Below are 57671 nucleotides of genomic sequence, written 5' to 3'. Positions count from 1 at the left end.
AGGAGCAGCTGGACCACGGATCGCAGGAGACGGTGTCGCTCCTCGGTTACCTGCTCAGCGGCGACTTCGTCGAGGCGACCTTCGAGAACTGGGAGTCCGAGTTCCTGCAGATGGGCATGTACGTCGTGCTGACGGCATTCCTCTACCAGCGCGGCTCGGCCGAATCCAAGCCGATCGACGGGGAAGCGCCGCAGGACAAGCCCGGATTTTTCGTGAAGTGTTGTGATTTTCGGGGTGTAGATACGCGAAAGTGCCTGTCCTGCAAGGAATAATTGGACTTCTCTACGGTTCAATCGTTCCTACGGGAAGGCACCTCGCAGGTGAAGAATATCGTGGCCGCAGCGCGGGTGAAAGTGTCCGCCGATGGGCAGGGCGTGGTGTCGCATGCCGGGATGGGCTTGCTTCGTGAGCTTGCCGATCTGACGGGGTTATCGTCGCAGGTCACCGCCGTGCTGGCTGACACCTACCGGGGCCCGTGGGTGTACGCACCCGGTGAGGTGTTCGCCGATCTGGCCGCAGCGGTCGCCGACGGGGCCGATTGCATCGATGCGGTCGGCCAGTTGTGTGGGGACCGTGAACATGTGTTCGGCGCGAAGGCCTCGACAACCACGATGTGGCGGTTGATCGATGAGCGCATCGACGCCGCCCACCTGCCCGGGGTGCGGGCTGCACGAGCCGGCGCACGGGCCGCAGCATGGGCGGCTGGAGCCGCCCCCACTGGTGAGGGCTGGCTGCACATCGACCTCGATGCCACCCTGGTCATCGATCACTCCGACAACAAGACCGGCGCCACCCCGACCTGGAAGAAAACCTATGGTCACCATCCGTTGCTGGCGTTTCTGGATCGTCCCGAGATCGCCGGTGGGGAAGCGCTGGCCGGGCTGCTGCGCACCGGTAACGCCGGCTCCAACACCGCCAGCGACCACATCATCGTCTTGCACCACGCGCTGGCCTCGCTGCCGCCGCGATGGCGGCCCCGCCCAGGTAGTCCACCAGATTCGGATGCCTGCCGGGTGCTGGTGCGCTGCGATACCGCTGGAGCCACCCACAAGTTCGCCGACGCCTGCCGCACCGCCGGGGTGGGATTTTCCTTCGGATACCCCGTCGATGCGCGGGTCCAGGACGCGGTCGACACCCTCAACCTCGGCCAAGCCTGGTATCCGGCGATCGACACCGACGGCGGCATCCGTGACGGCGCCTGGGTCGCCGAAGCCACCGGCCTGGTCAACCTGAGCAACTGGCCCGCTGGCACCCGGCTGATCCTGCGCAAAGAGAGGCCCCACCCGGGTGCGCAGCTGCGGTTCACCGATGCCGACGGGATGCGGGTCACCGCATTCATCACCGACACCGAACCCGGCGTCATTGCCGGTCAGGTCGCCGGATTGGAGCTGCGGCACCGCCAGCACGCCCGCGTCGAAGACCGCATCCGCGAACTGAAAGCCACCGGGCTACGCAACCTGCCCTGCCAGTCGTTTTGGGCCAACGCCGCCTGGCTGGAAATCGTGCTGGCCGCCGCCGATCTGGTCACCTGGGCCCGGCTGATCGGCTTCGGTGACCACCCCGCACTGGCCCGCGCCGAGATCGCCACCTTCCGCTACCGGATCCTGCACGTCGCTGCCCGTATCACTCGCAGCGCCCGCCAGGTTCGCCTCCGTATCGACGCCACCTGGCGATGGGCATCAGCGATCGCGACCGCCTGGCAACACCTACGCACCGCTTTCGGATAACCAGCAAATCACTCGACCCACCGACCACGAAAGACCAGGCCCTGGGAAAGCCCGCCCCACCCGGCGACACGGGACACCCCACCACGCCCGCCACCCGACAACGACCACCCAGCAACACAATTCAGTGACCGAGCGGACCCGTCATCAACTCGATGCAAAATCGAGGCAAGGACCCCCGCCTCGAGAAGCTCGATGCCTCGATGCCGTGGCCGGTGCGCCGGGGCGGCGTCGCCCTCCGCTTCTACGAGCATTCGCTGGCCATCGCGTTGTTCGTGTTGTTCTTCGCATCGTGGGGACTGCACGCGCTCGGTGGCGCGGCGGCATTCAACGAGGAGCGTCTGCAGCACGGGCAACCCGCAGTGTCCGTGCTCCAGTACCTCACGACCTCACAGTTCTGGTTCGAGTCGATGCAGAACTGGCAGAGCGAGTTCGTCGCGGTGGCGGCGATCGTGGGTCTGTCGATCTTCCTGCGGCAGCGGGGCTCCGCGGAGTCGAAACCCGTGGCCGAACCGCACCGCGAGACCAGCAGCTAAGTCCGTTGTGCGGGGCCGGGTTCCGGCGTGGTGGACGGCCCGGGCGGCGCCTCGGGTAGATCGTCGGGGACGAGGCGTTCGGGAACCTCGGTGGGGGTGAGGCGTTCGGGCTCTTCGGCCGGGGTGAGGCGCTCGGGAGGTTCGGTGGGCGCGTTATCTCGGGGCAGGGTGCTGTTCATGACGGGGGCGTACCCCGAGTCGGAACGGGGTAACCCGACCGGGGTCACGATGTCGCCATCGCTTCGTGCTCGACGACCTCGGCGGCCGCGCGCTCCCCGGAGCGCACCGCGCCGTCGATGAATCCGTACATCAGTGCCGACGATTCGGTTCCGGCCCAATGAATCCGGCCGCACGGCCGGCGCAACGCCGGTCCGTACTCGGTGAGCACGCCGGGCGGGGTGTGGGCGATCATGCCGCCGCCGGAATAGCGCTCCACCGTCCAGTTGTGCTCGATGTAGTCCAAGGGTGACAGCGCCTTGTCACCGAACCGCTCCGCGACAGCGGCGAGCACCGCCTTGCGACGGTCGGCGTCGGACAACTTGCACAGCTCCCGCGCTTCCAGGCCTTCGGTGATGGCGGTCAGAATCCCGGGGCTGCCGGTGTCGGTGCAGGAGTCGATCGTCAGGTTGGCCGCCGAACCCGGCGCGAACGACTGACCCGACAGGCCGTCGGCCCGCCAGAACGGCTCGTCGAAGACCATCGCGATCTTGAACACCGCCCCGCTGGGCATCCGCTGGTGCAGGAACGACCGGTCCACCGGCAGCATGGGTTCGTAGAGGATGTGGGACGCGATCGCGATCGGCACCGTGACGATCGCGCGACGGGCCCGCACCACCCTGTCCTCGGAGCGCACGGTGACGCCCTCCGCGTCCTGGGCGATGCTGCGCACCGGTTGCGAAAGCTGGACGACGTCTCCGAGTTCGGCCGCCACGGCCCGGTGGATCGCCCCCATCCCGCCGACCGGCCGGGCGTCCTCGGCGGCATCCTTGACGCCCAGGACGAAGCTCGGCCCGCCGGCCGCGGCCATCTGATACAGGCAGAACAACAGCGACAGTTCCGAAGCCGCCGACGTGTAGAGACCCGACACCGCCGACTCCAGCAGCTGACGGGCCGGTGTGGACAATGTGTTGCCGTCCAACCACTTTGCCCACGTCACCTGATCCCACTTGTGTGCCTTCGGTGCGGTCCACGGCGCCTCGGGAGGAATGGACTTGCACATCCGGGTGAGTTCCAGGAACACCACGCCGAGGTTGGCGACGGCGAACGGACTCATCGACATTGGAATCGTGCCGTGATAGCGGTAGGTCTTGCCGTCGATGAACATCATCGCGTCACCGTCGACGTACTGCTTGTAGCTGGGAATCCCGAACTCCTCCATCAGCGCGTAGATCCGGTCCTGGCCGGGTCCGATCCAGGCGCCGCCGCGATCGATCCACGTGCCGTCGTCCCGGTTGACGGTGAAGGTTCGGCCGCCGATGCGGTCCCGCGCCTCCAGCAAGGTCACCGAGTGCCCAGCCTGCTTGAGCCTCAGTGCGGCAGTCAATCCCGCGAAACCCGCACCTACCACGCAGTAGTCCAAGTCGACCATGGTTGCCCCTGCGAGGTTCGGGCGCGAGGCCGGCTCGGCCGGGCGCAATCGTGTTGCGGGCCCTCGGATCCGGGGACACGGCTGATGTCAGCTAACAGCGTCCGCCTTATTGCAGACGGAGTCAATATGCGGGCCGGCCATGCTTGATTCGGCAACCACGTGCCGGGCAGATCGCCAAAGTGCCGGGCGGATCGCGAAAGTGCCGGACGGATCGCGAATGTGCCGGGCGGGTCGCGAATGTGCATTCGCTGTCGCCGAGGTGCCGGGCGGGTCGCGAATGTGCATTCGCTGTCGCCGAGGTGGGCGCGCAGCTACAGAGTATGCACGTTCGCGGTGGCGCTACTCAATTTCCGGCGCTGCGCAGCGCGGCGAGCGCGTCGTCGACCTCGGTCTCCGTCGTCGACCACGAGCACACGAACCGCACCACCGGCTGGCCCGGATCGGGCTGGTGCACGAGATAGCGCTCGGCCAGCCGCCGGTGCGCCTCGCCGTCGAGCTTGACGAACACCTCGTTGGATTCGGTCGGGGACGCCAGCTGCAGGCCCAGCGCCTCCAGTCCCGTACTGAGCCTGCGCGCCATCGCGTTGGCGTGCGCGGCGTTGCGCAGCCACAGCCCGCCCTCGAAGAGCCCCGCGAACTGCGCCGCGACGAACCGGTGCTTGCTCGCCAGATGCCCGATCTGCTTCTGCACGAAGTGAATTCCGTCGAAGTGCGCAGGGCGGCGGACCAGGATCGCGTCACCGAACATCAAGCCGTTCTTGGTTCCGCCGACGCTGACGATGTCGGCGTCGCCGATCGCCTCCAGCGGTGAGATGCTCAGGGCGGCAACGGCGTTGGCGATCCGGGCGCCGTCGACGTGCACCAGCAGGCCGAGCGCGTGGGCACGGTCGACGAACTGCGCGACGGCCGTGGCGCTCCACACCCGGCCGTTCTCGGTGGACTGGGTGATCGAGACGATGCGCGGCTGGGAGTGGTGCACCGCGCTGCGGCCGCGCACCCTTCGTTCCAGCTCGTCCGGTGAGATCAGACCGTCGTCGCTGGCCAGCCGGGTCAACTGCGCACCGGACAACCGCACCGGCCCGCCCGCCTCGTCGACCAGCACGTGGGCGACGTCGCTGCAGAAGATCTCGTGCCACGGCCGCACCGCCGACGCGAGCGCGATGATATTGGCGGCGGTGCCGGTGAAGGCGAACAACACGTCGGCGCCGGGGGACTCGAACGCGGTCCGCAGCGCTTCCGCGGCCTCAGCGGTGACGGGGTCGTCGCCGTAGGACGGTGCCGGCCCCTGGTTCACGTGGTGGAGCGCTTCGAGGACCCTGGGGTGCGCGGGGGCGGCGTTGTCGGAGGCGAAGGCGGCGGACGGCACGCGTTCCATTGTGCGCCGAGTGAGAAGCCAGGGCTGTGGTCGGGAGGTTGAGCGCAGCCAGGAACGCTATTCCGCGGCACTCAGCCGGCGGGACCCAGCCAGGCGAAGAACTCGTCGGCGGTGAACACCGGCTTGCCGTACTCCATGGCCTTGCGCGCCTTGCCCGACTGGGTGCCCGCCTCGGCAGTCACCAGCACGTCGCAGCGGGTCTTGCTCACCGTCTTCACCGGCGTCAGGCCCGCCGCGGTCGCCAGCCGTTCGATCTCGTCGCGCTCGACGATGCGGCCCGACGGATCCTGTGCGGTTCCGGTGAAGCAGATGCGGACGCCGGGAGCCAGCGTGGCGCCGATGTCGTGGCGCACCAACACCTCTGCACCCGAGAGGATCTCGACGCCCAGCAGCTCCTCGGCGCGCGCCAGCCGGGACATCACCTCGTCGGTGAGCGGCACCCGCGCCACCGCCGACCGCAGCTGGTCGGCCACCGACTGCCGCGCGGCCGCCTCCCACCCGGTGCCGTCACCGGCGGCCGGTGCGTCACCACCCAGCAGCACCGCGCCGACGTCGCGGCTGATCCGCAGCATCGCCGACAGCCCGGGCAGGTGATCGGCCACCGGCGTCGCCGCCGACGGGTCACGGCTGACCAGGAACCCTGCCGTCTCCGCGGATTCGGGTTCGTCGAACGCCGAGGATCCTGCCGGGGCGTCGGTGGCGCGAAACGCGTCCAGCGCCGAGCGGGCCCGCTCCAGCGCGGTGCGCCCCGACACCCTCGTGCCGCGCAGCTCCACCCCCAACGGCATGGCCGTCACAAAGCCCAACCGTTTGAGCTCGAAGTCGAGCAGCCCGAGCTGCTCGTCGACCCCGGCGCCCACCGGGGTGCACCCGGCCAACATCGGCGCGATCACCGCCCACGCCTCCCGCAGTGTGGGCGCCAGCAGCACGTCGGACACCGTGATGCCGAACCGCGTGCGCGCGTCGGCGAGGTCACGCTGCGGGTTGACCAGCGTCGTGACCGCGGTGCCGTCCTCGAACGCCACGGCCAGCTCCACCGGCCGTGGCCGCGACATCCGGCCCTCGTCGCCGACGGTGAGCAGCCCGATCGCGCAGTATCGCCGCGCCCCGCCCTCGCCCGGCGAGGTGCGCAGGAACCGGGCGACGCGGCGGTCGGTCTTCAGATCCTTTGGCAGCACAGGCCGTTTCAGCACCAGGCCGGCCAGTGACGTGCACCGGCTCAGCGCCACATACAGCTGGCCCGTCGAGAACATGCCGCCGGTCAGGTCGACGACCACCCGCTCCAGCGTCTGCCCCTGGCTCTTGTGGATGGTGATCGCCCACGCCAACTTGAACGGCAGCTGGGTGTACGCGCCGACCACTTCGCGGCCCAGCGACGAGCCCGACATCACCGGCCGCGTCACCTCCCACGTGAACGGCGTGACCTCGGCGGTGGTGCCGTCGGGGAACTCGACCTCGACCACCGCGCCGTAGCGGTCGTAGCCCACACCGACCACGCGGCCGACGGTGCCGTTGACCCAGCGGTTGCCCTGGTCGTTGTTGAGCATCATCACCTGCGCGCCGACCTTGAACCGCAGCGTCTCCTCGACGGGCGGGTCGAACAGGTCCAGGTCACCGGATGTCGTGGCGTGGTGGGTCATCTCGTCGCCGGGCAGTCGCTCCAACTGCTGACGGTTGCGGGCGGTCACGAGGCGGTTGGTCGGCGCCAGCGTCAGCCAGAACTCGTCGTCGGGCGGCACGAAGTCCTTGTCGGCGCGCGCGTTGAGCTGCTCCTGGGCATGCCCGAGCAGCACGCCTTCGCGAATCTCGTTGAGAATGGCCGTCATCCGGTCGTCGCCGAGCTGGCGGAACACCGTCGTCAACGTCACCGTCGGGAAGTCGGCGCGGTGGAACGAGCGGGCCGAGAAGAAGTACGGCGTCTCGTACGTGGTCTGGAAGTAGGGGGCTTCGTCCTCCCGGACCACCGGCGGCAGCTGGTACAGGTCGCCGACGAGCACGATCTGCACCCCGCCGAACGGTGTGCCCGGCGCGGGCCCGAACCGCTCCAGCGCGGCGGCGACCATGTCGAACACGTCGGCGCGCACCATCGACGCCTCGTCGACGATCAGCGTCTGCAGCGACGCCAGCGTCTTGGTGAACCGGCCAGGCTGGTAGGACCCGGCAGCCCCAGTACCTCTGATCTCCTCCAGCGTCGTCGTCGACCGGAACCCGAACAGCCGGTGGATCGTGTAGCCGTCCACGTTGAGCGCCGCGATGCCCGTCGGCGCCACCACGACCACGTTGCGGTCGGTCTCGGCCAGGAACCGCCGGATCAGCGTCGACTTACCGGTGCCCGCCTTGCCGGTGAGGAACAGGTGCTCGCCGCCGGCCAGCAGCGCCAGCGCGTCGCGGAACTCCCCGGTGAGGACGAGGCCCGTCATTCCCGGGACCGCCACGCCCGCCAGCCGCGGTGCGCCGCGAACGCGCCCACCACCGCCGTCACGCACCACACCACAACCGCCGCGGCCAGCAGCGGCGCCGAGAACTCGCCCAGCGTCGACCCGACCGCGGTGTACACGAACGCCTTGGGCGCCGACCCGATGAGCGCACCCGCGGCCATCTGCCACAGCGGCACCCCGAACGCGCCGAACGTGTAGGACGCCAGCGCGTCGTTGATCCCGGGAATCCAGCGCTGACCGACCACGGCCCACAGCCCGCCCCGCTGGATCAGCCCGTCGATGCGCTCCGCGCGGTCGGCGCCGAGCAGCCCGCGGGCGCTGTCGCGACCCGCGCGCCGGCCCGCGAACGCGCTGATCACCGCCGAGCCCATGGTGGCGCCCAGCGTCACGAACGTGCCTACCAGCGGACCGAACAGGAACCCGCTGCCCGCGGCCAGCAAAGGCCCCGGCACCAGCAGCGCGCCGAGCACCGCCGATACCGCCACGTACGTCAGCGGCGCCGCAGGCCCCGTCGACTCGATCAGACCGCGCACCTGCGCGACGTCGATGACACGCTCGACCGCGGTCAGGTAGTACAACACCGCCAGCACCGCGCCGAACAGCGCAAGCCGGGTGATGTGCCTGCGCCGCGACGTCTCGGGGGTGCCTTCGGTGTCTTCCATGCGCACGCAATCCTGCCGTACTCGTTAAGTTGGCAGCGTGACTGTGACGGCGACGGACCTGACCGGAACCGAACGAGCGGTGCTGCTGGTGCTGATGGCCGAATCGCGGCCGGTGCCCAACCCGGAACTGGCGGCGCTGGGACCTGCGCTGGACAAACCCGGCCGCGACAAACTCAACCGGCTCGGCCTGATCGAATCCGAGCGGGTCGGGAACAGGTTCGTCCACGAACTGACCGACCGCGGCTGGCGGCTGTGCCGCGACCTGCTCGCCGCCGGCGCGCCGCCGCGCTCGACCGGGCCTGCCAAGACCCTCTACACGGTGCTCGGCGCGCTGGGCCGGTACCTGCAGCACACCGACCTGAGCCTGGCCGACGTGTTCGGTGCTGCTGAGCCGCCTGCCAGCGTCGAGGAGCGCATCCGGGCCGCCTACGACGTGCTGGCAACCCGGCCCGGCGGCTGGGTGTCGCTGACCCGGCTGCGCGCCGAACTCGACGCACCCCGCGCCGACGTCGACGCCGCGCTGGTCGCGCTGCACCGCACGCCGGGGGTCAGCGTGATCCCCGAAGAGAACCAGAAGACGCTGACCGCCGAGGATCGCGCCGCGGCCGTGGTCATCGGGGACCGGCCCAAGCATCTGATCGCGATCGAGGCGTGATGGACACGGTGCAGCGCGAGGCGTTGGCCTCGCTGAGGCTGACGTGGGCGCCCACCTCCGACGACCTGTGGCGGCCCCAGGGGGCCACCCACGTCACCGGGCTCAACGAACACGCCGTCGACGACGTGATGGACGCGTTCGGCGACGCGCTGGCCGACCCGGCGTCCACCCCGCTGGGTGTGGTGATCCGCGGCCCCGCCGGATCGGGCAAGACGCATCTGCTCGGCCAGATCCGCGAACGCGTGCAGGACGGCGGCGGGTTCTTCTTCGTCGTCGAACTGCTCGACGCCGCCAGCTTCTGGGAATCGGTGCGCAGCGGCATGCTGGAGAGCCTCGGCCGTCCCGGGGCGAACCGCGAGACGCAGCTGAAGGACCTGCTGTGGGAACTGGCGTCGCTCGCGCACGTGTCACGCGCCGACCGTCGCGCGATCATCGGTGACGACGACCTCGACCCCGAAACGCTGTACCGTTTCATCAAAGCGCTCTCATCGGCGGCGAAAGAGACTGTGCGGCAATGCCATCAGGTGCTGCGTGCGCTGGTGTTGCTCGGCTCCAACGACTTCGTCGCCCACGACATCGGTGAGGGCTTCCTGGAGGGCACCGAGGAGTTCACCGTCGAGGAGCGCGGGCCGTGGGGGCTGCGGTCGGCACCGGCGTCGGCGCAGGAGTGCGTGCGCGACCTGTCGCGCCTGGTGGCGCTGGCCGGGCCGTCGGTGCTCGCCGTCGACCAGATCGACACGCTGATCGCCCAGTCGGTGGCCGCCACCGGGCAGTCGACCGGTGACGGCGGCATCGTGCTCGAGCAGGTGGCGCACGGGCTGATGGCGCTGCGGCAGACGATGCGGCGCACCGTGACGGCGGTCGCGTGCCTGCCCGCGGTGTGGGAGCACATCCGCGACCAGGCCGGCGCGGCCGTCGCCGACCGGTTCCGGGTGACCGGCGTGCTGACCCCGCTGCCCAGCGCCGACATCGGCCGCGCGATCCTGGAGCGTCGCTTCGCGGCCAGTTACGCCGCGACGGGCTTCACCCCGCTATACCCGAGTTGGCCGCTGGCGCCCGAGGCGTTCGAGGAGGCGCCGTCCTACACGCCGCGCCAACTACTGATCCGCGCCGACACACACGTGCGGGAATGCCTCAAGCACGGCACGGTCGTCGAGCTCACACATCTGCGCGCCGACGCCCAGCCGACATGGGAAACGCAGTCGCCGAACGGGAATGCGCCGGTGTCCGGTGCGCTGGACCGGCGGTTCGCCGAATACCGGCGGCGTGCGGTGCCGGAGGCGGCGCTGGCCCACGACGGCGAAGACACCACGATGCCCGAACTGCTCTCCGCGGCGCTGACGGCGTGGATCGCCGAGCGCGACGGCGAGCAGACGTTCGTCTGCGACCCGCCGCCCGGCGCGCACGTGGTGCTGCACGCCCGGCTGCGCGAAAGCCTGGACTCCGCCACCGACGACGAGCGGCACTGGGCGTTCCGGGCCGTCGCGGCCACCAACGCCACCGCCGCGCTCAGCCGGATCCGAAAGGCCGTCACGGCAGCGGGTTTCGGCGCGGGAAGCGATCGGCGCAGTCTGTTCCTGCTGCGCAACTCGCCGTGGCCGAGCGGACCCAAGACCGCCGCGGTGATCGACGAGTTCCTGGCCGCCGGCGGACGGGTGCTGCCGTTGTCCGAAGACGACGTGCGCACCATGACCGCGTTGCGCGACCTGATCCGCGACGACGACCCCGACCTTCCCGGCTGGTTGCGGGCGCGCCGCCCTGCCCACGGGTTGACGCTGCTGGCCGAGGCGCTGGGTGACGGCCCGGCCGAGCCGGTGGCGGTCGTGCCCGAGGATGGGCCGGAGGCCGCCCTGCCCGTGGACGAGCCGGAATCCGTCGTGGACCACGACTATGAGGTGCCCGACACCGAGCTCCCGCTGGGCCTGGATGTGCACACCGAAGAACCGGTGACCGTGGGGCTTTCGGCGCTGCGCAAACACGTCGCGATCTTCGCCGGCTCCGGGTCGGGCAAAACGGTGCTGATCCGTCGGCTCGTCGAGGAGTGCGCGCTGCGCGGTGTCTCGTCGATCGTGCTGGACCCCAACAACGACCTGTCCCGGCTGGGCACCGGGTGGCCGCAGCCGCCGGACGGGTGGCGCCGCTCCGACGGTGCGCGCGCCGACGACTACCTGCGCCACACCGAGGTGACGATCTGGACGCCGCGCCGCACCAACGGGCGGCCGCTGGCGTTCCAGCCGCTGCCCGACTTCGCCAGCGTCGTCGCCGACTACGACGAGTTCACCGACGCAGTCGAGTCGGCCTGCGCGGCGCTGGAGCCGCAGGCGCTGATCACCGGGAAGACACAGAAGGCCACCCGGTCCCGCGCCGTACTCCGGGAAGCGTTGCAGCACTACGGCAGAACGCCGTCGCCGACGCTGGACGGCTTCGTCCGGCTGCTGGCCGACCTGCCCGAGGACGTCAGCAACATGGCCGGTGCCCATGCCATCGCCGGTGACCTCTCGCAGAACCTGCGGGCGGCGATGGTCAACGACCCGCTCTTCGGCGGCGCCGGAACACCCGTCGACCCGGGCGTGCTGCTCACCCCGTCCGACGAATACCGCGCCCGGGTGTCGGTGATCAGCATGATCGGCCTGCCGTCCGACGAGCAGCGGCAGAGCTTCGTCAACCAGCTGCAGATGGCGCTGTTCGCCTGGATCAAACGCAACCCGGCCGGCGAGCGTCCCCTCGGCGGGCTGTTGGTGATGGACGAAGCTCAGAACTTCGCTCCCGCACGGGGTTTCACCGCGTGCACGCGCAGCACGCTGGCGCTGTCGTCGCAGGCCCGTAAGTACGGGCTCGGCCTGGTCTTCGCCACCCAGGCGCCCAAGTCGCTGAACAACAACATCCCGGGCAACGCGGCCACCCAGTTCTACGGCCTGCTCAACGCGCCCGCCCAGATCGAGGCGGCCCGCGAGATGGCGCGCGCCAAGGGCGGTCTCGTCGACGACATCAGCAGGCTGCGCGCAGGCAACTTCTACGTGGCCGCCGAGGGGGAGGCGTTCCACCGGATCGTCGCGCCGTGGTGCCTGTCCTACCACCCGTCGAGCCCACCCTCGGCCGAAGACGTGCTCGAGTTGGCGATTTCGGTGTAGTCGGTCACGCTGACGTTGACCGACTACGCCGAAATCAAGCCGGGGAGGCGAGGGTGCCGCGCAGATAGGTGCCGACGACCGAGGTGGACGGCAGCTCCAGCGGCGGTGTGACGCGGGGATCTCGGTCCAGCCACACCATGTCCGCGCTGAAGCCGGGTTCGAGGATGCCCCAGGTGTTCTCGGCGAACGCCTGGTGCGCGACGGCGGCGGTGTAGGCCGTCAGTGCGCGTTCGACGGGCAGGATCTCATGGGGTGTCCATCCGCCCGGCGGGTCGCCGTCGGAGGTGGTCCGCGACGCGGCCACGGCGACGCCGTCCAGCGGTGCGCCCGAGGACACCGGCCAGTCGGAGCCGAACGCCAGCGGGGCGCCCGAGGCGTCCAGCGTCCGGATCGGATACTGGCCGTCCGCGCGGTCGGCGCCGAGCCGCGGGATCGTCAACACCGTCATCAACGCGTCCAGCTGAGCCCACAACGGCTGCATGTTCGGGATGACACCGAGCGCGGCGAACCGGTCCAGATCGCCGCGGTCGACGAGCTGGCAGTGCGCGATCACCGCCCTGCGGTCACGCGGACCGTTCTGCGCGGCAACGTATTCGATCGCGTCCAGAGCCTGGCGGACTGCGGCATCGCCGATGGCGTGGATGTGGATCTGCAGACCGAGCTCGTCGACGCGGCGCGCCGCCTCCGCCAGCGACTCACCCTCCCAGTTGCGTTGACCCGCGTGGTCGTGCAGACCCGTGCAGTACGGCGCCAGCAGCGCCCCGGTCCCGTTCTCCACCACCCCGTCGGCGAAGAACTTCACCGTCTGCGCGGTGAGCAGTGGTGATCGCGCAGCCTCGACGAGGGCCCGCTGCTCGGCGAACTGAGTGACCTGCGCGTCGAAATGGCGCGGGTCGGCGTACAGCGCGAGGTTGAACCGCATCCGCAGCGCCCCCTGCCCTGCTGCCGCCACGTACGTCGCGACGTCTGCGGGCTCCACCCACGCGTCCTGCACCCACGTCACCCCGCGGGACAGGTAGTAGTCGGCGGCGGTTCCCAGCGCACCCACGCGCACCGCCTCGTCCCGCGGCGGCATCGCGTTCATCACCAGATCGGTTGCGCCCCACTCCCGCAACGTACCCAGCGGAGATCCGTCGGCGCGGCGCGGGATCTCGCCCAGCACCGGTTCGGGTGTCTCGGCGGTGATGCCGGCGCGCTGCAGCGCCGCCGAATTGCACCACACCGTGTGGTAGTCCCACGCGCGCAACACCACCGGGCGGTCGGGTACCGCGGCATCGAGCCAACGGGCGTCGAACAACCCCTCGGGGGCCAGGCTGCTGTCGTAGGACGCGCCGACGATCCAGTCCTCGTCGGGATGGTCGGCGGCGTACTGCTGCACGGCCCGCACGATCTCGTCGACCGAGCCGCATCGGCGCACCGGCGGACCGACCGCCTCCAGCCCGCCGTAGAGCGGATGGGCGTGCCCGTCGGCGAACGACGGCATCAGGAAGCCGCCGTCCAGGTCGACGTGATGCGCCCCGCCCCATTGCCGTGCCTTGTCCCCGAGCGCGGCGACGACACCACCGTCGATCAGCACGGCATCGGTGTCGCCGCGGCCCGTCCAGATGGTGCCGCCGGTGAACAGGGTGGGCGGGGCGGTCAAGACAGCGATTTCGGTGTCGTTGGTCACGCTGACGTTGACCGACTACGCCGAAATCACAGTTGGACGCCGCGGGTGAGGGCGCCGTCGACGAGCAGGTTGGTGCCCGTGATGAAGCTGGCCGCCGCGCTGGACAGGAACACCACCGCGTTGGCCACCTCCTGTGGCGTCGCCATCCGGCCGGTCGGGTTCAGCGCCAGCGCGGTGGCGAACAACTCCGGATCGCTCTGCTCGATCGACGGCCACACCCCGCCCGGGAAATAGGTGTTGCCGGGGCTGACGGTGTTGGCGCGCACACCCTGGGCGGCCAGCTTGAACGCCAGACCCTGGGTGTAATGGATGATCGCGGCCTTCATCGTGCCGTACGGGCCTGCGGCGAAATCGATCTCGCGGCCCGACACGCTGGAGATGGTGACGATCGACCCGGCGTCCGCCTCGAGCAGATACGGCAATGCCGCGTCGACCAGATTGACCGTGCCCATCAGGTCCACGTCGAACGAGGTGTGCCAGTTCTCGTGCGTCTCGGGGATCGCGAGCGCACTGACATTGGCGACCACACCGTCGAGGCCGCTGAACGCGTCGGCGGTGGCGTCCACCCACGTCGCGAGCGCGGCACCGTCGCCGACGTCCACCGCGGTGCCCACCGCGCCGGGCACCGGCTCGTAGGTGCGCGCGCAGTAGGCGACCGACGCACCCTCGGCGAGCAGGCCCTCGACCACCGCGCGGCCGATCCCGCGGGTGCCGCCCGTGACAGCGAAGCGCTTGCCCTCAAGGCCGAGTTCCATAGCAGTCCTCCTAGTAGTTGACGGTTCCCAATGCTGCTGCAGCCGAACGCAATTCCGCGTGAATACCTTGGTATGCGGGTGCCGCCGGCAGCAGCCGCTTGTCGATCTTGGTGACCGAGCTGTAGTTGGTGTCCACCACGTTGGCGATCGGCGCCAGCGAGATCTGGGTCAACAGCTGGTAGGCGTCGAGTCGGTCGAGCCCGTAGAGCTCACCGAGCCAGGTGATCATCTCCACCTGCCCGGCCCGCCACGCCTCTTCCAGCGGCCGGCCCGACCCCACGCACATCAGGTGGGTGTCGGTCTCCAGCCGCGGCCACGCCGGGCCGCCACCCTTGATGAGGTCGACGATCGCGGTGACGTGCATGGCGCCCTCCACCGCGGTGCCGCACGACTCGCCCTCCCCCTGCCGGTAGTGCCCGTCGCCGAGCGAGAACAGCGCCCCCGGCACATTCACCCGCAGATAGCACGTCGCGCCCGCGGCCATCTCCGGCGTGTCCATGTTGCCGCCGAACACGTCGGGCACCAGCGACGTCCGCACCTCGCGGCGGGCCGGCGCGACGCCGACGGTGCCCAGCATCGGGTTGGCGGGCAGGGCCACACTGAAGTCACTGCCCCGCGCATCGAAGGCCAGAGTCTTTGCCGCCGAATCATATTCGTAGATCCAGGTGCGTTCGGGGAGTGCGTCCTGCAGCGTCGGGCTGGCCGGCACGCTGGTCAGCCCGCCGAAGAACGGGATCAGCGTCGACGCGCCCCAGCTGCGCGCCGGGGTCAGGTCGACCAGGTGCACCGCCACCGTGTCGCCGGGCTCGGCGCCCTCGATCCAGAACGGCCCGGTCTGCGGGTTGAGGTCCTCGGTGTCCAGTGCCGTGGTGGCGACGCTGTCGGTGCTGGTGATGCGCCCGCCGTAGGCGTCCTCGGTCCACAACGTCAACACCGTGCCGGGGCGGATCCGCATCACCGGTTCCGCGCCGCCGAAGGTGAAGCTGAACTGATCCGGCGACGGGACGAAGGTGACATGGTCCATGGCGCCATCCTTGTCCGTCCGGGCCTGGAGTGCGCGTCGAATCCGCCATACCATGGCCGGCATGGCGGACCAGATGGCCGACGAGCGCGACTTCAACCAGCGCAACATCGACGAGTTCCGGGCCAACGGCGGCAAGGTCGGCGGCCAGTTCGAGGGCTTCCCGCTGCTGCTGCTCACCTCCACCGGGGCCAAGAGCGGGCAGCCGCGCGTCAACCCGGTGGCGTACTTCGACATCGACGACAGGATCTACATCGTCGGCTCCTCAGCTGGCCGCGACCGAGATCCGGCCTGGGCGTTCAACATTCGCGCCCACCCGGAGGCGAGCGTGGAGATCGGGACCGCGCCCGCCAAGCCGGTGACCGCCCGCGAGCTGCCCCGCGAGGAACGCGACAGGGTCTACGCCGTCGTCGCCGAACGGGCGCCCGGGTTTGCCGACTACGAATCCCGCACCGACCGCGTCATCCCCGTCTTCGAGCTGGTGACCGCGACCTGACGGGAATGTGACCGCGCTCGCACCGGTTGGCACAAGACATGGCGACGATGACGAATGACGAGCGTGAGAAGTACCTGGCCGGCCTGCATGTCGGGGTGATCGCCGTCGAGCGGCCCGGCCGGGCGCCGCTGTCGGTGCCGATCTGGTACGGCTACGAGCCCGGCGGTGAGGTGCTGCTGTGGACCGAGGCCGACTCGGTGAAGCACCGGCTGATCCGTGACGCCGGCCGTTTCGCCATCACCGCCCAGGACGAACAGCCGCCCTACAGGTACGTCACCGCCGAGGGTGACGTCACCGCGATCGGGCCCGCCCGGGACGCGGAGGTGCGTGCGATCGCTGTGCGCTACCTCGGTGAGCAGGAGGGCGGACAGTTCACCGACGAGAACCTGACACCCACGTCGGTCGTCATCCGGATGCGCCCGCAGCGCTGGCTGAGCACCGATTACTCGAAGTAGCCCTGTACCGGCCTAAAATCTGCGACGGTGTCAAAAGATTCGTCGCAGCAAAGGGGTCGGGACATGCGCATACAGGTGTTGCCGCTGTTGGCGGCCGGTCTGCTCGTCGTCGGATGTGGAGGCGCCGAGCAGCAGCAACCCGAGACGACCGAGTCCGTCACGGGCAAGGCCGAAGCGTCCCAGAACCCGGAAGGCCCGGCCCCCGAAAGCGGCGGCTCGATGATCGTCAGCTACGAGGACGCCCAGACCCCGGAGGCCGTCCGGGGCAAGGAGCTGTTGCAGGGCGACCAGGTGCTCGAAGACATGGCCGACGACATCAACGACACCCTGGTCCTGCCCTACGACATCCCGCTTCTCGGCGTGCAGTGCGACGAGGCCAACGCGTTCTGGGATCCGGACGCCAAGACCGTCACCATCTGCTACGAGGACACCGCCAACAGCGAGCAGATCTTCGCCGACGCAGGGGATCCGGACCCGGCGGCTGCGGCGATCAACACCGAATGGGCCACCTTCTATCACGAGGTCGGCCACATGGCGGTCACCGTCTACGACCTGCCGATCACCGGCCGGGAAGAAGACGTCGCCGATCAGCTCGCCGCCTACGTGCTGTTGCAGCCCGACGAGGACGGCCAGCCCGACCCCGAATCGGTGCAGTCGGTCAAGGACTTCGCCCGGGTGTTCGGCGTGAGCGGTGAGCAGCGCGGCGAAGTGGGCGAGGCCGACCTCGCCGACGTGCACACCCTCGACGAGGCGCGGATGTACAACCTGGAGTGCTGGATCTACGGGTCGGACCCGGCGGCCAACGGCGACCTGGTCAGCGACGGCCGGCTTCCCGAGGACCGCGCCGACGGCTGCGAGGCCGAATGGGATCAGCTCGACAACGCCTGGTCGACGCTGCTGGACCCGTACTTCAAGTAATCAGCCCGCAGGAGCCGGTACCGGCATGGCCGGAGGCGGTGGCACCGGGGCGCCCGGCGGCGGCAGTCCCGGAGGCGGCGGGGGCGGCGGCGGTGGCGCGAGCAGCCGGACGATGTCGGCCTTCATCGCCTGCAGCTGCGCGCCCCAGTAACCCCAGCTGTGGGTGCCGTTCGGCGGGAAGTTGAACACCGCGTTGCGGCCGCCCGCTGCCAGGTACTTCTGCTGGAACTCCTTGTTGGTGGAGACGGTGATGGTCTCCAGGTAGCCGGCGCTGAAGTTCCTGCCGAAGTCCGAACCGGTGTCGAGATCCGAGGTGACCCCGTTGCCGCAGTAGATCCACAACGCCGTGCGATTGGCGACCAGCCGGTTGACGTTGACGGTCGGGTCGGCGCGCAGCCACGCCGGGGAACCCGGCTTGCCCCACATGTCGTAGGAGTCGAAGCCGCCCGCGTCCTGCATCGCGATGTCGATGAGCGCAGGCCACAGCCCGCGCGACGGCGCGAGATACCCCGACAGCGAGGCCGCGAACTTGTACTGGCGCGGATACCAGGCGGCCAGCGTCAACGCCGCACTGCCCGACATCGACAGCCCCACAACGGCATTGCCGAACGGATCCTGTCCCCGGTTGGCGGCCAGCCAGGCCGGCAGTTCGCGGGTCAGGAACGTCTCCCACTTGTAGGTCAGCGTGCCGTTGCGATTCTTGGCGGGCCGGTACCAGTCGGCGTAGAAGCTGGCCACCCCGCCGACGGGCATGATCACCGACACCCCGGACTCGTGGAACCACTCGAAGGCGGCGGTGTTGATGTCCCAGCCGTTGTAGTCGTCCTGCGCGCGCAGCCCGTCGAGCAGCAGCACCGAATGCGGTCCGCCGCCCTGGAATTCGACGCGGATGTGGCGTCCCATCGACGGCGACGGCACGTCGAGCTGCTCGATCGGCAGGCCGTCCCGCGAGAACGCCTGGGCCTGCGGTGCGGCGCCGGCCGTCAGCAATCCGGCGGCGAGCAGCACCGCGGCGGCGATGCGCGCGAAGAACGTCACCCGCGCGAAGTTAACAGCGCCCGGTGCGTGGTCCCGGGGGCGCGCGGGGCGGTGACCGGGTCGTTATCGAACTGCGATTTCGGTGTGGTCAGTCGTGCGCAACGCGACTGAGCACGCCGAAATCGCGGAGGAGGACGGGTCCCTGGGCCATGGCGCGCGGTGTGGCGCCGCGGTGTTCGTCGGCGGCGTGGACGGTGAAGGGGTGCAGGATGTACATGTCGCCCGGCGAGCCGGTCGCATGGCGGACGGGCCGGTCGGCGCTGGCCGCGTCGACGAGCGCCCCGGCGGTCACCGCATCCAGCGGCTCGTCGCCCAGCACGGCGGCGACGTCACGATGGGAACCCGCACGGATGCGGGTCGGGGCGTCGGCGAGCGTCACCTCCGAGAGCAGCGTCAGCACCAGCACCGTCTGCGGGCGGTTGGTCACCACCCATGTCCCGTCGGCGGCCTGGGTGTTCAGGTCGATGTGCCAACCCCGGTCCTCGGCGGGCGGGGACACCGGGAAGCGGACCGGGACGTTGCCGAGCGCGCCGCGGGGCACCCACCCGCCGGGGCCGCAGATCCCGTCGAGCGCCGCGGCCAGCACCGGGCTGCGCGCCAGCTCGCCGCACGGGCCGTCGCCGGTGAGATCAGCCGCCCACAGCACCGGCTGCGTCCACGACGACGGATCGTCCGGTGACACCGGGAGCTGACGCCACACCTGCGCGCGGGCAGCGTCGGCGAGCGCCCGCGGGGCGCCCACGACCTTGACGAACCCGTCGGCGGCGAAGGCGTCGACATCGACCATGCGGCCAGCGTGGCACGACACCCCGCCTGCGCGCCAAGGGTTTTCAAGCCGTGCCGAGATTGCCTCCAGTCAGGAGTTTGTCGAGTGAGCTCCTGCTGGAATGCAATTTCGGCGGTCAGAGGTCGACGGACATCGGGCTGACGCCCCAGATCTCGTCGCAGTACTCCCTGATCGCGCGGTCGGAGGAGAACTTGCCGCTGCGCGCGGTGTTGCGGATCGACATCCGCGACCAGGTGTCATCCTCCAGCCACACCCTGCTGACCTCGTCCTGGCAGTCCACATAGGACCGGTAGTCGGCCAGCGCCAGGAACGGGTCGTGGTGAAGCAGATTCTCGACGATCGGGCGCAGCACCTCGGTGTCGCCGTGGGTGAACTCGCCGCGGGCGAGCAGCTCGAGCACCGCCGCCAGCTCCGGGTCCTTCTCGACATGGCCGAGCGGGCGGTAGCCCTCGGCCTTGACCTTCTCGACCTGGCTCTCCGTCAGCCCGAACAGGAAGAAGTTCTCCGCGCCCGCCTCCTGCCGGATCTCGACGTTGGCGCCGTCGAGCGTCCCGATCGTCAGCGCGCCGTTGATCATGAACTTCATGTTCCCGGTGCCCGAGGCCTCCTTGCCCGCCGTCGAGATCTGCTCGGAGAGATTGGCCGCCGGGTAGACCAGGTGGGCGTTCTTGACGTTGAAGTTCGGCAGGAACACCACCTTCAAGTAGCGGTTGACCACCGGGTCGGCGTTGACGGTGTCGCCGACCGCGGTGATCATCTTGATGATCCGCTTGGCCATGAAGTAGCCGGGTGCGGCCTTGCCGCCGAAGATGAACACCCGCGGCGGGATCGACAGGCCGGGGTTGGTCTTGAGCCGGTGATACAGCGCGACGATGTGCAGCACCATCAGATGCTGGCGCTTGTACTCGTGGATCCGCTTGACCTGCACGTCGAACATCCAGGTCGGGTCCAGCTCGATGCCGGTCGTCGAGTGCACGTACTCGGCGAGGCGAGACTTGTTGGCGCGCTTGACCTCCCGCCAGCGGGCCCGGAACGCCGGATCGTCGACGAACGCCTCGAGCCCGTGTAGGCGCTCCAGGTCGGTCAACCAGCCGGGGCCGATCGACTCGTCGAGCAGTTCCCGCAGGCCCGGATTCGACAGCGCCAGGAACCGCCGCGGCGTCACCCCGTTGGTGACGTTGCCGAACCGCTCCGGCCACATCTCGTAGAAGTCCTTGAGCACACTGGCTTTCAACAGCTCGGAGTGCAGCGCCGCGACGCCGTTGACGGCGTGGCTTCCGACGGTCGCGAGGTGCGCCATCCGCACGCTCTTGCCGCCGTCCTCACCGATCAACGACATCCGGCGCACCCGCTCCTCGTCGTCGGGGAACTTCGCGCGCACCTCGTCGAGGAACCGGTCGTTGATCTCGTAGATCAACTCCAGGTGCCGCGGCAGGGCGTCGCCGAAGATCCGCAGCGGCCACGTCTCCAGCGCCTCGGGCAGCAGCGTGTGGTTGGTGTAGCCGAACGTGCGCACCGTCAGGTCCCACGCCTCGTCCCACGTCAGGTGGTGCTCGTCGATCATCAGCCGCATCAGCTCGGCCACCGCGATCGACGGGTGCGTGTCGTTGAGCTGGATCGCCCACTTGTCGGGCAGCTTGTGCAGCGGCAGGTGCGCCCGCTTCAGATGGATGTTGAGAATGTCCTGCAGCGAGCACGTCACGAAGAAGTACTGCTGCAGCAGCCGAAGCCGTTTACCGGCCTCGGGCTCGTCGTTCGGGTAGAGCACCTTCGACACCGTCTCGGAGACGACCTCCTCGTCGACGGCCTTGTAGAAGTCGCCGGTGTTGAACGCCTCCAACGCGAACGACTCCACCGCACGCGCGCTCCACAGTGTCAGCGTGTTGCACGTGTTGACGCCGTAGCCCTGCACCGGGGTGTCGTACGAGACGCCCTGCAACACCCGCTGCGGCACCCACCGCACCCGCAGCCGGCCGGTGACGTCCTCGTACTGCTCGGTGTGACCGCCCCAGTTCACGGTGTAGCTGGCGTCCGGCTTGTCGATCTCCCACGGGTTGCCGCGCACCAGCCAGTTGTCGGTCTTCTCGACCTGCCAGCCGTCGACGATCTCCTGCCGGAAGATGCCGAACTCGTAGCGGATGCCGTAGCCGATGGACGGCCGCTCCAGCGTGGCCAGCGAGTCCAGGTAACAGGCGGCCAGCCGGCCCAGCCCGCCGTTGCCCAGGCCCGGCTCGCCCTCGCAGGCCAGGATCACGTCGAGGTCCTGGCCGAGCTCGGAGAGCGCCTCGCGCGCCTCGTCCTCGATGCCCAGGTTGAGCAGGTTGTTACCCAGCTGCGGACCCATCAGGAACTCGGCCGACAGGTAGCAGGTGACCTTCGCCGACAGGTCCAGCCAGTCCTGCGTCGTCGCCATCCAGCGCTTCTGCATGCGGTCGCGCACCGCCAGCGACAGCGCGCGGTAATAGTGCTCGGGGGTCAGCACGGCGGCCGGGCGCGCGATCGAGTAGACGAGATGGTCGCTGACCGCGGCGCGCAGCGCGTCGGCGGTCATACCGGACCGGGTCTGTCCCGTCGGTCCCACCTTCACCCCGTTGACCTCGACGGATTCGGTTGAGGTGGGGTTGATGACATCGGTCACGGGCTCTCCTGCGGTCGCAAGCTCGGTGGCGGAGGAGTCATTGTGTCGTGCCCGCGTTTCTGGTGCGGGTCCGGTACGGGTCGAGGATGTGAACGGCACATTCGCAGCCCGGTCAGGGCGTGGGGGATTGCCGGGTGAATATTGACGGGGTTGACTGTTCTGATGTCGACGGGCGGTGCCGAGCCTCTGACCGGCGGGTCCTCCCGCCGGCAGCGCTGGCGTGCGCGGCTGACCGGTGCCGACCTGCTGCCCCCGCTGTGGCACCTGGTGGGCTGGACCGTGGGCGTGGCGGCCGCCTCGTACCTGGTTCGCTGGCTCGCCTCGGTCGACGGCCGCACGTTCACGGTGGTGTGGCTGGCGGCCGCCCCGCAGCTGGTCGCGCTGCTGCTGGCGCGGCGCAGGCACTGGCCCGCCTACCTGGTGACGTTCGCGTTCTTCCAATACGTGCCGGCCTGGGTGCTGCTGGACCGCCCGCCGGAACTCGCCGCGCTGTCCACCGTCGCCGCGGTGGTGTTCGCCGCGGCGATGCTGCATTCCGACCAGGACTGGATCCACGGCCGCAGCGACTCGCTGCGCAGCTGGCGCCGGTTCGTGCTGTACGGGGTCATCGTCGCGCCGGCGTTCGCGGGCACCGTCGGGGCGCTCAGCGTGCTGGTGCACCAGCAGGGCCGCACCGACCCGAAGTCGCTGTGCATCGTCGCGCTGATCTGGTATCTCGCCGAGGCGGTCGGCATCGCGTTCCTGGCTCCGGTGCTGCTGCGGTGGAACCGGTACTGGCGGCGGCACTCGGCGCGCCAGGTCGTCACCACCGGAGGCTTCACGGTGCTGATGGTGGCGCTGGGCCTGATCGCGGCTCACGAGTCGAACTTCGTGCTGATGTTCCTCACCGCGGTGCCCGCGCTGCTGGTGCTGATCGAGTTCGGTATCGCGGCGGCGTTCTGGCAGATGGCCGTCGGGGCCGCGGTGGTGCTGGGCACCACTTTCGCCGGGCTCGGCCCGTTCGTCGCGACGGCCGTCGACCCGACCCAGGCGATGATCCACGCGCAGGTGTTCCTGCTCACCGGGTACGCGATGGTGGTGCTGGTCGCGGCGGCGCTGGAGGAACGCAACCGACTCAGCGCGCTCGACCGCGCCAGCCACGAGGTGTACGACCTCGTCGCCGACCTGACCGGTGACTTGGTGATCGTCATCGATTCCCGCGGCGACGTGCTGCACCACGCGTTCAACGGGCACAGCAACCTGAACCTGCCCAGTGGACGCATCGGGCACGCCGACTGGGAGAGCGAGGTGCACCCCGACGATCTGCACATCGTCGTCGAGCACTGGACGTCCGGCCGCACCGCCGCGTCGCTGCCGTTCCGGATCAGGGCCCGCGACGGGTCGTGGCGCTGGTTCGTGACACATACCCGCCGCGCCGCCGGGGGACTGTCGGTGGCCGTGCTGCGCGACATCACGCTGGAGCGCGAAGTGCAGGAATCGTTGACCGACATGGCGAACACCGACGAGCTCACCGGGCTGGCGAACCGTCGTGGGCTGACCCGGAGTGCCAGCGAGATCTGGTCGCGGGCACTGGAACTCGAACAGCCGTTGACGGCGCTGTTCATCGATATCGACCACTTCAAGGCGTACAACGACCACCACGGGCACCAGGCCGGTGACGTCTGCCTGCGTGACGTGGCCGACGTGCTGGCGCATCTGGCCGATCCACGGACCTGCGTGGCCGCCCGGTACGGGGGAGAGGAGTTCGCGGTCGTGCTGGCCGGCTGCGAGGACCCGTACGCCTTCGCGACCGGACTGTCCTCGGCGATCCGCGCCCTCGGGATCGGGCACCCGGTGTCACCGTGCGGCGTCGTCACCGTCAGCATCGGCGTCGCGACGGTGTCGCCCCGCGACGAGGCCCGCTTCGGTGGCGCCGACCCGGAGGTCGCGGTCAGCGAACTGCTTCACCGCGCGGACAATGCGCTCTACGCCGCGAAATCGCAAGGCCGCAACGCGATCTCGGTGGCCCACGGCGATGCGCTGCTAGTCGGCGAGCAGGTTCACCATTCTGGTGAATACACCCGGGAACGTGCTCGAGGCGGGCACGATGAGTGAGCGCAGCGGCGACGTGCCTGCCCGCAGCATCCCCGCCGTCATCAGCCGGTACCGCCGGGTGGCGCCGCGCCACCGCGCCTCGTAGTCCTGCGGCCGGTCGGCCAGCACAGTGTCGACCAGCAGTCGGGCCGCGGCGAACGACAGTCCCAGCCCCTCCCCGGTGAGGGCGTCGACGTAGCCGGCCGCGTCACCGACGAGCAGCACCCGGCCCGCGACGCGGCGGTGCACCCGTTGACGCAGCGGGCCCGCGGCCCGGTCGGGTTCGTGCGGCAGGCCCTCCAGGCGCGCGCGCAGCGCGGGGAACGCGTCGAGGTGGGTCTCGAAGTTGCCCTGCCGGGACGTCAGGATCGCGATGCCCACGCAGTCGTCGGCCACCGGCGTCACATACGCCTCCCCGGCGTCGGGCCGCGGCGACCAGTACACCTCGACGAAGTCGCTCCACGGTGCCACCGCGACATGGCGCTTGAGGCCCCAGCGCCGGGCCCGGCCGGGCGGGAGCTCCAGCCCCAGGCGGGCCCGGATCGGGGAGTGCAGACCGTCGGCGGCCGCGAGGTAGCGGGCGCGGAAACCGTTGACCGACACCGACTCCGCGTCCTGGGTGAGCGTCCCGATCTTTTCGTGTACCAGCGTCACCCCGGCGGCCCGGGCCGCCTGTAGCAGCGCCGCGTGCAGTGTGGTGCGCCGCACCCCGAGCCCGGCGCCCGAATCGAACCGCGCGGTGACGCCGCGGCTGCCGTCGAAGTAGGAGACCCCCTGGAAGCACCGGCCTTCCGGCTGCGCGCCGAGAAGGTTGAGTTGGCGCACCGCGTGCGGCATCAGCCCTTCACCGCAGGCCTTGTCGATCGGGCCGGTGCGTTGTTCGACGACGACCGTGTCGAGGCCGGCGCGCGCCGCATGGATGGCGGTGGCCAGGCCGGCAGGCCCGCCACCGGCGACCACCAGATCGATCATGTGTGTAGCGTCCGCAACGCCTTGTCCTCCACCGAGATTCGCATCCACAACAGCGCGGCGTTGAGTAGCGTGAACACCAGTGCGGTGACCCAGGCGGTGTGGACCAACGGCAACGCGATGCCCTCGACCACCACCGCGACGTAGTTGGGATGCGACAGGAACCGGTAGGGCCCACCGGTGACGCGGCCAGCGCCCGGCACCACCACCACCCGGGTGTTCCACTGATGCCCGAGCGTCGTGATGCACCACCAGCGCAGACCCTGCGCGGCGACCACGAGCGCGAACATGGACCAGCCGAGGACCGGGATGAACTCCCGGTGCGCGGCCTCGACCAGGCAGGCGGCCAGCAGCACGGTGTGTAACAACACCATCAGCGGATAGTGCGCGGCACCGAACTCGACGCCGCCGCGTGCCCTGCTCCACCTCAGATTGCGTTGCGAGACCACGAGTTCGGCGACGCGCTCCAGCGCGACGGCGGCGATCAGCAGCGTGTAGGCGAGCACGGCCTCACCGCCAGCGCAGCAGCACGAGCTCGGAGCAGAAGCCCGGCCCCATCGCCATCAGCAGTCCGGGCGTACCGGCAGGCGGCTTCTTGGCCCTGGTGTCGCGCAGCACGTGCAGCACCGACGACGAGGACAGGTTGCCGACCTCGGCCAGCGACCGCCAGGCCAGGTCGAGGGCGTCGTCGGGCAGACCGAGCGTCTCGCTGATGGCCTCCATGACCTTCGGGCCGCCGGGATGCGACACCCACGCCGCGATGTCGCCGATCTGCAGGTCGTGCGCACCGAGGAAGCCGGCCATGTCGTCGGCCAGATAGCGCTCGATCAGCTCGGGCAGGTTCGGTGACAGGATCAGCTGGAATCCCGAAGCGCCGACCCGCCATCCCATGGTGTCCAGCGAGTCGGGATACATCCGGCTGCGCGCGTCGAGCACCTCGGGGCCCGTCGCGCCGATCGTCTCGGCCCGTTCGGCGCCCACCGCGATCACCGCGGCCGCACCGTCACCGAACAGTGCGCTGCCGACCAGGCTGGCCATCGTCGGCTCCACCGCCGGGTAGGTCAGCGAGCACAGCTCCACCGACACCAGCGCGGCGATGTGGTCGGGTGCGCCCCGCAGATAGTCGTGCATGCGCGCGATGCCGGCCGCGCCGGCCACGCAACCGAGCCCGAACAGCGGGACGCGGCGCACGTCGGGACGCAACCCGAGCCGGTCGGCGATGCGGGCGTCCAACGACGGCACCGCGATGCCGGTGACCGTCGTCGTCATGATCATGTCGAGGTCCCCCGGGCCCAGACCGGCTTCGTCGAGGGCTGCCGTCAGCGCCTCACAGGCCAGGTCGAGAGAGTGCTCGAGATAGAGGTCGTTGGTCTCACCGAAGTCGACCAGCGTCGGGTAGCGGTCCATCGGGAGGACGAAGTGGCGCGCGTCGACCTTCGCATGCTTGTGCAGCCCCCGGACCACGTCCTCGAGTTCGGCGAAAGCGGGTACAGCGACGAACCTCTCGGTGATCTCGGCCTGGGAGTAGCGGTACGGCGGCAGCGCGCCCTGCACGCCGGCGATGACACTGATGCGGTCATTCATGGTGACGAGATCCGTTCTGGGGGAGTTACTTCAGGGTTGACGCTCGGCGCTTCGGTGAAGCCGAGGCGTTCGTGCACACGTCTGAGCCAGCCCGGTGCCCACCAGTTCAGCCCACCCATCAGGTGCATGAACGCCGGGACGAGCACCATCCGCACCAGGGTCGCGTCGACCAGGACGGCCAAGGTCAGGCCCAGCCCGAACATCCGCATGAACGACACACTGGCCGCGATCAGCGCGGCGAACGAGATCGACATGATCAACGCGGCCGCGGTGATGACGCGGCCGGTATGGGCGATGCCCAGCGCCACGGACTCGTCGGAATCGCCTGTCTCCAGCCAGAATTCGCGGATCCGGGAGACGAGGAACACCTCGTAGTCCATGGACAGGCCGAATGCGATGCAGAACAGCAGCACCGGCATGTTCGCCACCAGCGTGCCGGTCGGCGTGGTCCCGAGGCCGGACAGGTGCCCGTCCTGGAAGATCCAGACCAACGCGCCGAACGCCGCGGTCAGCGAAAGCATGTTCAGCACAAGCGCTTTGAGCGGGACGACGATGCTGCCGGTGAGCAGGAACAGCAGCGCGAACATGATGACCGCGATCAGCCCGAGCACGATCGGGAGCTTGGAGGTGATGGCGTCGACGCTGTCGCGGTTGACCTGCGCGGTGCCCGTCATCAGCACCTCGCGCCCGCCGGGCCCCGCGACGGCGTGCAGCCGGTCGAGCTGGGTTTCGGAGGCGTCGGAGAACAGCGGCGCGGTGCTCGCCACGGTGAGGAAGACGCTGTCGTCCTTCTCACCCGCCGGCGCCGACGGGGGACCGGCGCGGGCGCCGTCGACGAACGTGCCGGTCGGCGCGGACACCGCGGGCACGTCGGGCACCCGGGACAGCTCGGCGGCGTAGGCGGACAGATCGGCCGGGCTCAGCCCCGCGCTGTCGGGCACCACGACCGTGACCGCGGTGTCGGTGTTGTCGGCGAAGTCGCGGCGTAACTGGTCGCCCACCTGATGCGACGACGCGGACGGCGGCAGCACGCGTTCGTCGGGGAACCCCCACTTCACCCCGAGGAACGGGGCGCCGAGGACCAGCAGCAGCACGACCACCGCCAGGCCCAGCGGCAGCGCCCGGCGCATCACCGTCGTGGCGCAGCGGTACCAGAACCGCTGCTGCACCGGTGTCGGCGTCGGTTCGGGCCTGCGCAGGATGCGGCGCGCCAGCCTGTGCACGTCGAGCGCGTCGAGGCGGTCGCCGAGCAGCATCAGCGCCGCGGGCGTGACGACGACGGCCGCGGCCGCAGCGAACGCGACGGTGGCCACCCCGGCGTAGGCGAACGACTTCAGGAAGTGCATCGGAAACAGCACCATCGCGGCCATCGACAGCGCGACCGTCGTCGCCGAGAACAGCACGGTGCGCCCGGCGGTGGACACCGTGCGCCGGATCGCGTCGGGGCGGTCGGCGCCGGCGGCGAGCTCGTCGCGGTACCGCGACAGCATCAGCAGGGTGTAGTCGATGGCCAGCGCCAGGCCCATCGCGGTGGCCAGGTTCAACGCGAAGATCGACACATCGGTGACGAGGGTGACCAGCCGCAGCACCGCCAGCGCACCGAGGATCGCCATGCCGCCGATGGCCACCGGCAGCGCGGCGGCCACCAGACCGCCGAAGACCCAGACCAGGACCAGGAAGCTGAGCGGGATCGCCAGGGACTCCATCACCAGCAGGTCGCGCTGGGAGTGCTCGGTGATCTGGACGTTGACCATCGCGGTGCCACCGGTGCGCACGCTGACGCCGTCCCGGTCGCCGCTGACGTCCTCGGAGATCTGCCTGGCGTAGGTCTGTTGTTCGGCCTCGGTGCCGGTGATGCCTGCGACGATGAGCCCGGCGGTGCGGTCACGGCTGACCAGGTCGGCCGCGGCGGCCGGCGGGGCGGTCCACGGTGAGGAGACGTCGGTGACGTGCGGATCCTGGTCCAGGCGTTTGACGATGGCGGTGCCGACATCGCGCGCGCGGGGGCTGTCGATGCCGTCGTCCGAGGACACCACGACGAGCATCTGGACGTCGCCCTGACCGAACTTCCCGGTGAGAAGCGCCGACGCATGGGCGGACTCGGAGCCGGGATCAGAAAAGCCACTCGGGGACAGGCTCTTGGCCACCGGCACCCCGAACACCGCCAGGACGACGGTCAACAGCGCGGCGGCGAGCAGGATGCGGCGCGGGGCGGCAAGCGCCAGGAGAGCGATTCTGGGAAGCAGCTGAGTCTCCAGTCCACGAAGGGCGCCTAAATGTATGACACGTAATACGCCCTGCGGGGGTTCACGTATTGCCCATGGTCGCCTCCGGAGCCCGGGGTGTCAGTCGAATTCGAAGTGCTGGTAGTCCAGCGGGGTGCGCCAGTGGCCGCCCCAACGCCAGCCGCGTTCGGTGAACGCACGCACCGCGGCGTCGCCGTCGTGCAGCATCCCGGGCTCGGTGCGCGCGCGATCCACCCACGGGCCCGCATTGGCCGGCTCGAACTCGCCCCGCCGGTCGATGTACGGGTTCAGCTTCGGGTTGATGTCCACGGCGCGTCCGTAGGCGTGCAGCGACCAGTTGCCGGTGCCGGGGATGTCGCGGCAGTTGAAGGCCGAGGTGTTGTTGTCGCGCATCGACAGCTCGTCGTCGGCGCCGGGATAGAGGTCGGCGGTGTGCATCTTCTCGATCGGGAACCGCAGCCGGTGCAGGTCGGCGAACACGTCGACGACCTCGTCGGTCAGCTCCCGGTGCACCACCAGCCTGCCGCGATGCGTCCGTCCGTCGAACCCCCAGTAGTCGAGGTCGACACGACGCAGCGCGTCCGGCGGCACCGGACATTCCGGTCGCCAGGTGGTCCCGAGGTCGGCGGCGGTGACGGAATGCACTTCGGCGGGCCGGGGCTGCGGAAGTGGGGACGGGGTGACGGTGCGGACCGTTTCCGGCGCCGCGGTCGGGGTGCCGGGCGGTTTCTGCTGCGCCGCGACGGAGTCTTCGGGGCCTTCGGAGGGGGCGCACGCCACCAGCGCCGCCGTCATGACCGCCAGCGCGGCCGGGCCCGCGAATCTCACCGCGGCCAACCTACCGCAGCCGACTCTGCGATTAGTAGCGCTAATCAGTTCTGTTAGTTGAGCTTTCGAAATTGACAGGTTGGTCACAACCTCGCCGTCATTTGTGTGATGTACGCCATTGGTGGTTTATATTGTGGGCATCATCACAGAGAGGACGGCCATGGCCGGATTTGGTGAGGGAGCGATGCTCCCGCAGGCTGCCGAGCCTCACCGCGCGCACGCGTCAAGTTCGGTCAACTGGGCGCTGGTGATCCTGATGGTGATGCTCCTGATCGCCGCGATCGCGGGAGTCGTGGTCGCGCTCTACAGCGGAATGCCGACCGTCGCCCTGGTGATCGCGTTGGTCACCGGCGCGGTGTTCGCCGGCGTCGCCTGCTGACGACCCGTCATCGCGCGGCGCCGACGAACGGAATCGAGGACGCCGCAGCACCTTTCACGTCTGCGGTGAACAGTCCGCGGTCCCTTAGGATCGGTACGACACCCTCGCCGAACCAGAACAGCTCCTCCAGGTGCGGATAGCCGGAGAACACGAACTCGTCGATGCCCGCCTCGGCGTACTCGGCGATACGGTCGGCCACCTCGGTGTGGCTGCCCACCAACGCGGTCCCCGCACCGCCGCGCACCAGCCCCACCCCCGCCCACAGGTTCGGTGCGATCTCCAGCGACCGCGCATCGTGCCAGCTGCCGTCGGCGCGGTGCGCTTCGTGCAGGGCCAGCATGCGCCGCTGCCCCTCGGACTGGCTGCGCCCCAGACCCGCCTGGGCGCTGCGCACGGTCTCGTCGTCGAGCGCGGACACCAGCTTGTCGGCCTGTGACCACGCCTCGTCAGCGGTGTCGCGGGTGATCACGTGCAACCGGATACCGAACCGCACCTGCCTGCCCTGCTTGGCGGCCAGCCGGCGGATCCAGTCGACCTTGTCCGCGACGGCGGCGGGCGGCTCACCCCAGGTCAGGTACACGTCGGCGTGCCGGGCTGCCACCGGGCCTGCCGCGGTGGAGCTGCCGCCGAAGTACAGCGGCGGCGCCGGGTCCGGCAGGGTCGCCAGCGACGCGCCCTCGACCCTGATGTGCTCGCCGTCGAGCGTCACCGTCTGCCCGTCCCACAGCCGGCGGACCACGTCGAGGAACTCGTCGGCCCGCGCGTAGCGGCCGTCCTTGTCGAGGTAGTCGCCGAACGACCGCTGTTCGTGCGCCTCGCCGCCGACCACGACGTTGAGCAGGATGCGGCCGTGCGCGTGCCGCGCGAACGTCGCCGCCATCTGCGCCGACAGCGTCGGGCTGACCAGGCCGGGGCGGAATGCCACCAGGAACGCCAGAGACGTCGTCTCCCGGGCCAGCAGCGCGGCCGTGATGAACGCGTCCTCGCACCATGCGCCCGTCGGGATCAGCGCGCCCGTGAAACCGAACGTCTCGGCAGCGCGCACGATCGAGGCGAGGTAGTCGATGGACGCGTCCCGATCGCCGCGCGCCGCGCCTGCCGGGGTGCCGTGTCCACCGCCGACGATCAGTCTGCTGTCGCCGTAGGTGGGGAGAAACCAGTGCAGTTTGATCGCAGAAGTCACCACGAGATGGTGTCCGCTGGGTGTCGGAAGGTCAGCGGTTTGAGTCAGCGGGATTTGAAGGACCGCGACCGTGCACACCCGGTAGCTGCGGCGCCCGCGCCACTACCGGGACTGCACGTTCGCGACGGTCAGCGCTTGAGGAAGCGGGCCAGGCTGTCGTCGAGCTCGTCCCACCACGTCGTGTGCGGGGCCGGGCCGACGGTCCCGGTGCACGGCGAGGCGAACGACTTGTCGCGGTAGCCGGTGATGCTGTCGTCCTTGTCGTGCTCCCACGTGACGAAGTGCTGCCGCACCATGTCCAGGTCGAACGCGGGATAGTCGGTCAGCGTCATCAGGTCGCGGACGTAGTCGGTCTGGAAGTCGATCTGCTCCATGACGCTCGCCACCTCGGCATACCTGCCGAGCCAGGCGGCCACGTCGGCGGCCATCGTGTCGTTCCCGGGCAGCGGCAGCCGGCCCAGCACCACGTCGCGGGCCACGAACGCCTGCGCGTCGAACATGCTGAACGTGTAGTACTGGTCCTGCATCCCGAGGTACATCAGCTTCGGGTTGGCCGTCCACACCACACCCTTGTACAGCCCGCCGGGGTAGAGGTTGTTCGTCGTGGTCAGCCGCAGCGCGGGATCGATGAACGGGAAGTGGTGCTGATATCCGGTGCACAGGATGATGGCATCGACGTCGCGGACGGATCCGTCGGCGAAATGCGCGGTGCGGCCGTCGAGGTGCTGCAGGGCAGGCACCTCGGCGATGCCGTCGGGCCAGCCGAATCCCATCGGGGCGTTGCGGTAGGCGATGGTGACCGAGGCGGCGCCGTACTTCAACGACTGCAGCGCGATGTCCTCTGCGGAGTAGCTGCTGCCCAGGATCAGCAGATCCCTGCCGGCGAACTCGACCGCGTCGCGGAAGTCATGGGAATGCAGGATGCGTCCGGGGAACGACTCGAAACCGGGATACTCCGGGACGTTCGGCACGGAGAAGTGCCCGGTGGCGACGATGACGTAGTCGAAAGTCTCTGTGCGAACGCTGCTTTCACCCGAAGTCCAGGACTCGATCGCCAGGGTGAAGGTCTGGGTGGCATCGTCGAACGACACCTGCCGCACCGCGGTGTCGAACTCGATGAACTGGCGCACGTTGCTCTTCTTGGCGCGACCGACGATGTAGTCGTAGAGCACCTCGCGCGGCGGGAACGACGGGATCGGCCCGCCGAAGTGTTCGTCGAACGGGTAGTCGGAGAACTCCAGGCATTCCTTGGGTCCGTTGGACCACAGGTAGCGGTACATGCTGCCGTGCACCGGATCTCCGTGGCTGTCCAGCCCGGTGCGCCACGTGTAGTTCCACAGCCCGCCCCAGTCGCTCTGCTTCTCGAAGCACACCACCTCACCGACGTCGACGCCGTCGAGGCGGGCCTGTTCGAAGGCGTGCAGCTGCGCCAGGCCGCACGGTCCTGCGCCGATCACTGCGGTTCGCGACATGGGTTCCTCCTTGATGACGTCACGAGCGGGGGCGGATCTTGTCGGGGTCGTAGAACGGGACGGTGGTGACGGTGGCGGCGAGCCGCTTGCGGTGGCCGTCGAGCTTGCCGACCTCGACCCGGGTTCCGGGCGCGGTGTACTGAACGGCGATGCGGCACAAGGCGATGCCGGCGCCCAGCACGGGGGAGCGGATCCCGCTGGTGACCACCCCCACCTGGGAGCGGCCGATGTGCACGCAGTCGCCGTGGGCGGCGACCTCGTTGCCGTCCAGGCGCAGGCCGACCAGCGCCCGCTGCGGGTGTGCCTTGCGCTCGATCAGCGCGTCGCGGCCCACGAAGTCGTCGGACTTGCTCTTCAACGGCACGGTGAAGCCGATGCCCGCCTCGAACGGGTCGGTCTGCTCGTCGAATTCGTGGCCCGCGGCGACCAGGCCGGACTCCACCCGCAGCAGTTCCAGCGCTTCGAGGCCCAGCGGCGCCAGCCCGTAGGCCTGGCCGGCCTCCCACACCCGGTCCCACAGCGTTTCGGCGTCGTTCGGGTGGATCCACAGCTCGTATCCGAGTTCGCCGGTGTATCCGGTCCTCGACACCAGCAGCGGCGGCCCCTCCGGTCCGTCGAGCCGGCCGATCAGGAAACGGAACCAGCCGAGGTCGCGCAGGGCGGGCTGACCCGGCGGACTCCAGATCAATTCGCAGAGCAGTTCTTTGCTCGACGGCCCCTGCACGGCGAGGTTGTGCATGTGGTCGGTGGAGTCCTTGATCCACACCTGACCCAACCCGAGCCGCTCCGCCTGGGTCCGCAACCAGATCCCGTCATACGGATCACCGCCGATGAAGCGGAAGTTGTTGTCGCCCAGCCTGAGCACCGTGCAGTCGTCGACCACCCCGCCGGCCTCCGTGCACATCGCCGAGTAGACGACCTGGCCACGGGAGAGCCTGCGCACGTCGCGGGTCAGGGTGGCCTGCAGCAACTCCTCGGCGTCGGGGCCGAGCACCTCGAACTTGCGCAGCGCCGACAGGTCCATCACCGCGACCCGTTCGCGGCACGCCCAGTACTCCTGATGCGGACCGTGGTTGTCGAAACTGTTGGGCAGCCAATAGCCCTTGTACTCGGTGAAATTCGACGTCAGCGCGCCGGTGCGGTTCGCGAACGCGGTCGGCTTGGTCAGCACGGGCTCGGAGTCCGGTGTCAGCCGGTGTCCCACCGCCACAGAGAACCTCCTGGTGGAGTCGTAGACGCGGACATGGATGTCGGTGGGCAGCCAGCCGTTGGCGGCGTCGATGTCGTCGGGGCATGCCGACGAGGCGCACACCAGGTCGCTGCACGCCCGCAGCAGCACGTAGTCGCCGGGGCGTGACCACGGTTCGTCGGAGACCAGTTGATGCTGTGCGTCGAAGGCGGTGTTGTAGAACAGGTTCAGGGCCGGCCAGCCCCGCCGGGGCTGGACTCCGAAACGCGAGAGCGTGGCGTTGAAGTTGTCGGTGCAGTTCACGTGGCCGGGGTAGCCCAGGTCGGCGTAGTACTTGGCGGTGCAGGCCAGGGCGAACGTGTCGTGACGGCCGACGGTGTCGCGCACCACCTCGACGAGCGGGCGCGCGCGGGAATCGAAGAACTTTCCGAACAGGCCGGGCCGCGGATAGGCGCCGCCGCCGATCGTGCGGGTGGTCGTCGCGTCGAGGCCGAACTCGGCGCCGTCGCCGAGCGCACGGGCGTCGAACGCGAGGAAGTCCGAACACTGCTGTCCGGCAACGTCGATGATCTGGATGAACTGGCCGGCGCCGACCTCGTAGGACGACGCCGTCGCGGCGTCCACCCGGGTCTCCCAGAGCGGCTCGGCCAGCGGCGCCGGAAGCTCACGGACCTGCGGCCTGCGCGGGTCGGCGCGGTGCACCTCGACGCGGACCTCCGACGGCGGATTGGGCTCGGTGCCGGTGAGGTCCATCGCGGCCGCCGGGGCGGCGACGAGCACCACGGCATCGGCGTCGACGGCGAAGCTGACCCTGGCCCCGGCAGGGGACCGGCCGTCGAACAGCCGGGTTGCCGTCGAATCCTGTTGGTGGACATGGTGGTCCGACAGCAACGACAGGATGCGTGCGGCGGCGTAGCCGTTCTCGTCCGGCCCTGGGATCAGGTGGCGCAGCACCGTGGCGGGCGCGTCGGGGCGGGTACCGACGACCGCCCGCGGGTCGGTTGCCAGCACCGTGAGTTCCGCGGGCTGGCGGCCGTAGTGGTCGACGACGTCGAGCCGGTCACCGCCGAAGACCCGTACCGCCGTCACCGAGCCCGGTGACACCCGGAGGCGTTCCACCACAACGGGATCAGGGCGCGAACGACCGGTAGCCGACGTAGAACGCCAGGGCGCGGGTCGGGGTGGAGAACAGGATGCGGGAGCCCTTGGGGAAGAAGATCGCGTCCTTCTCCCTGGCGATCTGGATCTGCCCGGTGTCGGGGTTCTCCAACCGGAACTCACCCTCGAGCACGACCTTCATCTCGTCGTAGTCGTAGTAGTAGTCCAGCGGGGCGTCGGTGTTGCGCAACTCGAAGTACCCCGAACACATCGGCACGCCTTGGGGATTGACGTAGACGTCGTCGATGAAGCCCTCGGTGCCCGGATACCGCTCGAGCGACATCTGCGGAAGCTTCTGCCAGAAGCCGGATGTCACCAGGAACGTCGGGGTAGCGGTACTCGTCATCAAGCCTCCAGCGTGATCTCCACTATGAAACAACGTCTGATGGCAGGAAACCATGACTGGGTTTCGGGGAGATTACCGGCGGTAGCCGATGAGTTTCGTTCGCCACGGGTGGCTGTGCCGCGCATAGAGTTCCTGGCAGTGGATTGGGCGCCCCGCGGGCAGCCAGGAACGCTATTCCGCGGGAAAGCACGGGAAAGTGTGGGGAGGTGCGGGGCTTCTAGATCATGTCCTTGCGGGTCAGCCAGCGCATGATCGGCCAGCCGAGGAACACCGGCAGCCAGCAGGTCAGGATCCGGTAGAGCAGCACCGCCGGCACCGCGACCGCCGCGGGCACGCCGAAAGCGGCAAGGCCGCCGATCAGTGCGGCCTCCACCGCGCCGACACCGCCGGGTGTGGGGGCCGCCGACGCCAACGTTCCGCCGATCATCGTCACGATCGTGACGGTGACGAAGCTGGCGTCGCCGCCGAACGCCTCGATGCTCGCCCACAGCGCCAGTGCGCCACCGAGAGTTGTTGTTGCGCAACCTAACACGATCACGGCCAGGCGTCTGGGTTCGCGGGCCAGTGCAATCAGGTCGTTGGCCACCTCCTTCACCCGCGGACGCACCGCGGTGGCCAGCCAGCGCCGCAGCTTCGGCACGAACAGGAAGATCCCGACAGCGCCGAGCGCCGCGCCGGCGATCAGATACAACACCGTGGCGCTCGGCACGAACCGGGACAGATCCGCCGAAACCCCCACCGCCGCGCTGAAGAAGATCAGCAGCGTGATGTGGGTGATCACCTGGACCGACTGCTGCAGCGCCACCGCCGTGGTGGCCCGTAGCGCGCCCAACCCGCCCTTCTGCAGGAACCGGGTGCTCAGCGCGAGACCGCCCACCCCGGCCGGCGTCGTCGTCGCGGCGAACGTGTTGGCCACCTGCATGATGGTGAGGTCGCGGAAGCTGACAAGCCGGTCGGCGCACGCCCACAACGCCGCCGCCGCGCCCAGATACTTCAGTGCCGACACCGCCAGACCGGCCAGCGCCCACCACCAGTTGGCCGACCGCAGCTCGGAGAAGAACACCGGCACCGAGCTGATGAACGGGTAGGCGACGTAGACCAGCGCCACCAGCAGCACCATCTGGATCAGCTGGTTGCGGGTGAAGCGGGTGATCGTCGTCGTCTTGATCTGGTCGGCGCCGGTCTGGCGTTTCACCTCGTCGCGAACCGTCGACATCACCGTGCCCGCGTCGCGCACCGACATCCGGACGCGTTTCGGCACGGCCGTCTTGGTGAGGCGCCTCGACGCGGCGAGCACCGGCTCGAAACCGAAGACGGTGATCGCGGCGGCCACCGCCTTCGGTGCGCCGTAGAGGTCCGTCGTCGTCATCAACAACTGGGCGATGTCGGTGTGCAGATGCGCATCGGAGGCGCCGTACTCGGCGTGGGCGAAGCCACCGAACAGCGGGGTGCCGTCGACGACGGTGATCGCCTTGCCGCGCAGATCGCCGTGCGAGATCTGCTGGCTGTGCAGCACCGCCAGCGAATCCCACACGCGGGCGACCGGGATGGCGTCGGCGCAGTCGTCGAGCGGAGTCCCGCAGGCCGGTTTGTGCGCGTACACCGTCCAGCCGCGGTCCAGCGTGGCCACCGCGATCGGGGAGGTGTTCGCCATCCCGAGGTCACCGACCGCCAGCGCCATCAGGGCGCGGTGCTCGACGGCGCGGCGCATCGAGGTCTGTATCGGGGCGGTCTCGCTGTCGCGCAGGCGCAGCTTGCTCCAGAACTGGCGCAGGAACCCGCCGCCGCGTTGGTGCGGGCCGTACAGCTCGACGATCGCGGTGCCCGGCTCCGCGTCGTCGGACGTCCGCTCGGTCGCGTCGAGCATCAGCGGCCCCTGCCCCGCCGGACGGACCACCTTGAGCGCGCGCACCTGGAACCCGCGCCGCGCCATCGCCCGCACCGCGCCGTCCAGCGGCACCTCAAGGGCGGGCGTACCCACCACCAGCACCACGAGCGCCCCGACGAACCATCCGACCGCGAGCCCGAGCAGAGAGCGCGCCGGGACGACGGCGCTGACCACCAGATGGATCGGCACGAACGCCAGCAGCAGCGCCCACCACCAGTGCCGCCAGCGGGCAGGCAGCCACGGGCCCGACACCGTCAACACCGCGGCCAGCATCGCGATCCACCGGGGGTCGTCGAGGAACTGCGACAGCACGGTGTCGAGCCGCTCGGTGAGGTCGAAATGCCAGCGCGGCGCCGCGATCCCGTTGCCGGTGATCGACAGCGACAGGATGGCGATCAGGCCGGCCGCGGCGTAGGCGCCGAGCAGTTTCCACTGTCGCGAGACGATCAGCCCGATCAGGATGACGAACGGCAGCGCCAGGATCGCGACACCGTAGATCAGGTAGACGGTGTTCGACTGCGTCGGGCTCAGCACGCCGACGATCTCGGAGATGGACCGCTCCAACGCCTCCCACTCGTAGCGGGTGATCAGCGAGCTGGTGACGATCACGACGAGGAACACGCCGGCCAGCGCCAGTCGGAGGATGTCGTTGGTGCGCCGGGTCAACGGCTGCAGCAGGCTGCCCGAAACAGCGACGTCCTGCCCGTCAACTCGCATGTCGCAACGATCTCTCCGATTGGCCCGTGAACCGACATCGGCTCACCGACAAAATAGCGACTGTTCGGTGACGATCGGTACACGCGGAAGGGGCGCCCCGGTTGGGACGCCCCTTCGGTAGTGGTCAGATCGGCCGCCGAAATTGCATTCCAGCAGGAGAAAGTCGAGAAGCGACCTGCTGGAATGCAATTTCGGCGAGGGTCCGGCTCAGCGGACGGTGCTGAACTTGTCCGCTCAGCGGACGGTCACGTAGTAGACCTTCCCGACGACCCTCAGCTCCAGGCCGTCGTCGCCGCCCTCGTTGACCCATTCCGTGACGTTGCCGCCGGTATGCACCCCGACGACTTCGGCCTCCGACAGCGGCGCGCTGCCCAGCTTGTTGACGATCACCCGGTTGCCCCCGGCCTGAAGCTCGCTGATGGTGGACTGGGCGTCCCCGGTCGCCGACGGGGCGGCAACGGCGGGCCCGGCCAGGCCCAGCGCGGCGGCGGTCAGCCCGGCGGCGACGGCTGTGGCGATGGTGAAGTTCTTCATGCTCTGGTGAACCCGTCGATAGGTGCGGCAATTTCCGCTGGCAGTATCTGGTCGCCGAAATGGCATTCCACGTGGGCAAACCGAGAAAGCACCGCGTGGAATGCGCTTTCGGCGGGGTCGGCTCAGCGGATGTCGAGGTAGTAGACGTGGCCGACGACGGTCCGCTGGTAGGTGCGCTCGTAGAGGTCGTCACGGACGGTGTCGCGCAGCGCAGGACCGCGATAGATGCTCACCACCTCGGCCTGATCCAGCGGGGTGTCGGAGAGCCGGTTGACGATCACCCGGTTGCCCTCGGCTTCGAGCATGGTGATCGTTTCGGCGGCGTCGCCTCCGGGCATCGGCGCGGCGACGGCGGGAGCGGCGAAGCCGAACATTGCGGCGGTCAGACCGGCGGCAACGGCGGCGGTGACGTTGACGGTGGTGGTGTTCATGAGTGGTCCTGCACTTTCTGGATGGTCGGGCATCTGAAAGTGGGTGTGGTCGTGCGCGCCGTGCGTTACACGTGCGCCGAGATTGCTTCTACGTCGGGAAAAGTCGAGTGGAGACCTGCTGGAATGCAATTTCGGCGGAAATGATGGAGTGGGCACCCCCACCACCGGGGTGCCCCTCCTCGGCGACGCTCAGCGGACAGCGACGTAGACCACCTGGCCGAGTGCCGACGCGTCGCCGGATCCGGGATGCACGGAGACCACCGATGCCCGCGAGAGCGGAGTGTCGGAGAGGCGCTTCACGATCACCTGGTTGCCCTGCTGAGTGAGTTGGCTGATCGCGTCGTTGGCGTTACCCGGCCCGGTGGGCGCGGCATACGCGGGCCCGGCGAGCCCCAGACCGGCGGCGGCCAGCCCGGCGGTGACGGCGGCGATGGTGAAGTTCATGACGAATGCTCTTCCCTGTTCAGGGCCCGAGCCGTGGAGCGAATCTCGCGGTTCTGACGTTTCTCAACCGGTAAACAGCCAAGGGCGCGAATCTATTTCGCGTCGCGGGAACGTTGACTTTAGGACCGGGTGCGCAGCCGCTGCGCGAGTCCGGACGCGCGGGTGGCGCGACGGCCGATCGCGGTCCGCACCGACGCCTCGCTTCCGACGACGCGGACGTGCTTCTTGGCGCGGGTGACCGCCGTGTAGAACAGCTCCCGGGTCAACAGCCGGGAATCCTGCGGCGGCAGCAGCACCGTGACCTCGTCGGCCTGGCTGCCCTGGCTCTTGTGGATGGTCATCGCGAACATCGTCTCGACCTCACCGAGCCGGCCCGGCGCGAACTGCAGCGACCCGACGTGCGCGCGCAGCCCGTCGGGCGCGGCGACGACGACCCCGGTGTCGCCGTTGTAGACGCCGAGCCCGTAGTCGTTCGCCGTGACCAGCAGCGGCCGGCCCGGATACCACTGCGACCACATCGGCTGCCCGGTCTTGTCCGCCAGCCAGCGCTCGACCTGCCGGTTCCAGTGCGTCACGCCGAACGGCCCGCGGCGGTGCGCACACAGCAGCCGGTGGTCGTCGAGGACACCCAGCGCGGCGCGGGCGTCGCCCAGCAGCGCGGCCCGGCGCAGTTCGTCGGCCCGCGCGACCAGCGTCGCCCGCAGCGCGTCCGAGGGGTCGTCGGTGTCCAGCCAGGCGACCGCGTCCCCGCCCGCGCGCAGCAGCTGCACCGCGGTGTCGGCGTCGCCGGCCCGGATCGCCTCGGCCAGCGACCCGATCGTCTCGCCGAACCGGTGCGGAGTCTTCAGCTCGACCACCCCGGCGTCGCCGAGACCCTCCACCAGGTCGGCGAGCACGGCACCGGCGTCGACGGAGGCCAGCTGGTCGGGGTCCCCGACGAACAACAGCCGGGTGTCCGGACGCACCGCCTCAAGCAGCCGCGCCATCATCGTCAGCGACACCATCGAGGTCTCGTCGACGACGATGACGTCGTGCGGGAGACGGTTGTCCCGGTGGTGACGGAACCGCGACGACGTGTCCGGGCGGCTGCCCAGCAGCCGGTGCAGGGTGGTCGCCCGCAGGCCCGCGAGCCTGCCCTGGTCGACCGCGGGCAGCTTGCCGACCTCGGCGTGCACCGCGTCCTGCAGCCGGGCCGCCGCCTTGCCGGTCGGAGCGGCCAGAGCCATCCGCGGCGGTGCGCCGCCTGCGCTCTCGGCCTGCTCGGCGATCGAGGCCAGCAGCCGCGCGACCGTCGTCGTCTTGCCGGTGCCCGGACCGCCCGTCAGCACCGTCAATGATTGCCGCAGAGCGACTTTCGCGGCCTCGCGCTGTTCCTCCCAGCCCGCCGGGAACAGCCTCTCGATGCTGGGTGCCGTCGCGGGCAGCGGTGACGCCAGCAGCGCCAGCACGTCGTCGCACACCTGTTGTTCCTCGCGCCAGTAGCGGTCCAGATACAGCAGATCACCGTGCATCCGCAGCACCCGCTCGTCGGCCAGCGGGCTGGCCCCGACCGCCGCCAGCCACCGGTCCGGTTCCGGCCAGGGCAGTTCCGGCATGCCGACCTGGGTGGCGATCGCGCGCAGATCCACACACACCGACCCTCCCCGCAATGCGCGAACGGCCAAGGCGACCGCCAGCGCCACCGAGTCGTCCCCCTCCTTGCCCAGCGTCGTGAGCCGTTGCGCCACATGAAGATCCGCCGGTTCGAACAGCTCCGAGAACGCCTCGACGGTCACGCCGCCACCCCCGCGTCCAGCAGGTCCGACAGCGCCTCGATCAACGCCGCGGGCGGCTGCCAGCTGAAGACCCCGGCGGGATGTCCGGCCACCACGGGGGTGTCGGCGCCACACATTCCCCGCACGAACAGATACAGCACACCGGCGATGTGGCTCTCGGCGCGGTAGCCTGGCGCGCGCCACCGCAGGAACCTGTGCAGCACAACGCAGTACAGCAGTGCCTGCAGCGGATAGTCGGAGTGCAGCATCGCCTCGGTGAGCTGGGCCTTACCGTAGTCGGCGGCGGTCAGCGGGCGCGCCGGATCGCCCAGCCAGTTCGTTTTGTAGTCGACGACGAGGTAGCGGTCGCCGACCCGCAGCACGGCGTCCACCGACCCGCTCAGGTATCCCTTCAGCGACTGGGCGGCCAGCGTGCCACCGGTCAGCCGCTCCGCGTACGGCGCCAGCGGGTCGTCTGCGGGCAGATGCGCGGCCAGCAGCCGTCCGACGTCGGCCAGCGAGATGTCCGGCACCTCCACCCGCCGGTCGCCGCCGGCCAGCGGAAACTCGAACTCCATCTCCCGCAACCGGTCCCGCAGCCCGATGTCGCGCAGCGTGACCCCGGGCGCCAGCGGGCCCAGCGGGGTATCGTGCAACGGCACCAGCGCCGCCGCCAGGTCGGCGGCCGGGACGTCGACGGGCCACCAGAGCGAATGCCTGCGGACGTGGGACTCCAGTTCGGCCGCCAGGTCGGTGGCGAACGGGTCGGCCGTCTCGAGCACCGCGTGCACCAGCGTGCCGAACTTCGCGCCCATCGGCAGGTCGGCCATCGGGGAGGGCATCTGGTCGCCGCCGCCCCCGGCCCCGGGTACCGGAACCTCGCCGGCCTCGTCGTCGAGTTCGACCACCTCCGGTTCACTGCCCACGCCCGTCTGCCCGGACTCGGCCGCGCGGATCAGGCCCGAATACGACGTCCTGCGCCACGACGTGTCGATGCGCCGGTGAAAGTGCCGGACCTCGAGATCCTCGGCGGGCGAGGGGAGTTCGACCGTGACCGACGCTGCGATGACCGATTCCTCCAGGACGGGGCCGCCCGCGTCGGACCACGCGCGCAGCTGCGCCATCGCGTCGGGGTCGTCGATCCGCGGCGGGTCGCAGCGGTCCGGCACCACCGGGTCGCCCGGCGCGCGGCCCCGAAGCAACCGGGACAGCCCGCCGTTGGGTTCGTCGTTCGACGGCGCCCACCAGGCGACCACCTGCGACTGCGCGCGCGTCATCGCCACATAGGTGAGGCGGACGTCGTCGCCGGCGGCCTCGCGGCGACCCTGCTGCTGGGCGGCGGCATGATCGGGGCTGCACTCGCCACCGATGTGCAGACAGCGGATGTCACCGTCGTGGAACGTCACCACGTCGCGGGTCTGGATGTTGCGGTTGAACGCGAACGGCAGATACACCACCGGGAACTGCAGACCCTTGCTCACCCACACCGTCATGATCTGCACCGCGGCGGCGTCACTGTCGAGCCTGCGGTTGCGTTCGGGGGCGCCGCTGCGTTCGTCGCGCTGGCCGCGCAGCCAGTCCCGCAGCGCGGGCAGGCTGAAATGCTCGCGGTGGGCGGTGCCGTGCAACACCTGGGTCAGATGCGCGAGGTCGGTCATGTGCCGCTCGCCGTCCACCCACGACAGCACGCGCTCGCCCATGCCGCCCAGCTGCGCCGCCTCGAACACCGCCGCGACGCCGCGGTCCCGCGCGAAGTCGGCCCACTGCCGCAGCATCTCGGCGACCCGGTCGGTCAATGTGTCACCCTCGGCGGCAAGGGATTCCGCGGTCTCACCGAAGAACATCGTGGTGGCCGCGGCGCGCACCAGGCCCGACCGGTGCGGCTGGTCGAACGCCTCCAGCAGGCACATCCAGTCGTCGGCGGCAGGGGAGGTGAACACGTCCGAGTCTCCGGTGTAGACGGCGGGGATGCCCGCGGCGGTGAGCGCGTCGAAGCAGGCGTGCCCGTCGCGGTGGCTCTCCACGATGACCGCGACGTCGCCCGGCTGCACCGGCCGGTCGCAGAACGTCGCATCACTGGCCAGCAGCGCCGCGATGTCGGCCGCCATGTCTTGGGGGATGTGTTGGCGCAGTTGGTCGATCGCGACGACGCGGTCGGGTCGGGTGCCGAACTGGTCCCGGGTGACCACCCGCAGCCGAAACGGCGCGTTGCGCGGCGCGCCCGCCAGGCGGTGGTCCCTGTGGTGGGCCTCGACCCGGTGCGCCACGATGCGCGGGTCACCGAGTTGGGCGTCGCGCATCACCGCCTGCAGGCTGTCGACCAGCGGGCCGTCGCTGCGGTAGTTGGTGCCCAGCGTCTTCTGCCGGTCCGCGGTCGACACGGCGTGCAGATAGGTGACGATGTCGCCGCCGCGGAACGCGTAGATCGCCTGTTTGGGGTCGCCGATGAGGATCACGGTGGCGTGCCCGCTGAACGCGCAGTCGATCACCTGCCACTGCACCGGGTCGGTGTCCTGGAACTCGTCGACCATCACGATCGACCACCGGTGCTGCATCCGCATCCGCGCCGGCGAGTCCTGCGGCTCCAGCGCCTTGGCCAGCCGCGACAACAGGTCGTCGTAGTGCAGGATGCCGAGCCTGCGTTTACGCGTCTCCAGCTCTGCACACACCGCCCTGGCGAACTGCACGCGGACAAAGGGATCGGAGCCGGGAGGGGGATCGGTGGGCCGTAACTCGGTGTGCGCGTTGCCGACCACCTCGCGGGCCAGGCTCAGCGCGTCGGCGTAGGTCAGCAGCGGCTCATCGTGGTCCTGCCCGAAGTGCGCGAGGTAGAGGTCGTCGACGATCTCGGTCACCAGGTCGTCGAGGCTCTCCACCAACTCCACCCCGGAGTCGGTGTCGCCGGCCACCCCGAGCGAGCGCAGCACCAGCTGACAGAACTGGTGTGTGGTGGCGATGGTGGCGGCGTCGAAACCGGCCAGCGCGTCGCGCAGCCGCTGCCGACGCTCGGTCAGTTCCCCGTGGCTGCCGGTCAGCAGGTGCGCGACGATCTCGTTGTCGGCGGCGTGCGACGGATCGTCGAATGCCCGCAGCGCATCCAGGATCTGGGCGCGCACCCGCTCCCGCAACTCCTGGCTGGCGGCGCGGCCGAACGTGATGAGCAGCATCTGGTCCAGCGTCGCCACGCCCTCGGCGACGTAGCGGGTGACCAGGCCCGCGAGCGCGAACGTCTTGCCGGTGCCCGCGCTGGCCTCCAACACCGTCGTGGTCCGCGGGGCGGGCAGCGGCCCGAGCAGGTCGAACGGTTCCATCAGGCGGGGTTCCTCTCGGCCAGCAGCATCGGCTGCCACAGCCGCGTGGAGTAGTCGGGGAGCCCCGCCGAGACCAGACCCGACAGCGGGAAGTGCGGCCCCCACACCCTGACGTGGGCGGGTTCGGCGTCCTCGCCGGGGAAGCGTCCGGTCTTCCACTTCCAGCCCGCCTCACGCAGCGGGGTGCCGCGGTGGTACTCCGTCTCGGCCCAGGCATAGGACGTCTTGAGCGGCAACGGGATCGGTGCACAGCGGCCCGCGTCGTACATGGCGACGAGGTCGCGCAGCACCTCGGCGGCGGCCTCCGGCGGCCCGAGCAGCCGCTCCTTCGTCTGGTTCCCACCCCGGCCCCCGCGGCCGATGCACACCGCCGTCCAGTCCGTGCCGGGATGGTGAGCGGTCAACGCCACCAGGCGAATCCACGATGCCAGCAGATGCCTGCCGTCGAGCTTGGAGTATGTGACGGCGACCGTGCGGCTGCCGTACACCCGTGGCACGGTGCCGGTGACCCGGCGCGCCGGTCCGATCGCTACGTCGACGTCGATCGCCCTGGGATCCGGCGTGCGGTGCTGCCGCGCGGCGGCCGCCAGCGCGGCCGATCGCGAGGCGATTTCCTGGGCTTTGCGCCAGCCGAGGCGTCCGGGCGGCAGCGAACCGCGCCGCCACTCCGCCTGCTGCGCGTCGGCGGGGGTCATGCCGCGCAGCATGTCGTCGAGCATGCGGTCGCCGATCTTCCACTCCTGCAACGCGTCGATCTCGACGGGCATCGCGTCCTCGACCGCTTCGACGTCCCAGGGCAGCGTGTAATCGAGCGCCCGGAAGAAGCCCTTCACGGGATCCTTGAAGAAGCCGATCAGCTCGTCGAGGGCGACGTCGGCGGGCGGCGGGGCGGGCAGCGGGCGACCGAGCAGGTGCGGACGCGGCCCGCGGTGCCCGGCAGCGGCGGTGGCCGCGGTCAGCGCGGTCGGGTCGAACGTGAACGGCCGGCCCGCGGGCATGCCGAGCTTGCCGGGGGTGACGTTGTCGACGTCGAAGGGCTGCAACGGATGTTCGACGAGGACGGTCTCGCGCACCGGGGCGGAGGTGGTGACGTCCAGGGTGTCGAGCAGCTCCATCACCGGAACCGCGGGCGGCTTGCGCTGCCCGCTGTACTCGTTGGCGCCGGTGTAGGTGATGACCAGCTTCTCGGTGGCCGCGCCGATCGCGTCGAGCAGCAACTGCCGGTCCTCCGAACGGATGTCGCGTTCCCCGGTCATCGGGTCGCGGGCCAGCACGTCGTCGCCGTCGACCACACCCGAGCGCGGGAACACCCCGTCGTCGAGGCCGACCAGGCACACCACGCGGTGCGGCACCGAGCGCATCGGGACCATCGTGCACACGGTCAGGGTCCCGGTGCGGAAGTTGGCCCGGGTGGGCCTGCCTGCCAGGTGACGGTCCAGCAGCGCCCTGATGTCGGACAGTCGCAGTTCGACGTCGGCGTGCGCGCCCGCCGCGGCCAGGATGTCGGCGAGCTCGCGGCCCACCTGGCTGGTCTGCCACAGGTCGGCGTCCGACACCGCGGTCAGCGCGTCCAGGCCCTCGGAAAGTCGGGCCAGCCAATCGTTCAATGCCGCTGCCCCCGAGAGGGATTCGACGACACTGCGCAGTCGGTCGACGTACTCGGCGAGGCGGCCCGCGAGCTCGACCCGGTTGCTGCTCACGTCGTCGAGCGGCAACGTGGTGTCCAGCCAGGCGTGCGAGTCGTCGGACATCGCGACCCCGGCCAGCACCCGGTCGATGCCGAACCGCCAGGTGTTCTGCACGAAATCCACGCCGTAGGGGTGGCGGTGCCCGCGGTCGAAACCCCAGCGGATGTTGGCTTCGCGCACCCAGTCACCGATCGCGTCGAGGTCGTCGTCGGTGAACCCGAACCGCAGCCGCACCGGGGCGGCCTCGGCGAGGTTGAGCACCTCGCTGGCGGTGGCGCGCCCACCGGCGAGCCCGAGCAGTTGGCGCGCGACACCGAGCAGCGGGTTGGTCTGGGTGAGTGCCCGGTCGGCCAGCGTGACCCGCAGCCGGTGCGCGGGGTGCGCGCCGGAAACCACGTCGCCCAGGCCGAAGCCGGCCACGATCAACGGGGCGTAGGTCTCGATGTCCGGGCACATGACGAGGATGTCGCGGGGCTCCAGCGTCGGGTCGTCGGCGAGCAGGCCGAGCAGCACCTCCCGCAGCACGTCGATCTGGCGGGCCGCGCCGTGGCAGCTGTGCACCTGCACCGACCGGTCGCCCGGCGCGCACGAACGACCCTGCGGGCGCACGGCGTCGGCGCCCAGGTCGGACTGCAGCCAGCCCAGCAGGGTGTCGGGGCGATCGGCCGGACCGAGGCTTTCGTCGGTCTGTGCGTCCGCGGGCAGCACGCGCTGCAGTTCGCGCAGGTCGCGGCCCAGGGTGGCCAGCAGCGGGTGGTCGACGTCGCGGTGGGAGGTGTCGGTGCGGCGGGGCGCGGCCCCGTGGACGCCGCGCAGCGAGGTCCACAGCTTGTCGCTGGGATGCGGCAGCCACAGGTGCAGGTCGTGGTGGGTGCTCAGCGCGGCCAACAGCTCGATCTCGGTGGCGGGCAGCCGGGTGTGTCCGAACATTGACAGCCGCTGCGGCAGCTCCGACGGTGATTCCCTGAGTCGCGCAACGGTTTCGGCGTGCCGGATGTGTGGTGGTTCGGTGTCGACGTGCGCCAGCAGCGCGCGGTACAGCTCGGGTTGCCACCGCAGGTCCTCGTCCAGCGCCCCGGTGCGGCCGTCGATCCAGTCGATCAGCAGCTGCGGGCGCTGCCGGGCGTAGGAGTCGAACAGGCCGGCCAGTCGGCGCGCCACCGCGTAGCGCCTGCCCTGGCGCAGCACCTTCTCCTCGCCGTCGGCGAAGTGGCCGAGGTGGGTGGCCAGTGTGGCGCACCACGGCTCGGTGATGCAGCCGTCGATGACGTCGAGCAGCGGCCACACCATCGCGTCCGGCGACCACGGGTCGTCCTCGTCGGTTCCGGTCAGCTCCGCCATCAGTGAGCGCGGGTGGCGGAACGTGACCCCCGCGCAGATGCCGTCCTGCCCGGAGCCGCGGCCGAGGATGTGGGAGAGGCGCTGGCTGAGCCAGCGTTCGGTGCCGCGCGCGGACACCAGCACCAGGTCCTCGGCGAACGGGTCCGCGGGCGGGTCGGCCAGCATCGCCCCGAGGCCGTCGGCGAGCAGATCGGTGCGGTCGGCCCGGTGCAGGTGCAGCGCCATCGGCGGTCAGACTACGGCGGCGCCGGCCAGCTCGTCGACGACCCTGCCGAGTTCATCGACCATCCAGCTGTCCAGCCCGCGCCCGCGGTAGGCCGTCAGCAGCTCGCGGTAGTACCAGAGATGGTCGGCGGGATCCTTGACCGTGAACCGCTGCCACAGCTGCGCACCGTGGGTGCGGTGGTCGCGCAGCATCGACCGCGCGTTGTCCAGCTTGTCGGCCACCGAGACCAGCAGGGTGGGTTCGCCGACATCCGCCAAATGGGTCAGGTAGCGCTGTTTGCGTTCGCGCCACGGCGGTTTCGGGGTCTCGTCGGTGTCGCTGCACTCGTCGACGATCCGGGCGACGTCGTCCCCGAAGTTCGCCCGGATCTCGGCCAGGGTGGGCGGCCCGCCCGCGTCCTCGACGCAGTCGTGCAGCAGCGCGGCGATAGCCTGCTCCTCGGTGCCACAGTCGTCGATGACCAGTGCGGCCACCCCCAACAGGTGCGCCAGATAGGGGGTGTCGCCGCCGCCCTTGCGCACCTGGTTGTGGTGCTTGAGTTCCGCGTACACCAGGGCCTTCGAGAACTGCCCGGACAACCTGGGGGTCTGCGTGCGTTCGCTCATCTCGTCTCCGTCCCGACACCCCGACGATATCGGGACGCACCGACGCGGCGACGACCGCGCGGCGGCGGGCACCCGCAGATGTCGGCGGGCGAATGTCCTGCCCGCTCAGATGGCCGTGCCGCCGCCGTCGGCGTGCAGCACCGAGCCGGTGACGAAGCCGGCGCGCGGTGAGGCCAGGAACAGCACCGCCTGCGCGATCTCCCCAGGCGTGGCGGTGCGGCCCAGCGGCAGCGCGCGCCCCAACTCGTCGTTGGTGTCGCCCCATTCCGCGACGACGCCTTCGGTGTCGGTCGGTCCGGGGGCGACACTGTTGACCCGGACGTGCGGCGCGAACTCGGCGGCCCAGGTGCGGGTCAGGGACTCGACGGCGGCTTTGGACGCGCTGTACACCGAGGCGCCGGGAACGCCCTTCCACGCCACCATCGACGTGACGTTGACGATCGCCCCGCGGCCCCTGAGCAGCATCGCCGGGACCACGGCAGCGGTGAGGAAGTAGGTGCCGCCGACGTTGGTGTCGAACGTGCGCTGGAACGTCGCGGCGTCCTGGTCCACGGTCATCGCGCCCGGGAAGCTGGCGGCGTTGTTGACCAGGATGTCGACCGGGGGTGCCTGCTGCACAAGGGATTCGATCGATGTTCGATCTGCCAGGTCACACCGCAGGAAGCGCAGACGGGGATCGGACGCGGCGGCGGCCTCGCCCCGGCCGGGGTCGCGTCCGGTGATCACCACGTCGGCGCCCTCGCGCGCCATCAGCTGTGCGCACGCGAGGCCGATCCCGGCGGTGCCGCCGGTGATCAGCGCGGTCTGTCCTGTCAGTTCCATGGCAAACCTTCCAGCGGGATGTGTTTGGTTTCAGCGTCGACGGTCCGGAGTGCGTAGTCAGCCGTTGACGAACGTGACTGTCTCGGCCAGTGCGCTGCGGCCGGTCGGGACGTAGCCGACCGAGGTGTCCTCGTGGCCGATCGACATGCCGCAGAACAGCATCAGCTCGTCGGGCGGAGAGAGCACCTGCGCGACGGTGCTGCGCACCTGCGACCACGCCATCTGCGGGCAGCTGTGCAGACCTTCGGCGCGAAGCAGCAGCATGACGGTCTGTAGATACATGCCGAGATCCGACCATTGGGGCCTGCCGAGGTCCCGGTCGATGTAGCAGAACAGGGCGGCCGGCGCGCCGAAGCAGTCCCAGTTCGCGATGGCCGCCCGCTGGCGCGCCTCCCAGTCTTCGCGCTCGATGCCGAGCGCGCTGTAGCGCTCCCGGCCGAAGGTGGCGCGTCGTTCGTGGTACGGCGATTTCAGGACCGGCGGGTACATCACGTACTCGCGCTCGTCCCAAGGGTCACCCGCCGCGACGCGCTCGGTCGCCAGCTTCTTCATCTGGGCCAGCGGTGCGCCGGTCACGACATAGATGTGCCAGGGCTGCAGGTTGGAACCCGACGGTGCCCACGCCGCGGCGGCGAGCACGCGTTCCAGCACCGCCTGCGGAACGGGTTCGTCGGTGAACCCACGCACCGCTCGCCGGCTCCTGACCGCCTCGTAGACGTCCACCTTCCCCGACCTCCTCTGCGGTCCGCTGTGAACCGTTCGAATTCAGTCTGGAGATTGCGGTGCGGTTACGAACCCCGGAAAGCTCGTGGTCGGGGCGGACTCGGGAAAACTACGCGTCAGCTCGCCCAGGAGATCGAGCGCAGCTGGCGGCGTGAGGTGATGCCCAGCTTGACGAACACCTTCCGCAGGTGCCACTCCGCGGTGTGGGCGCTGATGAACAGCTGGGCGCCGATCTCCTGATTGGTGAAACCCTCCGCGGCGAGCCGCGCGATCTGGGTCTCCTGCGCCGTCAGTTCACCGCCGGTGCCGTCCGGCTGTGTCCGCACCTTCTCTCCGGCGGCGGTCAACTCGCGGCGCGCCCGCTCCGCGTAGGCCTGCGCGCCGAACCGGGTGAACATCTCGTGGGCATCACCGAGCTGGGTGCGTGCGTCGGGGCGCCTGTTCCTGCGGCGCAGCCACTCTCCGTAGCACAACCGGGTGCGTGCCGCGTGGACGGCGACGCGGGTCTGGTCGAGCCGGGCGATCGCCTCGGTGAAGAGCGCGTCCGCGTACTCGTCGTCGGCGAGTAGGGCTTTGGCGCCTGCGAGGGCGCCGAGGCCCCACTCGGTCCCGGTGTCTGCCGCGCGTTCCTCCAGTCGGTGCAGCGCGGACGCGGCCTCGTCGAGCTCGTCGATCCGCGCCGCGGACTCGATCAACTCGACCAGACACCAGCCGTGGAAGCCCAGGTCGACTTCTTCGCAGGTTCTGCGGGCGGCTTGGAAGGCCTCCTGGTACCGGCCCAGACCGTTGTACAGCAGCGCCGACGCGTAACCGGCCAGACCCAGAAGCCTGCCTTCGCCTTTTGCCGTGGCTTCCTTGGTCGCGGGCTCGATCAGCGCCAGGGCGTCGGCGGGGACCCCGCGCCAGGCAGCCAGGTGCAGCCGGTGGTATTTGACGGGCCGGTAGTTGATCGCCGCGGAGATCGCATCCGACTCGTCCAGAAGCGTTGCCGCCGTGTTGAACTCACCGGCGATGACGTGGATGCCGGCCCGGTAGGACAGCGCTGCGGGAAGGACCGCGAGCGCGCCGACGTCGCGCGCGTAACGCACCATCACATCGGCCAGTTCATGGGTCAGTCCGTCGTCGTAGAGTTCGGCGGCGCAACATTCGTGCACGATCGGGAAGGCCAGTGACAGCCACCGCAGGTCCTGTCCGTCCCGTTCGCCTGCACGCGCACACCACATCCGCAGCGCGGTCCGGAGATGGTCGGCGCCTTCACGCCGTCCGCCGACGAGCAGGGTGGCCAGACCGCTGAGCAGGTGATCGGCGGGATGGTCCAGGGTGTCGAGTCGGCTCACCGCGCGGCGGGCTCCTTCCGCGGTGGACATCAGCAGCCCGGGGTCGCCGCACCGTGCCGAGGCGTACATCGCCGCGGCGAGCGCCTCAAGGTAGGTCTCCCGGGACAGCTCGCCGTCGAGGGTCTCCAGCCGCTCTGCCGCAGAGCGTAATTGGGCAGCAGCCTGGCTTATCTGACTCGCACCGGGCTCGTCACCCCGGCTTCGGCTGAACTCCATCTGGGCGCGCAGCCGGGCGACCTGGGCGCGCTGAAGATCCGAGAGCGGTTGCAGGTCGGCGATCGCGAGAAGCTCTGACGCCGAGTCCGGGGCGGCCGCATCGCGTTTGGCCTGCGCTGCAGCGATCGCCCTGGAGCCCCGCTTGACGGGCTCTGAGGTCAGGATCGCGGCGTGTTCCAGAAACGTTGCGGCGGCGGCGATGCCGCCGCGCCGCTCGGCCCGCCAGGCCGAGGCCTCCAGGTCGTCGGCCACCGCGTCGTCGGGACCGGTGGCGGCGATCGCGGCGTGCCAGGCCCGGCGGTCGGGATCGAGTTCTGGATCGGTGGCGTCGGCCAGCACCCGGTGAACTTCCCTGCGCTCGGTCAGATCTGCCGTTCGATAGGTGGCCGAACGGGCCAGCGGATGGTGAAACCGCATCCGGGAACCGAATTCGATCACCTCGGCGGCCTCGGCGGGGGCGAGCTCGTCGACGGCGATCCCCAGTTTCTCCGCGGCCCGCAGGAACAGTGACGGGTCGCCGACCGGTTCGGCCGCGGCGACCAGCAGCAGGCGCCGGGTCTTCACGGGCAGTGATCGGATCCGGCGGACGAAACCTTCTTCGATGTGACCCGCAGAGGGGCGTGCAATCGTGTAGCCGAAGCCGCCCGCGAGCTCGGCGGCGGACACATTGCGCGGCACCTGCAGCAGCGCAAGCGGATTGCCCCGGGTCTCGGCCAGGATACGGTCCCTGACTCGATCGTCGATCCGGCCGAGCACGACCGACTCCAGCAGTTTGCGCGCGTCACCGTCGGGGAGGCCGGTGACGAACATCTCGGGGAGTCCGGAGAGGACGTCGGCGTTGTCACGGACGGCGAAGACCATCACCACCGGCTCGGCCAGCAGGCGGCGCGCGACGAATCCGAGCGTCTGCACCGACACCTGGTCGAGCCATTGGGCGTCGTCGACCACACACAGCAGCGGGGTGGAGCGCGCCGCGGCGGACATCAGGCTGAGCACGGCGAGGCCGACGAGGAACCGGTCCGGGGCGGGGCCGACGCCACGACCGAACGCCACACTGAGCGCGTCGCGCTGCGGTGAAGGCAGTTCGTCGAGGTGCGTGAGCAGCGGGGCGCACAACTGGTGCAGTCCGGCGAACGCGAGTTCCATGTCGGATTCGACGCCGGCCACCCGGGCGCACTGGAAGTCGGTCGCCTGGCGGTGCACATAGTCCAGCAGCGCGGTCTTGCCGACCCCGGCCTCGCCACGGATGACGAGGACCCGGCCGGAGTCGGGATCGGCGGCGCCGACAAGGGCCCGCAGGGTCGCGCACTCCTCGCGACGCCCGCGCAGGCGCACACCCCGACCCTGGTTTGCCATCAGCACCCACCGCGTCCGTTTTCAACGGGACGATAGCGCACCGGCGGGATCCTGTGGTGAGTCCGGTGACTGGTGTGACCAGCGGGTTTTGGCTGGAGTGGGCGTCAGCCCGGCTCGACCACGTTGCCCCTGCCCGATTTCGAGATCTCGGGGGTTCCGGTGCGGTAGGTCACCCTGTTGTCGAAACCGGATGCGCTGATGGTGTCCGCGGATTCGACGGTGACGGTGTTCTCGACCCCGGAGACGGTCACCATCGTGCAGGCGCCCTGCACCTCGATGGTGTTGTTCACCCCGCTGATGTTCACCGTGCCGTCGTCGCAGACGACGGTCTGTCTGGTCTCGACGCCGCCGAGGCTGACGAAGCCGCCCGACTCGACGGTGACGATCTGCTCGGTGGACTCGATGCGCGTCTGCACGCTCGGCGGGGGGTCCAGCGGACCGCCGCCTCCGGAGATCGGCGGGACGGGGATGGGTGTCGCGCTGTCCGGGCTGCCCGTGTTGAAGAACACGACGACGGCCACGGCGCCCGCCACGATGGCGCCGACGACGACCAGCGGGATCAACCACAACGCCGTCGTGTGGGAGCGCTTGTCGACCACCCGCTGCGGAGGGGCGTAGTAGGGCGATCCGTACTGCGCGTAGGGCGGGTAGGGATAAGGCGGCACCGGCGTCGTGGGAGGGGCGACGTCCTGGTACGCATGGGTGCCCAGCTCGTTGGCGGCAGCCTGATCGGCGAGTGGACGCTCGAGGTCCCGGATGCGGGCTTCAGGGTCCCCGGACGGCTCCATGGGCAGATGTTTGCACACCTGATCGGCCCTGCTCAACGTTTGGGATTGGGGCGTCGCCCGAAGTGGTATCCCGACGCCATGGTGGCACCGGGCTTTCTCGCCATCGGCAGTGGTCCCGCGGGCGTCAGTGCGGCGGAGACGTTCCGCGGCAGGCATCCTCACATTCCCGTCCGGATCCTGTCCGCCGACCCGGCCCTGCCCTACGCCAAGCCGCCGCTGAGCAAGGAGTTCCTCGACGGCGGTCACATCGACCTCGATCTGCACAGCGCGGGCTGGTTCCGGCGGCACGGCATCGACCTGCTGCTGGGCGTCACCGTCGAGCACATCGACGTCGACGCCCAGGAGGTGATCACCAGGGGCGGTGCGCATTACCCGTACTGGCATCTGGTGCTGGCGCCCGGCTCCTGCGCGGTGCCGCTGACGGTGCCGGGCGGACACCGGGCGCAGCCGCTGCGTACCTTCGGCGACGCCGTCGCACTGAAGATGGCCGCGCGCTACGCCGCCAGCGCCGTGGTGATCGGCGGCGGGCTGGTCGGCTGTGAGGCCGCGAGTTGCCTGACCGCACTCGGAGTGGCCACCACCGTCGTGGTCCCGGAGTCCGTGCCGCTGCAGCGCAGGTTCGGCGTCGACGTCGGCAAGCGGGTCGCCGAGATGCTCGCCGACGCAGGGGTGACGGTGGTGACGTCGACGACGGTGACGGCGGTGGGGGAAACCGAGGTCACCCTGGCGTCGGGGGCGACGGTCGACGCGGACGTCGTCCTCGCCGCCACCGGGGTCCGCCCGGACATCCGGCTGGCCGACGATGCGGGCCTTGCGACGCGGCAGGGGCGCGTCGTCGTCGACGAACACATGCGCACCTCGGTCCGCAACGTCTACGCCGCAGGCGATGTCACGATCGCCCACAATGTGGCGGCCGGCCGCCCGGTGGTCGCCGAACACTGGCGTGACGCCGTCCAGCAGGGGCGCGTCGCCGGTCTCACCGCGGCTGGGCAGCCCGCCATCTGGGGCAAGGTGCCCGGATTCACTTGTCGGATAGGCGCATTCACACTGTCCTACCGCGGCTGGGGGGCCGGCTACGACACGGCCACGTTGACCGACCGCGCCGGCGGGTTCTCGGTGGTGTACCGGGCCGGCGGCCGGGTGGTCGGCACGCTGGACGTCAGATCCAGTCCCGCCTCTTGAACGCCCAGTACAGCACCGCCACGAACACCACGATGATCGCGCTGCTGGCGAGGAACCCGCTGAACGTGTCGATGCCCGGGTAGTCCACGTTCTGGCCGTAGAAGCCGGTGATCGCAGTCGGCACGGCGACGATCGCCGCCCAGCCGGTGAGCTTCTTCATCACGGTGTTCAGCCGCGCGTCCTGCAGCGACAGATTCGTCTCGAACACCGTGGTCACCATGTCGCGCAACGATTCCGTCCACTCCGAAGCCCGCTGCACGTGGTCGTAGAGGTCGGCGTAGAGCGGATCGAGTTCCACCGCGAACTTGGTCTCCAGCCGGCGGTGCTGGATCGCCAGCACCACCTCCCGCATCGGCAGCACCACGCGGCGCAGTGCCACCAGATCCTTGCGGAGCTGAAAAGTCCGGTGCTGGAACTCTTTTCGTGGTGCGGTGTCGTCGAACAGGACGTCCTCGAGGTCTTCGATGCCTTCGTCGAGCACCTGGACCGCGTCGAAGTGCCCGTCGACGACCACGTCGAGCAGGCCGTGCACCAGCGAGCCGACCCCGTACTCCTGGCCGCCGAGTTCGTCGAAACGCCGCGACACCTCGTCGATGTCGAACCCGTTCGACAGCCGTACGGTGATGAGCCCGCGCGGGAGAACGAACGCGGAGATGCGCTGCTTCTCCAGCGTCGACTCGGTGAACACCGAGGGCGGCGGTTCTTTGACGCTGACCGCGTACACCGTGAAGAACGTGTGCGTCCGGTACACGACGGCCTTGGTGCGTTCGGCATCGGCCAGCGCGTCCTCGACCGCCCACGTGTTGAGGTTCAGCTCCTGCGCGAGATCTTTGAGGATGGCGTGGTCGGGGCTGTAGATGTCACACCACACCAGCGTGTCGTCGGAGGCCAGGCAGTCCGAGATCGCCGAGAACTCGAAATCGTCGATGGGTTTACCGTCGCGCCAGACGCGGCCCCGGACCTGAGTCACCCGACCATCATGGCACCGCGGCCGCCGGAGCCGGGTGGGCGGTGTAGAAGGCGAGGTGGGCGCGCGCGGCGGCCTCCCACGTCATCGACTCGGCAAGCGCCCGGCCCGCGGCGGCGCGTCCGGCGTCACCGATCGCGGCCGCGAGCGCATCGGCGAAGCCCTCGACGTCCGACGCGTAGCGCACGGTATCGCCGAAAACCTCGCGCAGCACCGGCAGTTCACGGGCCACCACCGGGCGGCCGGCCGCCAGCGCCTCCATCGCGGCCAGCCCGAATCCCTCCTTGGTGGACGGGAACGCGAACACCTCGGCGGCGGCCACCAGGCTCGGCAGCTCCGCGTCGGCAACCGCGCCGAGAATCACCGGCCGCACGTCCAGTTCGTGGCAGCGCCGCTCGAACCGGGCGCGGTAGTCGCGGTAGTCGAACAGGGTCTCGCCGCCTGCGATCACCAGCGCGAGGTCCGGGTGGCGCTGCCGGAGAAGGTGATGGGCCTCCAGCAGGTCGATGGTGCCCTTGCGCGGCTCGATCCCGCCCACGGCCAGCACATAGCGTCCCAGTTCGGCGCGCCACCGACGCTGATCGTCGACGGCCGCAGCGGCGGCCACGAACCGGTCGGCACGCACCCCGTTGGGGATCACGGTGGGATGCAGCCCCCAGCCCGCGGCGACCTCGGCCGCGACCGCAGCCGAGACGCAGATCCGCGCGTACGGCGCCACGACGGCCTTCTCGTGGCATTCCGCGAGGATCGGGGTGGTGAACTCGTCGAGATGGTGGATGGTGCGGATGCAGGTTCCGACGGCGTTGGCGCTGATGCAGTCCTGCGCGTGCACGATGTCGTAGGCGTGCGGGGTGAACCGGGCGCCCAAGGTGTCGATCGACCGCACGATCCGGCCGGTGACCGACTCGCCGGGCCGGTCCGGGAAATCCACCAGCCGCAGTCTCACCGACGGATCGACCTCGCGGAAGAACCCGGTGTCGCCCCGGCGGGCCAGCGACCAGACCGTGACGTCGGCGCCTTCGGCGGCCAGCGCCTCGGCCAGGTTCAGCGTGTGCACCACACCGCCGCGGGGTTTGGTCGAATACGTGATCAGGGCGACCCGCACGCTCAGCTCCGCGCCGTCGTCGAGTACGTGTCCACCCTGCGCTCGGCGAGGTGATCGAGAACCCTTCGGGCGCGCGCGATCTCGGCCTCGACGTCGATGTCGACGCGGGCCAGCCCACCCTTGGATCGGGTGGTGGCCAGCACGTCACCGCCCGGGCCGACCACCTTGGCCTGGCCGAGGAAGCGCAGCGATCCCATGATCCCGGTCTGGTTCGCCGACACCACGACCACCTGGTTCTCGGCCGCGCGGGCGCAGTCGTAGAGGTCGAACAGCCGCGACTGCCGATCTGCGGGCAGCCGCGACGCCCGATCGGTGACGCTGGCCGGCCACGCCGACAGCGCGGCGATGATGTGCGCGCCGTCCAGCGCCAGCGCGCGCGCCGACTCGGGGAACGTCTTGTCGTAGTCGATCAGCATGCCCAGCCGCCCGACCGGGGTGTCGAACGCCGCGAACGTGTCACCGGCCAGATACGCCAACGACTCCCCGGCGGGCTGGTGCACCTTGCGATGGGTGCCGAGCACACCGTCGCCGGACACACAGATCGCCGAGTTGTACCGGGAGCCGCCGGGAGCCGCCTCGGCGTAGCCGACACACACCGTCATCGGGCCCGCGGCGGCGATAACCGCCGCGATCTCGGGGCCGTCCGGGTCGAGCGCGGGCGGGGGATCGCTCGGGTCGGGTCGGCGCAGATCGCCGATGTAGCCGCCCAGGCACGCGTCGGGGAACACCAGCAGCTGCACACCGTCGCGCGCGGCGGCCTCGACGATGCCGACCACCTTGGCCACCCCGCGGTCGACGTCGCGGCCGAAATGCGCCGCGACCGCGCCGACCTTCACGCCCGTCCCAACCCCGTCACGCCGGCGGGCAGCGCCGTCGTCACCACCCCGTCGGGCCAGCGCAGCCGCACCCCGGGCTGCGCCGTC

The 57671-nt window shown here is 69.9% G+C and carries 47 protein-coding genes (1 of these 47 running past the window's edge); 11 read left to right on the top strand and 36 right to left on the bottom strand.

The window, feature by feature from the left end:
* The 3 genes from BN976_RS10115 to BN976_RS10105 form a co-directional block, all read left to right on the top strand.
* Nucleotides 1–272, top strand: partial view of a DUF6766 family protein gene (locus BN976_RS10115; RefSeq protein ID WP_235622019.1) — the 3' portion only. It extends 115 nt beyond the left edge of the window; only the last 272 of its 387 coding nucleotides appear in the window; the start codon falls outside the window, past its left edge; it ends in the stop codon at nucleotides 270–272.
* A 48-nt stretch (nucleotides 273–320) separates the two neighbouring features.
* Entirely contained in the window at nucleotides 321–1727 is a 1407-nt protein-coding gene (locus tag BN976_RS10110; protein ID WP_036367445.1) for an IS1380 family transposase, read from the top strand.
* Nucleotides 1728–1879: 152 nt separating this feature from the next.
* A complete protein-coding gene (locus tag BN976_RS10105) occupies nucleotides 1880–2260 on the top strand; it encodes a DUF6766 family protein (RefSeq protein WP_235622018.1) in 381 nt (126 codons plus the stop codon).
* Here BN976_RS10105 and BN976_RS32540 read toward each other — a convergent pair.
* From BN976_RS32540 to BN976_RS10085, 5 genes are all read right to left on the bottom strand, one after another.
* Nucleotides 2257–2439 carry a hypothetical protein gene (locus BN976_RS32540; RefSeq protein WP_084182261.1) on the bottom strand — a complete coding sequence of 61 codons (183 nt, stop codon included), beginning with the start codon at nucleotides 2437–2439 and terminating at the stop codon, nucleotides 2257–2259. The two genes, BN976_RS10105 and BN976_RS32540, sit on opposite strands and share 4 nt — an antisense overlap.
* Before the next feature lie 44 nt (nucleotides 2440–2483).
* On the bottom strand, nucleotides 2484–3848 hold the full coding sequence (locus BN976_RS10100; protein ID WP_036370248.1) for a flavin monoamine oxidase family protein: 1365 nt from the start codon (nucleotides 3846–3848) through the stop codon (nucleotides 2484–2486).
* Between the two features lie 343 nt (nucleotides 3849–4191).
* Nucleotides 4192–5223 carry a threonine aldolase family protein gene (locus BN976_RS10095; protein WP_011778448.1) on the bottom strand — a complete coding sequence of 344 codons (1032 nt, stop codon included), beginning with the start codon at nucleotides 5221–5223 and terminating at the stop codon, nucleotides 4192–4194.
* 71 nt (nucleotides 5224–5294) lie between these two features.
* Nucleotides 5295–7643: an AAA family ATPase gene (locus BN976_RS10090; RefSeq protein WP_036370247.1), complete on the bottom strand. Its 2349-nt coding sequence runs from the start codon at nucleotides 7641–7643 to the stop codon at nucleotides 5295–5297.
* On the bottom strand, nucleotides 7640–8323 hold the full coding sequence (locus BN976_RS10085; RefSeq protein WP_036370245.1) for a TVP38/TMEM64 family protein: 684 nt from the start codon (nucleotides 8321–8323) through the stop codon (nucleotides 7640–7642). Before BN976_RS10085 ends, BN976_RS10090 begins: the two co-directional genes overlap by 4 nt.
* Nucleotides 8324–8360: 37 nt before the next feature.
* Here BN976_RS10085 and BN976_RS10080 point away from each other — a divergent pair, with 37 nt between their 5' ends.
* Both BN976_RS10080 and BN976_RS10075 read left to right on the top strand, forming a co-directional pair.
* Entirely contained in the window at nucleotides 8361–8978 is a 618-nt protein-coding gene (locus BN976_RS10080) for a hypothetical protein (protein ID WP_011778451.1), read from the top strand.
* Nucleotides 8978–12109 (top strand): helicase HerA domain-containing protein, encoded by a 3132-nt coding sequence (locus tag BN976_RS10075; protein ID WP_036370242.1) that lies wholly within the window; start codon nucleotides 8978–8980, stop codon nucleotides 12107–12109. The genes BN976_RS10080 and BN976_RS10075 overlap by 1 nt, the downstream gene beginning before the upstream one ends.
* 34 nt (nucleotides 12110–12143) lie before the next feature.
* On the opposite strand, the gene BN976_RS10070 is transcribed toward BN976_RS10075, so the two are convergent.
* The 3 genes from BN976_RS10070 to BN976_RS10060 are packed head-to-tail and all read right to left on the bottom strand — an operon-like array spanning nucleotide 12144 to nucleotide 15557.
* Nucleotides 12144–13778: an amidohydrolase gene (locus tag BN976_RS10070; protein WP_199558921.1), complete on the bottom strand. Its 1635-nt coding sequence runs from the start codon at nucleotides 13776–13778 to the stop codon at nucleotides 12144–12146.
* A gap of 26 nt (nucleotides 13779–13804) precedes the next feature.
* Nucleotides 13805–14533 carry an SDR family NAD(P)-dependent oxidoreductase gene (locus BN976_RS10065; protein WP_036370240.1) on the bottom strand — a complete coding sequence of 243 codons (729 nt, stop codon included), beginning with the start codon at nucleotides 14531–14533 and terminating at the stop codon, nucleotides 13805–13807.
* A 10-nt stretch (nucleotides 14534–14543) separates the two neighbouring features.
* Nucleotides 14544–15557 (bottom strand): acetamidase/formamidase family protein, encoded by a 1014-nt coding sequence (locus BN976_RS10060; RefSeq protein WP_036370543.1) that lies wholly within the window; start codon nucleotides 15555–15557, stop codon nucleotides 14544–14546.
* A gap of 61 nt (nucleotides 15558–15618) precedes the next feature.
* On the opposite strand from BN976_RS10060, the gene BN976_RS10055 reads away from it, so the two are divergent.
* The 3 genes from BN976_RS10055 to BN976_RS10045 all read left to right on the top strand — a co-directional run bounded on the left by BN976_RS10055 (nucleotide 15619) and on the right by BN976_RS10045 (nucleotide 17423).
* Nucleotides 15619–16050: a nitroreductase family deazaflavin-dependent oxidoreductase gene (locus BN976_RS10055; protein WP_036370542.1), complete on the top strand. Its 432-nt coding sequence runs from the start codon at nucleotides 15619–15621 to the stop codon at nucleotides 16048–16050.
* Between the two features lie 38 nt (nucleotides 16051–16088).
* Entirely contained in the window at nucleotides 16089–16505 is a 417-nt protein-coding gene (locus BN976_RS10050) for a pyridoxamine 5'-phosphate oxidase family protein (RefSeq protein ID WP_011778457.1), read from the top strand.
* Nucleotides 16506–16568: 63 nt separating this feature from the next.
* Nucleotides 16569–17423 carry a DUF4344 domain-containing metallopeptidase gene (locus BN976_RS10045; protein WP_036370238.1) on the top strand — a complete coding sequence of 285 codons (855 nt, stop codon included), beginning with the start codon at nucleotides 16569–16571 and terminating at the stop codon, nucleotides 17421–17423.
* Here BN976_RS10045 and BN976_RS10040 read toward each other — a convergent pair whose 3' ends face one another.
* From BN976_RS10040 to BN976_RS10030, 3 genes are all read right to left on the bottom strand, one after another.
* Nucleotides 17424–18461, bottom strand: coding sequence for an esterase family protein (locus tag BN976_RS10040; RefSeq protein WP_011778459.1), 1038 nt, complete (start codon nucleotides 18459–18461; stop codon nucleotides 17424–17426).
* Between the two features lie 88 nt (nucleotides 18462–18549).
* Nucleotides 18550–19248: a phytanoyl-CoA dioxygenase family protein gene (locus BN976_RS10035; RefSeq protein ID WP_036370236.1), complete on the bottom strand. Its 699-nt coding sequence runs from the start codon at nucleotides 19246–19248 to the stop codon at nucleotides 18550–18552.
* 115 nt (nucleotides 19249–19363) lie between these two features.
* Nucleotides 19364–21886, bottom strand: a complete 2523-nt coding sequence (locus BN976_RS10030; protein WP_036370234.1) for a glycogen/starch/alpha-glucan phosphorylase — start codon at nucleotides 21884–21886, stop codon at nucleotides 19364–19366.
* A 162-nt stretch (nucleotides 21887–22048) separates the two neighbouring features.
* Between BN976_RS10030 and BN976_RS10025 the strand changes: the two genes are divergently transcribed.
* Nucleotides 22049–23980: a sensor domain-containing diguanylate cyclase gene (locus tag BN976_RS10025; RefSeq protein WP_036370232.1), complete on the top strand. Its 1932-nt coding sequence runs from the start codon at nucleotides 22049–22051 to the stop codon at nucleotides 23978–23980.
* Here BN976_RS10025 and BN976_RS10020 read toward each other — a convergent pair.
* From BN976_RS10020 to BN976_RS10000, 5 genes are all read right to left on the bottom strand, one after another.
* Nucleotides 23909–24931 (bottom strand): NAD(P)/FAD-dependent oxidoreductase, encoded by a 1023-nt coding sequence (locus BN976_RS10020; protein ID WP_036370230.1) that lies wholly within the window; start codon nucleotides 24929–24931, stop codon nucleotides 23909–23911. The two genes, BN976_RS10025 and BN976_RS10020, sit on opposite strands and share 72 nt — an antisense overlap.
* Nucleotides 24928–25434 carry an isoprenylcysteine carboxyl methyltransferase family protein gene (locus BN976_RS10015; RefSeq protein ID WP_036370229.1) on the bottom strand — a complete coding sequence of 169 codons (507 nt, stop codon included), beginning with the start codon at nucleotides 25432–25434 and terminating at the stop codon, nucleotides 24928–24930. The genes BN976_RS10020 and BN976_RS10015 overlap by 4 nt, the downstream gene beginning before the upstream one ends.
* Before the next feature lie 4 nt (nucleotides 25435–25438).
* Nucleotides 25439–26500 (bottom strand): type III polyketide synthase, encoded by a 1062-nt coding sequence (locus BN976_RS10010; protein WP_036370539.1) that lies wholly within the window; start codon nucleotides 26498–26500, stop codon nucleotides 25439–25441.
* A gap of 8 nt (nucleotides 26501–26508) precedes the next feature.
* Nucleotides 26509–28758, bottom strand: a complete 2250-nt coding sequence (locus tag BN976_RS10005; RefSeq protein WP_036370227.1) for an MMPL family transporter — start codon at nucleotides 28756–28758, stop codon at nucleotides 26509–26511.
* Nucleotides 28759–28857: 99 nt separating this feature from the next.
* A complete protein-coding gene (locus tag BN976_RS10000) occupies nucleotides 28858–29586 on the bottom strand; it encodes a M15 family metallopeptidase (protein WP_036370538.1) in 729 nt (242 codons plus the stop codon).
* A 160-nt stretch (nucleotides 29587–29746) separates the two neighbouring features.
* On the opposite strand from BN976_RS10000, the gene BN976_RS09995 reads away from it, so the two are divergent.
* Complete coding sequence (locus BN976_RS09995) at nucleotides 29747–29965, top strand: hypothetical protein (RefSeq protein ID WP_036370537.1); 219 nt, start codon at nucleotides 29747–29749, stop codon at nucleotides 29963–29965.
* Nucleotides 29966–29972: 7 nt separating this feature from the next.
* Here the strand turns inward: BN976_RS09995 and BN976_RS09990 are convergent, their stop codons facing one another.
* The 16 genes from BN976_RS09990 to BN976_RS09915 form a co-directional block, all read right to left on the bottom strand.
* Nucleotides 29973–31148, bottom strand: coding sequence for an LLM class flavin-dependent oxidoreductase (locus tag BN976_RS09990; RefSeq protein WP_051558392.1), 1176 nt, complete (start codon nucleotides 31146–31148; stop codon nucleotides 29973–29975).
* Nucleotides 31149–31276: 128 nt separating this feature from the next.
* Entirely contained in the window at nucleotides 31277–32620 is a 1344-nt protein-coding gene (locus tag BN976_RS09985) for a trimethylamine monooxygenase (protein ID WP_036370226.1), read from the bottom strand.
* Nucleotides 32621–32639: 19 nt separating this feature from the next.
* A complete protein-coding gene (locus BN976_RS09980; RefSeq protein ID WP_036370225.1) occupies nucleotides 32640–34931 on the bottom strand; it encodes a trimethylamine N-oxide demethylase in 2292 nt (763 codons plus the stop codon).
* A gap of 7 nt (nucleotides 34932–34938) precedes the next feature.
* Nucleotides 34939–35313 (bottom strand): cupin domain-containing protein, encoded by a 375-nt coding sequence (locus BN976_RS09975; RefSeq protein WP_036370223.1) that lies wholly within the window; start codon nucleotides 35311–35313, stop codon nucleotides 34939–34941.
* A gap of 217 nt (nucleotides 35314–35530) precedes the next feature.
* Nucleotides 35531–37918 carry a lysylphosphatidylglycerol synthase transmembrane domain-containing protein gene (locus BN976_RS09970; protein WP_036370221.1) on the bottom strand — a complete coding sequence of 796 codons (2388 nt, stop codon included), beginning with the start codon at nucleotides 37916–37918 and terminating at the stop codon, nucleotides 35531–35533.
* Nucleotides 37919–38152: 234 nt separating this feature from the next.
* On the bottom strand, nucleotides 38153–38452 hold the full coding sequence (locus tag BN976_RS09965) for a hypothetical protein (protein ID WP_011778474.1): 300 nt from the start codon (nucleotides 38450–38452) through the stop codon (nucleotides 38153–38155).
* A 122-nt stretch (nucleotides 38453–38574) separates the two neighbouring features.
* On the bottom strand, nucleotides 38575–38883 hold the full coding sequence (locus BN976_RS09960) for a hypothetical protein (RefSeq protein WP_011778475.1): 309 nt from the start codon (nucleotides 38881–38883) through the stop codon (nucleotides 38575–38577).
* Nucleotides 38884–39072: 189 nt separating this feature from the next.
* Nucleotides 39073–39327 carry a hypothetical protein gene (locus tag BN976_RS09955; protein ID WP_011778476.1) on the bottom strand — a complete coding sequence of 85 codons (255 nt, stop codon included), beginning with the start codon at nucleotides 39325–39327 and terminating at the stop codon, nucleotides 39073–39075.
* Between the two features lie 119 nt (nucleotides 39328–39446).
* Nucleotides 39447–41102, bottom strand: coding sequence for an exodeoxyribonuclease V subunit alpha (recD, locus tag BN976_RS09950; protein WP_036370219.1), 1656 nt, complete (start codon nucleotides 41100–41102; stop codon nucleotides 39447–39449).
* On the bottom strand, nucleotides 41099–44392 hold the full coding sequence (gene recB, locus BN976_RS09945) for an exodeoxyribonuclease V subunit beta (RefSeq protein ID WP_036370218.1): 3294 nt from the start codon (nucleotides 44390–44392) through the stop codon (nucleotides 41099–41101). Before recB ends, recD begins: the two co-directional genes overlap by 4 nt.
* The gene (recC, locus tag BN976_RS09940; protein WP_011778479.1) at nucleotides 44392–47646 is read right to left on the bottom strand and encodes an exodeoxyribonuclease V subunit gamma; all 3255 of its coding nucleotides are present in this window, start codon (nucleotides 47644–47646) and stop codon (nucleotides 44392–44394) included. The genes recB and recC overlap by 1 nt, the downstream gene beginning before the upstream one ends.
* 6 nt (nucleotides 47647–47652) lie before the next feature.
* Nucleotides 47653–48252, bottom strand: a complete 600-nt coding sequence (locus tag BN976_RS09935) for an HD domain-containing protein (protein ID WP_036370216.1) — start codon at nucleotides 48250–48252, stop codon at nucleotides 47653–47655.
* Nucleotides 48253–48357: 105 nt separating this feature from the next.
* Nucleotides 48358–49074 carry an SDR family NAD(P)-dependent oxidoreductase gene (locus BN976_RS09930; protein ID WP_011778481.1) on the bottom strand — a complete coding sequence of 239 codons (717 nt, stop codon included), beginning with the start codon at nucleotides 49072–49074 and terminating at the stop codon, nucleotides 48358–48360.
* Between the two features lie 57 nt (nucleotides 49075–49131).
* Nucleotides 49132–49797, bottom strand: coding sequence for a nitroreductase (locus BN976_RS09925; protein ID WP_011778482.1), 666 nt, complete (start codon nucleotides 49795–49797; stop codon nucleotides 49132–49134).
* A 116-nt stretch (nucleotides 49798–49913) separates the two neighbouring features.
* Nucleotides 49914–52706 (bottom strand): ATP-binding protein, encoded by a 2793-nt coding sequence (locus tag BN976_RS09920; RefSeq protein WP_011778483.1) that lies wholly within the window; start codon nucleotides 52704–52706, stop codon nucleotides 49914–49916.
* A gap of 104 nt (nucleotides 52707–52810) precedes the next feature.
* Nucleotides 52811–53494: a DUF3060 domain-containing protein gene (locus BN976_RS09915; protein ID WP_049778040.1), complete on the bottom strand. Its 684-nt coding sequence runs from the start codon at nucleotides 53492–53494 to the stop codon at nucleotides 52811–52813.
* A gap of 78 nt (nucleotides 53495–53572) precedes the next feature.
* On the opposite strand from BN976_RS09915, the gene BN976_RS09910 reads away from it, so the two are divergent.
* Entirely contained in the window at nucleotides 53573–54676 is a 1104-nt protein-coding gene (locus BN976_RS09910) for an NAD(P)/FAD-dependent oxidoreductase (RefSeq protein WP_011778485.1), read from the top strand.
* Here the strand turns inward: BN976_RS09910 and BN976_RS09905 are convergent.
* The 4 genes from BN976_RS09905 to BN976_RS34350 form a co-directional block, all read right to left on the bottom strand.
* Nucleotides 54654–55646, bottom strand: a complete 993-nt coding sequence (locus BN976_RS09905; protein ID WP_011778486.1) for a magnesium transporter CorA family protein — start codon at nucleotides 55644–55646, stop codon at nucleotides 54654–54656. The genes BN976_RS09910 and BN976_RS09905 overlap by 23 nt on opposite strands.
* Nucleotides 55647–55653: 7 nt before the next feature.
* The gene (locus BN976_RS09900) at nucleotides 55654–56748 is read right to left on the bottom strand and encodes an MSMEG_0565 family glycosyltransferase (RefSeq protein ID WP_011778487.1); all 1095 of its coding nucleotides are present in this window, start codon (nucleotides 56746–56748) and stop codon (nucleotides 55654–55656) included.
* 2 nt (nucleotides 56749–56750) lie between these two features.
* The gene (locus BN976_RS09895; RefSeq protein ID WP_011778488.1) at nucleotides 56751–57584 is read right to left on the bottom strand and encodes a carbon-nitrogen hydrolase family protein; all 834 of its coding nucleotides are present in this window, start codon (nucleotides 57582–57584) and stop codon (nucleotides 56751–56753) included.
* The coding region (locus BN976_RS34350; protein WP_036370535.1) for a hypothetical protein at nucleotides 57581–57671 on the bottom strand (91 nt) is incomplete at its 5' end. The genes BN976_RS09895 and BN976_RS34350, both read right to left, overlap by 4 nt.

Origin of the sequence: Mycolicibacterium austroafricanum (assembly GCF_000612725.1) — a bacterium.
GTDB classification, from domain to species: domain Bacteria; phylum Actinomycetota; class Actinomycetes; order Mycobacteriales; family Mycobacteriaceae; genus Mycobacterium; species Mycobacterium austroafricanum.
The sequence above is the reverse complement of the archived record's forward strand: the minus strand, read 5'-3'. Positions and strand labels throughout refer to the sequence as shown.

Excerpts from the sequence above, each read along its gene's own strand:
- BN976_RS10105 (WP_235622018.1), top strand. The coding sequence starts at position 1,880 with ATGCAAAATCGAGGCAAGGACCCCCGCCTCGAGAAGCTCGATGCCTCG.
- BN976_RS32540 (WP_084182261.1), bottom strand. The coding sequence starts at position 2,439 with ATGAACAGCACCCTGCCCCGAGATAACGCGCCCACCGAACCTCCCGAG.
- BN976_RS10100 (WP_036370248.1), bottom strand. The coding sequence starts at position 3,848 with ATGGTCGACTTGGACTACTGCGTGGTAGGTGCGGGTTTCGCGGGATTG.
- BN976_RS10095 (WP_011778448.1), bottom strand. The coding sequence starts at position 5,223 with ATGGAACGCGTGCCGTCCGCCGCCTTCGCCTCCGACAACGCCGCCCCC.
- BN976_RS10090 (WP_036370247.1), bottom strand. The coding sequence starts at position 7,643 with ATGACGGGCCTCGTCCTCACCGGGGAGTTCCGCGACGCGCTGGCGCTG.
- BN976_RS10085 (WP_036370245.1), bottom strand. The coding sequence starts at position 8,323 with ATGGAAGACACCGAAGGCACCCCCGAGACGTCGCGGCGCAGGCACATC.
- BN976_RS10075 (WP_036370242.1), top strand. The coding sequence starts at position 8,978 with ATGGACACGGTGCAGCGCGAGGCGTTGGCCTCGCTGAGGCTGACGTGG.
- BN976_RS10065 (WP_036370240.1), bottom strand. The coding sequence starts at position 14,533 with ATGGAACTCGGCCTTGAGGGCAAGCGCTTCGCTGTCACGGGCGGCACC.
- BN976_RS10060 (WP_036370543.1), bottom strand. The coding sequence starts at position 15,557 with ATGGACCATGTCACCTTCGTCCCGTCGCCGGATCAGTTCAGCTTCACC.
- BN976_RS10055 (WP_036370542.1), top strand. The coding sequence starts at position 15,619 with ATGGCGGACCAGATGGCCGACGAGCGCGACTTCAACCAGCGCAACATC.
- BN976_RS10050 (WP_011778457.1), top strand. The coding sequence starts at position 16,089 with ATGGCGACGATGACGAATGACGAGCGTGAGAAGTACCTGGCCGGCCTG.
- BN976_RS10045 (WP_036370238.1), top strand. The coding sequence starts at position 16,569 with ATGCGCATACAGGTGTTGCCGCTGTTGGCGGCCGGTCTGCTCGTCGTC.
- BN976_RS10035 (WP_036370236.1), bottom strand. The coding sequence starts at position 19,248 with ATGGTCGATGTCGACGCCTTCGCCGCCGACGGGTTCGTCAAGGTCGTG.
- BN976_RS10025 (WP_036370232.1), top strand. The coding sequence starts at position 22,049 with ATGTCGACGGGCGGTGCCGAGCCTCTGACCGGCGGGTCCTCCCGCCGG.
- BN976_RS10020 (WP_036370230.1), bottom strand. The coding sequence starts at position 24,931 with ATGATCGATCTGGTGGTCGCCGGTGGCGGGCCTGCCGGCCTGGCCACC.
- BN976_RS09995 (WP_036370537.1), top strand. The coding sequence starts at position 29,747 with ATGGCCGGATTTGGTGAGGGAGCGATGCTCCCGCAGGCTGCCGAGCCT.
- BN976_RS09985 (WP_036370226.1), bottom strand. The coding sequence starts at position 32,620 with ATGTCGCGAACCGCAGTGATCGGCGCAGGACCGTGCGGCCTGGCGCAG.
- BN976_RS09975 (WP_036370223.1), bottom strand. The coding sequence starts at position 35,313 with ATGACGAGTACCGCTACCCCGACGTTCCTGGTGACATCCGGCTTCTGG.
- BN976_RS09970 (WP_036370221.1), bottom strand. The coding sequence starts at position 37,918 with ATGCGAGTTGACGGGCAGGACGTCGCTGTTTCGGGCAGCCTGCTGCAG.
- BN976_RS09965 (WP_011778474.1), bottom strand. The coding sequence starts at position 38,452 with ATGAAGAACTTCACCATCGCCACAGCCGTCGCCGCCGGGCTGACCGCC.
- BN976_RS09960 (WP_011778475.1), bottom strand. The coding sequence starts at position 38,883 with ATGAACACCACCACCGTCAACGTCACCGCCGCCGTTGCCGCCGGTCTG.
- BN976_RS09955 (WP_011778476.1), bottom strand. The coding sequence starts at position 39,327 with ATGAACTTCACCATCGCCGCCGTCACCGCCGGGCTGGCCGCCGCCGGT.
- recB (WP_036370218.1), bottom strand. The coding sequence starts at position 44,392 with ATGGAACCGTTCGACCTGCTCGGGCCGCTGCCCGCCCCGCGGACCACG.
- recC (WP_011778479.1), bottom strand. The coding sequence starts at position 47,646 with ATGGCGCTGCACCTGCACCGGGCCGACCGCACCGATCTGCTCGCCGAC.
- BN976_RS09935 (WP_036370216.1), bottom strand. The coding sequence starts at position 48,252 with ATGAGCGAACGCACGCAGACCCCCAGGTTGTCCGGGCAGTTCTCGAAG.
- BN976_RS09930 (WP_011778481.1), bottom strand. The coding sequence starts at position 49,074 with ATGGAACTGACAGGACAGACCGCGCTGATCACCGGCGGCACCGCCGGG.
- BN976_RS09920 (WP_011778483.1), bottom strand. The coding sequence starts at position 52,706 with ATGGCAAACCAGGGTCGGGGTGTGCGCCTGCGCGGGCGTCGCGAGGAG.
- BN976_RS09915 (WP_049778040.1), bottom strand. The coding sequence starts at position 53,494 with ATGGAGCCGTCCGGGGACCCTGAAGCCCGCATCCGGGACCTCGAGCGT.
- BN976_RS09910 (WP_011778485.1), top strand. The coding sequence starts at position 53,573 with ATGGTGGCACCGGGCTTTCTCGCCATCGGCAGTGGTCCCGCGGGCGTC.